A 57,671-nucleotide genomic window follows, 5' to 3' on the forward strand; every position below is an offset into this window, starting at 1 on the left:
TAGTTACAAACGATCATGTGGGGGAATGGTGATAACCGGATGAATAAGCGTGCAAAAGAGATTCAGAAGCGAATCGAAAAACGAAAGCGGCAGCGTTCGCTTCAGTATGACCGTTCTTATCAGCCGCTTGTAGATTTATCGGATGAGGAGCGATATGGGCAACCTGTCATTACATATGACCGCTATCCGACAGATGAGCCGCATCATCCGTTATTTAAAAAGGAAGTGTTTTTATTAAAAACATTTGTCGCTGCTTGTCTTGTGCTCATATCAGCGATTGCCTTTAAAAACCCTTCCGCAGCGTTTGAGCCTGTGCGCGCGGTCGTGAAGCAGACAATGGAGCATGAATTTCAATTCGCGGCGGTATCGAAGTGGTATGAGGAGAAATTTGGCGAGCCGTTTGCTTTATTTCCCGAGAAAAAGACAGAAACGGTGAAAAAAAGCGAGAAATCTTATGCGATTCCTGCTTCGGGGCGCGTTCTCGAAAATTTCGAAAAAAATGGACAAGGAATTATGGTTGAAACAAATGTCAACACTCCTGTAGAAGCAATGGATGACGGAATCGTAATATTTGCCGGCAATAAAGATAAAATTGGCAAAACGGTTATCGTCCAACATGCGGATGGAAGTGAATCTTGGTATGGGAATTTAGGGAGTATTACGGTCAAGCTATATGATTTCATTGAAGCAGGCAAAGAAGTCGGAACGGCGATGAAGGATGGGAATCAAGCAAAAGGGGTTTTTTATTTTGCGATTAAGCAAGGGGATCAATTTATTGACCCGATTCAGGTGGTTCCCTTTGAATAAGTATCTGGCTTTGCTTATGAAAATCCACATTCATCCGCTGCTGTGGCTGATGGGAGGAGTCGCCGTTATTACCGCACATTTTCAACAATTGCTTCTTTTATTTTGTATTGTATTGATTCATGAGCTTGGACACGCTGTCACGGCGCTTTTTTTTTCTTGGCGCATTAAACAAATTTTATTGCTCCCTTTCGGAGGCGTTGCTGAGGTTGAAGAGCACGGGAATCGGCCGTTTCGCGAGGAGCTGCTTGTAACATTGGCTGGTCCGGCGCAACATATCTGGCTGTTAGGGGCTGGCTTTGTGATATGGGAAGCAGGGATGATATCAGATGATACTTGGCAGCTATGGGCCCGCTACAATGTGACAATCTGTGCTGTTAATTTACTGCCTATCTGGCCGCTTGATGGCGGGAAGCTGCTGTTTCTCGCTTTAACCCGTTGCTTCCCCTTTGAAAAGGCACATAAGCAGATGGTGATTGGTTCATTGATCGCTCTTTTTTTATGGATCGCAGGCATTTTTTTCATTGCACCCTCCCAACTTGATCTATGGGTAATCGCGCTTTTTCTTTTCATTTCGCTTTGGAAGGAATGGAAGCAGCGGCGTTATGTGCTGATGCGTTTTTTATTGGAGCGCTATTATGGAAAAAAAGGCGATTATCAGAAGTGGCAGCCGATTAAAGTAGAGGAAACGGAGCCGGTGCAAAAAGTGCTGCAAAGATTTTACCGCTGTCAGAAGCATTCCATTATTGTGGTGAAAAATAAGAAAGAGCAAATCATTCTTGATGAAAGCGAAGTGCTGCACGCTTTTTTTGCCGAGCGGCAAACAAATGAAGCGATTGGCAACCTGCTCTATGTCTAAATGCGAAGACAGCCGCTTTTCTTTTGGATCCAAAAGAAAAGCGGCTGTTGCTGACGAATACCACTTATAGATGTCGCGAGACGCTGTACGGTTTTTGGACCGCTTTTATATATTGACATTCGTCATTTTCTTGTGGTACTATTCTCATGTTGTAGAAAATTTTGCGCGCATCAAAAGCGGCAAGATTTGGTGCAAAAGTCGTTTTGAAAGGCACCCATGCTACAACCGCTCAGCGCAGGTTGGAAGTGTTCGCATTGGCGAAACGCCTCGTGCTGGCGAGTCTGAGTCTATGTTAGGAGGTGCAACAATGTACGCAATTATTGAAACTGGCGGTAAACAAATTAAAGTTCAAGAAGGCCAAGAAATCTACATCGAAAAGCTTGATGTAGCGGAAGGCGAAACGGTTACTTTTGACAAAGTGTTGCTTGTAGGCGGTGAAACTGTAAAGGTTGGCAATCCTACAGTAGAAGGCGCAACGGTAACAGCTAAAGTTCAAAAGCATGGCCGCCAAAAGAAAATCATCGTGTTTAAGTACAAACCGAAAAAGAACTATCGTCGTAAACAAGGCCACCGTCAACCTTACACAAAAGTAGTGATCGAAAAAATTAACGCGTAAGGCGTCGACGATGATACACGTAGAAATTGAACGCACAGACGAAGGGAACATTAAGAGCTTTACGATGAGCGGCCACGCTCATTTCGCAAAGCGTGGACAAGATATCGTTTGTGCTGGGGCATCGGCGGTTTCCATCGGAGCGATCAACGCGATTGAAGCGTTGACGAAGATCAAGCCGCATATTACTCAAGGAGACAAAGGCGGATATCTTCGCTGCGAGCTTCCTGATATTGAGGATGTTCGCGTTGCTGCGAACGTACAGCTTCTCCTTGAAGCGATGCTCGTTTCATTACAAACGATTGAAAGAGATTACGGAAAGTATATCCGGGTTGTCGATAAACATAGGAGGTGAAACTCATGCTAAGACTTGACCTTCAATTTTTCGCATCGAAAAAAGGAGTAGGTTCAACGAAAAACGGTCGTGACTCCATCGCGAAGCGTCTTGGCGCGAAGCGTGCGGACGGCCAATTCGTAACAGGCGGTTCGATCCTTTACCGTCAACGCGGTACAAAAATTTATCCAGGCTTGAATGTTGGCCGCGGTGGCGACGATACACTTTATGCGAAAGTAGACGGCATCGTTCGTTTCGAGCGTTTGGGCCGTGATCGCAAAAAAGTGAGCGTATACCCAGTAACACAAGAAGCATAACAAACAAGGTTTGAAAACTCTAACCGCTTTTGGTTAGGGTTTTCTTTTTGCCCCGGTTTGAAACAGCCCGTCCAAAGCGATAAAGGTTATGCCAGGCGGGTTTATTGCCGTAAAAAAATCTCCTAGCCGATCGGCCTCTGCTTTTTATTTCGCCACTAGCTGTTTTATTTGCTATTTGGTATAATTTAACTAAAAATAAATGGGTAGGAGCGCCACCAATGAAGGAAAAATGGAGCATATTAGATGCGTTACGCCATTCCCGGCATGATTGGCTGAATAAAATCCAGTTGATTAAAGGGAATTTGGCATTGAATAAAATAGAGAGAGTCCATGAGATTATTGAAGAAATCGTTCGGGACATGCAGCATGAGACGAAACTCACAAATTTAGGGGCGAAGCAGTTTGCAGAACTATTAATGACTTATAATTGGGAAGCGAAGAAAATTTCCATATCGTATGAAGTGCTCGGGGACGGCTGTGATTTATCGGCACATGACAGCGAGCTTACCGAGTGGTGTCGAGCGTTTTTACAGGTGATGGAACAGCAAGCCGATATGAATCGTGAAAGCCATTTAGAGATTTCGATTGAAGCATTCGACGCGGAAGTGCGGTTGTTTTTTGACTACAGTGGCACAATAAGCGATGAGAACGCGTTTATGGAATGGCTCAACACTCATGAACGCGGAGCTTCCCTATGTTTAGAGCAATTTTCTATACATAAAGATGAAATGACCGTAGCGATTAAAATTGCACGTAAGCATCAAGGATAGATCGGAGGAAAGCAGCATGTTTGTCGATCAAGTAAAGATTTATGTGAAAGGCGGCGACGGAGGAAATGGAATGGTTGCATTTCGCCGCGAGAAATATGTACCAAAAGGCGGACCGGCCGGAGGAGACGGCGGCAAAGGCGGCGATGTTGTATTTGTGGTAGACGAAGGGCTCCGTACGCTTATGGATTTCCGTTATCAGCGCCATTTTAAAGCAGCCAAAGGCGAAAACGGGATGTCGAAGGGACAGCACGGAAAAAATGCGGAGGATTTAGTGGTCAAAGTGCCGCCGGGAACGGTTGTGATGGAGGCGGAAACGAAGCAAGTGCTTGCTGATTTAACAGAACACGGCCAACGTTTTGTCGTCGCGAAAGGCGGGCGCGGCGGGCGCGGGAATATGCGCTTTGCCACTCCTGCTAATCCGGCGCCAGAAATTGCCGAAAATGGCGAGCCGGGAGAAGAGCGCGATGTGATTCTTGAGCTGAAGCTGCTCGCTGATGTGGGACTCGTAGGATTTCCGAGCGTCGGAAAATCCACTCTGCTTTCAGTCGTCTCGGCTGCCAAACCGAAAATTGCCGATTATCATTTTACGACCCTCGTTCCGAATTTAGGGGTAGTTGAAACAGACGACGGCCGCAGTTTTGTGATGGCCGATCTACCGGGGCTGATTGAGGGGGCCCATCAAGGAGTCGGACTTGGCCACCAGTTTTTGCGCCATATTGAGCGAACCCGTGTTATTGTTCATGTCATTGATATGGCAGCGATAGAGGGCCGCAATCCGTATGAGGATTATGTTATTATTAATGAGGAGCTCAAGCAATATAATTTGCGGTTGACCGAACGGCCGCAAATCATTGTCGCCAATAAAATGGACATGCCGAATGCCGAAGAAAACTTGCAAGCTTTTAAAGAAAAGCTGCCAGAAGAGGTGCCGATTTTTCCAATTTCCGCGATTACACGGCAAGGATTGCGCGATTTATTATTTGCCATTGCCGACCTTTTAGAAACGACACCGGAATTTCCGCTTCATGAAACGGAAGAGCCAGCTGTCCAGCGCGTTGTTTATACATTGGAGAAGGAGGCGCCAGCATTTACGATTACGCGCGACAGTGATGGCACGTTTATCGTATCGGGAGAGAAAATCGAAAAGCTGTTTAAGATGACCGATTTTTCACGAGATGAATCTGTGCGTCGCTTTGCGCGGCAATTGCGTTCACTCGGAGTGGATGACGCTTTGCGCGAACGCGGGGCAAAAGATGGCGACATTGTGAAATTGCTCGATTACGAATTCGAATTTATCGATTAAAGAAGCGGAGGATGCAGTCCGTTGGATAAGTTAGATAAGAAATTTTATTTAGTGCGGGAAGATGTGCTGCCGGAAGCCATGCGAAAAGTATTGCAGGCAAAGGAGTTATTGGAACGGAAAAAAGTCGACTCGATAGCGGAAGCCGTCCAGCTGGTTGATGTGAGCCGCAGCGTATTTTACAAATACCGCGATGCGGTATTTCCATTTCAAGCTGTTGTGAAAGAAAGCATCGTTACATTGTTTTTCCATCTTGAAGATCGTTCGGGCACGCTATCCAAGCTGCTCAGTGTCGTTGCGGCGGCCGGCTGCAATGTGCTGACGATTCACCAGACGATTCCGCTGCAGGGCCGTGCCAACGTGACAATGTCAATTAGCACTAACGATATGAATGAGGACATCGAGAATTTATTGGCAAAATTGCGCCATCTCGAGTTTGTTGAAAAGGTGGAAATTGTCGGGTCAGGCGCTTATTAGAATCAGGGGAGAGGCGAATGATGAAAATTGGCTATTTAGGACCAAAAGCGACTTTTACGGATTTAGCGGTAACCACTCTATTTCCCGCTGCCGAAAAAATCGCATATGATACGATTCCGGAGTGCATTGATGCGGTCAGCAGCCAAGAAGTGGAGCTAGGAGTCGTTCCACTTGAAAATACGATCGAAGGCTCGGTCAATTTGACGGTGGATTATTTGATTCATGAACAGCCGCTGCCGATTGTCGGGGAAATTATCGCGCCGATTCAGCAGCATTTAATGGTGCATCCCTATCATGCACATATGTGGAGTGACGTACAAGAAATTTACTCACATTCTCACGCGATTGCACAATGCCATAAATTTTTGCATCAAAATTTTAAAAAAGCAAAATATGTGTATATGACGTCAACGAGCGCTGCCGCTCAATTCGTCAGCCAAAATCCGCATCTTCCAATCGCGGCGATTGCCAATCGCTTGGCCGCGGAAGAATATGGTTTAACCATCGTACGTGAAAATATTCACGACTACGATTATAATCATACAAGATTTATTGTCGTCCGTCGGCAGAATGAAGCGTTGCCACTGCAATCACCGCTGTATGCGGGCGATAAAACAACGCTGATGATCGCATTGCCGAAAGATCAAGCCGGCGCCCTGCACCAAGTGCTGTCCGCCTTTGCCTGGCGCCGTCTAAATTTAACGAAAATCGAATCGCGTCCAGCGAAAACGGGCTTAGGAAACTATTTTTTTATTATCGACATCGATCAAAAAATGGATGATATCCTCATCCCCGGAGCCATCGCTGAGCTTGAGGCGCTCGACTGCACGGTGCAAGTATTGGGAAGCTATCCCTACTATATCATTTAAGAATCCCCCCAGCTGCGTAAAATGCGGCTGGGGGTGTTTTATGTATTAGATGTTGCTTGACTATTAAGAGAATCTCTTATGAATATTTTCATCCTACATGGTGTTTAAAGGTAGAAAGAAGTATGTGACAGTAGATGTTTGTAAAATTACATTATTTGGATTATTCTAAATTTCTATATGGCGTTGCTATAATTTTATTGTCATCCGGATGATTAGAAAATGATGAAAGGAAGACAATAAGATGGCAAGGAAACGGGGATTTCGCTATAAGTGCTATATGGCTGTGATTCTTTCCTTTTGCTTAATTTTTAGTTCTATTGCTCCATCGTTTACTCAGGCTGCTCTTGGAAAGTCAGATCGAGTGATGACGAAAAAACAAAAGATTGAAGCTCAACTTGGTGATCTTCCTGACAAACGGCCAAAAACAAAATTGGAATTAGAAAGCAAGCGAACCAAGTACTCAACTCGATACTTGAATCCAGATGGAAGTTTTACAGAAGAGATATATCTACAACCTCAATTTTATCAAGATCCTCTTGATAAAAAATGGAAAAAAATTAATAACAATCTAAAAGCAAATAAAACAAACCAATTTGAAACTACAGCTAATGTCTTTAAAGCTGCATTTGCAGAATATTCTAATCAAGCTGAACTTGTTTCTATTGCAGAAAACGATAAAAAACTTTCACTTATTCCGATTAATGATAAAAATGTACAAGGAATTGTCAAAAATAATGAAATTACTTATAAGGGATTATTTGAACAAACAGATGTGCGATACCGTATTCAAGGAAATGCTGTCAAAGAAGATATTATTCTGAACAATAAGCCTTCCAATAATGCATTTACTTTTGAGATTAAATTAAAAGGATTGACTGCTGTTGCTAAAAAAGATGGCACCATCGTTTTTGAGGATGCAAAAGGGAACCCTCAATGGTATTTTGAAAAGCCATATATGTTTGATGCAAATAATAAGTATTCGGACCAAGTTGCTTTTCATTTGCGCCAGGAAAATGGTAGAACTTATGTAGATGTTATAGCGGATGAAAATTTTTTGCAGGATCCGGATACAACATACCCAGTAACGATTGATCCTACGATTAATGATTGGGATGTTTTACGTGATAATTTTATTGCAAGCAATTATCCTGACTCAATTTACTCGAGTAACACATACATGAATACAGGATACAGCAGTTATTTCGGCATGACTCGTGCTTTAGTGAGATTTTACCTTCCAAGTCTTCCAAGTGATAGCGTGATTTCCAATGCGACATTTAATGCATATCAAACAAATGCTGATGGTCAACAAGTGTCCATTGATTTATATCGGATCACAAGTAACTGGTCTTCTTCTGTTACTTGGAATAATCAACCTTCTGTTCGAAGTACAAAAGAATCAACAACAACAAACAATACAGCCAATGCGTACTGGAGTTGGGACATCACTCAGTTAGTTAAGGACTGGTACAATGGCATTCAGCCAAACTACGGATTGATGTTAAAACAACAAAACGAATCGTCTTCTCCCTATCGCGCATTCAATACGGTAAATAGCAGTGTTAATACTCCACGCATCACGATTAACTATTGGGTAGAGCCAATCGGCCAAGAATCTTTCTGGACGACCACTAAAGATGGGGTGAATCCAGCAAACGGAAACTTTGTTTTACAAACAACGGATCTTGCTATTTCTGGTCTGGGTGAAGATGTTGAAGTTACAAGAACATACAATAGTCGAAAGTCCGGAACAAATGGAATGTTTGGTTATGGTTGGATGTCTAATGTCGAAATGAACATTTGGGATGCAAGCAATGGCCCCATTACGTTTGTTGATGGAGATAATACTCGTCATATTTTTGGTGAAAAAGTGGGTGGGGGATACGAAGCTGCTGGTGGTGTCTATCTTGATCTAATCAAGAATGGAGACGGCACTTATACAGTAACAAAAACGGACGGTACAAAACTTTATTTCAATGCAAATGGAAAACTTTCTCGCATTGTTGATACAAACGGGAACACAACTACATTGAATTATAATGCAAACGGAAAATTAGCTTTAATTACAGATGCATCAGCAAGAACGACGACCATTTCCTATGGAACAAATGGATATGTATCAAGTATCACCGACCCGGCAAATAGAACCATCTCTTATGAGTATGATACTTTCGGTAACCTAACCAAAGTCAGGGATGCTCAAGGAAATGCGACCATTTTTACGTATGATTCAGATCATAATCTAACAAGTATTAAAAATGCTCGAAATATTATGACGACAATTGGCTATGATACATCGGACCGCGTAAAAAGTATTGAACGCCCTATTACGATTAACGGCACGCCTGCAACGAGTATTACCAATTATTCCTATGACAAAACCAATAGTGTTACGTCGGTTACAGATGGAGAAGGGAGACGGATAGATTATACGTACAACGCTAACGGCAATATTATTCAAATCACAGAAAATCCTTTAGATGCTCAAAACAAAGCTGTAACCACATTTGATTATGATAATAACAATAATTTAACCCGAGTGATAGAACCAAATGAAAATAAGGCAAACGGAACCGCAGCGTTCATTTATCAATATGACGAAAAAGGAAATATCGTTAGCGTTCAATTGCCGGAAAATCAGTCCGCACAATATACGTATGATTTACAAAACAATCTTATCAAAGAGCAGGATTTTAACAGCAACGTCAGCACCTTTGATTATGACCAAAATAATAATCAAACCGAAGCGATTGATCCTTATACGCAATCAGTTTCGCAACGATACGATAATTTGGGAAATTTGCAGTATTCGACGTATCCAATGTCATCAGCCGATAACTTGGTAAGTAACTCTAGCTTCGAATTGGATAATAATGCGGATAATTGGCCAGATAACTGGACAAAGGCGGTAGAATCAGGGAAAACCGCTACATTCAGTTGGACCGCAACAAGCAAATTTGGGAATAAAGGGATTAGTATTTCCAATTCAACTGGATGGGCAATTGTTAGTTCTGATAAGCAGCCGTATGATGGTGGAATTTATGTGGCAAGCGGTTATGTAAAAACATCGTCCATGTCTGCACAGGCCCTTATAAAAGTTGAATATTTTGATGCACAAGGAAACTGGTTAAATCAAAAAATTTCTTATGGGTTGGCAGGAACGAACGACTGGACCCGATTTCATGTTGTAGCGGATAATGCTCCATCGGGAACTCGGACGATTCGAGTATCTGTCGGTATAAACGCTGGTTCTGGAACTGCTTATTTCGATGGGATCCAACTAGAGAAAGGAACGGTTGTCAGCGCCTATAATCTTGTAGATAATTCAAGCTTTGAGCGAGATGTTAATAGTGATGGAATTCCTGACAGTTGGACAACAAGCGGCAACTTATCAGCAAATGATGGACTAGATACAACAGTTGCGAATATATATGTCGGAAGCAAGTCATTTAAAATCACGGGAGAGTCTGGGAAAAATAAATATATTAAACAACGAATCAATATTTCCGGCGACAGCAACACCAAACTTACGTTGTCTGGATGGTCCAAACAGGAAGGAGCCAATCCAAACGGCGGTTACTATAGCTTGCAAGTAGCGATCCACTATACGAATGGTACAACAGACTGGGACTACGCCAACGATTTCGATAAGATGAAGACCGATTGGCAGCATGTTGCCGCGGAAGTGAAGCCGAAACAGGCATTCGATTACATTGACGTGTATTATTACTATTATAATCAAACGGGCACAGCATGGTTTGATGCAATGCGTCTAGAAGTAGGAGCTTCTCTGACGTCGTACACGTATGATGCAAAGAAAAACTACGTCACCAAAGTCACCGATCCGGCAGGAAATACGGTTTCTTACACATACGATGCTATCGGAAACCAAACGAGCGTCACAGATGGAAAAGGAAAAACGACTTCTTACGAATATAACAACAATAACCAATTAACCAAAGTCACCGACCCAAACGGAAATGTGACTACCTATGGTTACGACGGTGTGGGAAATCGAACATCGGTCACTAATGCAAAGAATTATACAACCAACTATACGTATAATGAATGGAACCAAATCTCTAGTTTCAAGAACCCGTTAAATCAAACGACATCCTTTGCTTATGATAAAAACGGCAATCTTACAGGGGTTACGTATGCAACCGGGGATCGCGTATCCTATAGCTACAACGCGCTGAACCGACTCGTTGCCGTTGCTTACAACGGGACAACAAAATGGACGTTCAATTACGATGCCAATGGCAACGTGACGTCGGTGACGGATGCCAATGGAAATGCGACCACGTACACATACGATAAAAACAACCGTCTGACTCGCATCAGCAAAGGATCATCGAACGCCATTGCCTACGGTTATGACGATAATGGAAATGTTACATCGACATCCATTACGGCTGGTACAACGACTGATACGATCGGATACAGCTATAATCCATTGGACCAGTTAGTCGTCTTGTCAAGAAACAGCGCGAATTTAGCGAGATTTACGTACGATGAGCGCGGAAATATTTCGTCCATCATCCATGCCAATGGAACTTATACCGCTTATGAGTATAACGATGCCAATCAGCTAAAATCACTGAAAAACTTCGGTGCAAACGGAAATGTTTTAAACTACTTCCTCTACAATTACGATGCCAACGGCAATATTACGACTGTAGAAACAAAAGATGGCACGATTACGTATCAGTATGATGCATTGAATCAGCTGACAAAGGAAACACTAGCGGATGGAACAGCGATTACGTATGAATACGATGCGGTTGGCAACCGGACGAAGAAAATCGTCAACAATGGAACGACTACGACAACGACCACGTATACGTATGATGCTGCGGACCAATTAACAGCCGTTAACGGACAGGCATACACATATGACGTGAACGGGAATTTAACGAACAACGGCAACAAGACGTTTGTGTATGATAACGAAAACCGTCTCATTCAAGTAAAAAACGCATCCGGCGCTACGATCGCAACCTATACGTATGACCATCAAGGAAGACGCATCAGCAAAACAACATCAAGCGGTACGACTTACTATCACTACGATGGCGACTCGATTCGCTTGTTGTATGAAACAGATGCCAACAACAACATCGCAGCGGAATATACGTGGGACGCATTGGGCCGCCCGGTCACGATGACAAAAGGCGGAGTCACTTACTACTATCATGTAAACGGCCATGGAGATGTCGTCGCATTGACGGATGCAAGCGGAAATGTCGTCGCGCAATACCAATATGACGCATGGGGCAACATTCTGTCTAAAACCGGTGCGCTGGCAACAGCAAACCCATACCGTTATGCCGGTTATTATTACGATGAGGAAACCGGGTTATACTACCTAATGGCACGGTATTATGATGCGAATATGGGGCGGTTTATTACAAGAGATACGTTCCATGGGTTTGAAAATGAGCCGCAAAGTTTGAATCAGTATGCGTATACGAAAAATAATCCTATTAATTCTATTGATCCGAATGGTCACTACTCAAAACGACTTGATTTGGGATTTAATAGTTATATTAAGGCCAATATAGGTTGGCAAGAAATATCTGTAACAATTAATTTAACTCCTGGATTTTTAATAAGTACTGGTATAGGCTTTGGTGCAGGTTTAGCCGCCAGTTATGTGATAAAGCAAGTTTTAACTTGGTATTTATTCCCGGTTCTTTCTAATATCATATTAACTAAGGGGGCCGAAAAAGTTGTTAACTATTTAGCAAAAAAGCTTTCAAAATCTGCATTTAAAAAAATAACCAAAGGATATAACTGGACAAAAAAATCTATATTCTACACAAGTTTAGTAGTTCCAAATCTAATATTTAGATATTAGGTACTAAATTTGGTTAATATTGTAAATTATTAAGTTGTTTCGGAATAGAATGGTCGTTTTTTGCAATTTTAAACGGGTTTTTGCGAGTTAATGCAGCGAACATCTGGAGTATCGTGCAAAACTCCTTTCTTCAGTTTACAGAAAAAACGTTTAGTGGCTTGACATAGAGCCTCTACGGACAGTTTTCTAGGAGAAGGTACAAGGCACTAATCCCTGTTTTACTAGGCATTGAACCTAACATGCCCACTATTCCATGCAGAGCGGATATATCTAATTTTATTTTAAGGTTATACTCCAAATTAAAGTGATTGACTGACATACAAGGGAAGTAATCTTTAAATTTATATTGCCATGATTTTTGGACGGCCTGTTTTATGCACACTTATAATCTGTTTTTTTATGTTGAGTAAATAAAGAGCCGTTCGAGTATAATCAGTCCCTCATCCAGTACACGAACTTTTGTAAAACTATCTCCTAACCGAGGAAAAGAAGTAATTTGAATTAAGAAAATGGAGTGTTTAATTTTGGGAAACACACTGAGTTCACACAAATGGAAATTGATTTAATTAATAATTTAGTGTGCCATATTACGGTGATTATGGTTAAACTAAGAAATGGTTGAAATGTCCCTTGATTGAAACTTTTAGATTTCAATAAATTAGCCATAAGGATGGTGTGAAAAATGGAGTTCATCTTGATGTCAATCATTTTTATTTTAATAGGGTTGTCTGTAATGTGGCTATCTATTTTTGGATCTAATGTAAAAATTAAAGAGTCTTCCTCTGGAACACCAACAGATGTTTCTGACTTTTTCCTTATGATGATTTATAAACTTTTCCCTCCTATAATTAGAAGGATATTTTTATTTTTGTTAGGATTAGGTATTGTAATTGGATTCATATATTTACTGTTTTTAAAATCCTAGCTAATGGATACGGTTAGGAACATCTAGCAGATTCATCGCTCAACTGTAGAAATCGAACAATCGCCTAAAAGAACATATTGATATGCATATAAACTGAAGTTTTATTTCATACTCTGGTTTTTTGTATACATGTACGGCGAATTGGTTTATTGCAAACCAACTTTGGAAACAGTGATGAGGAGATTCTTTTATTGCAATTTATACAAGTAGGGATGGGGCTTGTCGCTCGTCAATATCATGTAGAATCCCCCAGCCGCAAAAAATGCGGCTGGGGGTGTTTTGTAAGGTGAGTATCTGTCACCTGGTTTATTGGATAGAGCAGATGTCAACAACAACATCGCAGCGGAATATACGTGGGACGCATTGGGCCGCCCGGTCACGATGACGAAAGGCGGAGTCACTTACTACTATCATGTAAACGGCCATGGAGATGTCGTCGCATTGACGGATGCAAGCGGAAATGTCGTCGCGCAATACGAGTATGACGCATGGGGCAACATTCTGTCTAAAACCGGTGCGCTGGCAACAGCGAACCCATACCGTTATGCCGGGTATTATTACGATGAGGAAACCGGGTTATACTACCTAATGGCGCGGTATTATGATGCGAATATGGGGCGGTTTATTACAAGAGATACGTTCCATGGGTTTGAAAATGAGCCGCAAAGCTTGAATCAGTATGCGTATACTCAGAATAATCCGGTGATGTATATTGACTCAAGTGGGCATTTAAGAATAATAGGAGTGAACTTGGCAGGCTCAATTTTTAATTTTGCTATCGGCGCAGCCGTTGGTGGTGGTACTGGTGCAATCCAAGCCTTTATTATTAAAAAAGGAAAAGAGGCAGCGAAAAGGCTGTTTTATAAAACCGTAGTGTCCCGTCTACAAGCTTGGGAAGCAAATAAATTAGCTTGGATTGTAGGCTTTGCAGTGGGGGTTGCACTTGATTATTTAGATATAGGTACAATGATTGCAAAGGAAATTGACAAGCGGGATAAACATCCTAAAAACGGGTGGATGGATATTTAATGAAAAATTGGATGAAATCTATTACTTTATTTATATGGGGGACTCTTTTTCTATATCTAGTCAATTTCTTTGGTATACCTAAAAACATTTACTATTTTCTAATAGGTGTTCCTTTTGCTACCGGGATTGGTTTACTCATTATATTTCTTTTTGAAAAAAGTGATAATACAAACAAAAAATAATTATATTATTCGTGGCGCTGCTTGACCGTTGGGACGGTGCCTGTCATTTGCCAGACTTGTCTGAAATGCGCTCATCCAAGAGGTAATGAGGAATTCGGAAAAAACGGGAGTGATCGTTGGCGTCGAATCGGTCGTCCATTATGGGTTGAATCTCATCTATTTCCTAAAGGAAATAAGAGTCCCGTTGGGGCAATCCGATGCGTGCAAAATGGTCCAAACAACTCGGACAATTTGACAGATGAAGAACGAGGCAAAAAAGCACTGGTGATCGCAAAACTGTTCAAAGACGGATGTTTAGCTATTCTCTCATTCTTCACCTAGAGTCCCCGGGAGAATTTCATCAGCCTCTGCTTAGTGAAGGAATGTCGGCACATGGATACCCAGAGACATGAGAGAACTCGTCCTCATCAGCCGCTCAGAGATCCAAAGTGAATTCTCCTTCCACTGGATTGGATATACAAAAATACTCAGTAAATGTGGAGTGCGTTTATGAACGGTTAGAGATTCTATATTACTTAACGCTTTTTTACAAAAAATATGGCAAGCAATATAGGAATGAGAGGATAAAACATCATAAACTTCCAAGCATTCTCTGCGCCCCTGAAATAATAAGCGACAGGCAAAAATAGTAAAGCACTAAATACAAAATGGATTCTCCTGTTTTTCATCAATCCCAACATAAGAAAGAAAACAGAAAACCCCATTAATAACCAAAATAATAACCCTATCCAAAAGAAATCCATTTTCTCCCTCCTTTTTTGAATTGTAACATAAATTTTGGGGAATGAGATCAGTGTTTATCACTTGTCGAATATGATGGAAAATCTCCCTAGCTGTGCAAAATGCGCCTAGAGGAGGAATCGGATGAGTACGTGGCTTGGTTTATGGGATGAAGCCGCTGTCCATAACAACATAAAAGAAGCAGCCACACAAGGATATTCTATAAATCAGTCAAGAAACTTTGAATGGTACGAGCCACAAAATAGATGTAGCATTCAACGATATTGAATAGGCGCTATACTATTGGATGGAAAACAAAATAATGGATAGGTTGATGTCTGATGAAAAAAATTAATCTTTCTTTTTATATGTTTATTTATTTGGAAAAGTATTTACAATTATTTAGATGGTCATTATTTAGAAACCTTACTTGGTATTAATCGACCTAGCCTTTTATATTATGTTGTTGTTTTTCCCGTAGGTTTGGGAAGCGAATTGCTGATCCTTTATTTTTTCATTAAACGTATGTTGGATCCTCGTGATAGAAAAAAATAATCGACTGCTTCACGAGTGTTACTGAGCCATGATTTTACTAAAAAGATGGAATGATTGAGCTAGACGCCGAGCGGCAAGCGAATGGCTTGCCGACTGCGGCAGAAAAGCGAGGAAATCAAGCCATGTCAATGGGTTTTTATTGGATCATCAACACACCTGATACTGCATATATTTTCACGAAACATTTTGGAGCCATGGGGAAAAATGACGACTCGTTATTCATACAAGGAACTATTGGTTTTATCATCTTTCTTGATTAGAAATGGCGCTTTTTTGTCAGAAGCAATTTTCGCACATAGCTTATACAAATAATACATTCCGCGCAGTTGTTCCGTAATTAAGTGATCCATATATAAAAGGGAGTCTTTTGCGATTTTTTCTGCTTGGGCAATATTGTTATTGTCAAATTCAGCGATCATTTCTTTGACTGTATCGAGCGAGTAAACAGCTGCGCGTAGTGTGCGAATAATTAATAATTTACGGATATCGGCACGGCTATATTTTCTGTATCCGTTCTCCTCGTCCCGCTTTGGGATGATCATTCCTTCCTTTTCCCAATGCCTTAATGTGGAGCTGGGCACCCCCACCACTTTAGCCACTTCCCCGATGGTAAACCAACCTTGTTTTTTCTTTGGTAAAAATTCATCGCTGTCACTCGTTTTTAATGCTTTCAAAACTTGTTCAGCCCGTTGTTTTTCATCGTATACATTCGCTTGGGCTTCGTTGATGAGCCATAGAGCTTCCGTAATTTTGTTTTCATGTAAAAGGGGCATGATTTTTCTGATCAGTTCCATGCCAAATCCCGGATACATTGCGCGAATGCATTCGAAATAGGCGGCATGTGTTTCAGTATAGATTCTATAACCGTTTGCTTTCCTCTCTGGGGGAGGGACAAGCCCCCACGATTCATAATGCCGAAGAGCGCTTGTACTTATATTTAATTTGCGGGCGATGTCAATGGGACGAATCATTTGGGTCTCTCCTTTATACATAGATAGAAAGTTTATAAAAAAACATTAAACCATGGGTGACGGCTTTTTATAAAATAAATCCCGTTATTTTCATGATCAATTTATCAAACTTTAGGACTTGCATCAATGTTATATAATGGGGGTGAATTGCCTAAATTAAGGGAGGTATTGATGTGCACGACCATATTATGATAAAGGGTGCGAGAGAAAATAATTTAAAAAACATTTCTGTAAACATCCCCAAAAACAAGCTGGTAGTTTTGACAGGGCCGTCGGGTTCAGGAAAGTCCTCACTGGCGATGGAAACACTGAATCAGGAATGCCAAAGACAATATATGGAATCTTTAGGCATGACCGTTGATTTTATTAAAAAACCGAAAGTGGACTTCATGATTGGATTATCACCGTCCATTAGTATCAGCCAACAAATAACGAATCGAAACCCTCGCTCAACAGTAGGGACAGTGACCGGTATGTACACTTATTTGCGGTTGATCTATGAAAAACTTGGAGAACGCAAGTGTCCCACCTGCGAAACGCCCATATTACCAATGGTAGAAAATGAAGCTAATGTGGGGGAAACATTACAATCCGTCTCTTGTCCTAATTGCTACAGACAGTTAGAAAAATTCACCATTTCCCATTTCTCTTTTAATACTCCTCAAGGTGCTTGTCCGACTTGTGATGGATTAGGGAAAGTAAATGACATTCAGGTCGATTTAGTGTTCGATGAAGAGGCCAGTTTAAAAGAACAGTGTGTGCGCATATGGAATAGCACTTACGGTGAATATCAGAAGCAAGTATTTAAAGCAGCTTGTGACTATTACGGAATTCCAATAGATGAAGATCGGCCGTTAAAGCATTTTAGCGATGAACAAAGGGCCCTATTGTTTTATGGTGTCGAAAGCAAGGAATTTACAACTTATTTTCCTGATAAAAAGCCTCCTAAGACGGTGGCGGCGGGAAAATTTGAGGGAGTGCTTACCGGGATGAGAAGGAGATACAACGAAAAAGGCGGCAACTCAGGGGAAGCCCACCTTTTTTATTCACGACAATGTCCCGATTGTGAGGGAAAACGGTTGAAAAAAGAGAGCAGAGAAGTGGTCGTAGCGGGTGTCCCAATTACGGATCTTACCAATATTTCGCTTGAGGAGCTGTTATCGTGGGCCCAATCATTACAGACAGCGTTATCTAGTGATAAACTGGAAATTGTTGAATCATTTCTGCAAAGTCTCATTGTCAAAATAGAGCGGGTGATCCATGTCGGCTTAGGGTACCTATCCCTTGACAGGCAAACCATCACTCTTTCCGGAGGGGAAGCGCAACGCTTAAGGCTGGCGACCATCATTGGCTCGGCACTGACCGGTGTACTTTACATTTTAGATGAACCGACTGCGGGACTTCACCCAAGAGATACAAAAGGTCTCGTTCAAGTGATGAAACAGCTGAGAGACTTTGGGAACACGCTTCTGGTCATTGAGCATGATGTGGATGTCATGAAGGAAGCGGATTACATTATTGATATGGGGCCGAGTGCTGGGCATCTTGGAGGAGCGGTAGTTGGAGAGGGAACTTTGCTTGAATTAATGGAGCAGGAATCATCGGTTACCGGCGCCTTTTTACGAAATCGATCAGAACGTAAATGTCAGCGAAGAAAAGGGACTGGCGAGTATTTGACCGTTTATCATGCGCACAAACATAATTTAAAAAATATTACCGTCTCTTTTCCATTAGGCTGCCTTGTTAGTGTGACCGGGGTTTCCGGGTCAGGCAAGTCGACGCTCGTTTTTGATGTTCTGGCGGAAGGGGAAAGCGGTGTTCATCAAGGGTGTGAAAAAATAATCGGTTTTGAAGCAATTGATAAAATGATTACCGTCGGCCAATCGCCGTTAAGCAGAATGAAACGTTCAAATATTGCCACATACACGGACGTATTTACACATATTCGCAACCTTTATGCGAATTTGCCGGAAGCCAAAAACAATCACCTAAGTGCAAAAGACTTCTCCTTTAATAGTCCAGGAGGCCGTTGTGAAAATTGCCAAGGAATGGGAATGGTTTCTTTAGTCATGCATTTTCTTCCGGAACAAGAAGTAGAGTGTCCAGTTTGTCGCGGGAAAAGATTTGAAGAAAAAGTGTTAAAAGCAAAGTATAAAGGATATTCGATTTCTGATATTCTCGACTTATCGATTGAAGAGAGCCTGCCAATATTCGAAGATCATCGAAAAATCTCATCGGTGATTCAATTATTATGTGAAATCGGTCTCGGTTATTTAAAATGGGGGCAATCGCTCACAACGTTGTCCGGGGGAGAAGGGCAGCGTTTGAAATTGGCAAAAGAATTAAAGAACCAAACTACTAATAGGACGCTTTTTTTATTGGATGAGCCGACCGTCGGGTTACATCCAGCCGATGTACACAAGCTGCTTGTTTTGCTCCATAAGCTCGTTGATGCGGGAAACACGGTCATCGTTGTGGAACACAATAGCGAAATCATTCGCTCCTCCGATTGGGTGATTGATCTAGGACCAGAAGGAGGGAATGATGGAGGAATGGTGATGGCTGAAGGGACACCTGAGGAAATTGCGAGTAATCCAAACTCTTATACAGGCAGATTTTTGATATAGCAGAGGTGCTTGTCACTTGTCGAAGAAATAAAGATCCTGTTCTGGTTGGTGTTAGGGAATGTTTCTCGCTCAGATAGGTGAGTGAGTTGGTAAGAAATGCGAACAGTGAGTGTTTTTTGACGGGAAATCAATCATAGCCAAAGTAAGCCAGTCATGTATATCGATGAAGAGGTTGGCTTTGCTCTCTTATTTTCAAATGCCTATCGCGAAGTCTTTCACCTCTTAACGGCATGGAGGTGGGAGGTTCATATCCCGGTATATGAAGGGGAAGAAGAGCACGAATCTTTGGATTAAGAAGGAAGAAAAACAGGCCTTTCCTTCGTTTATGGTAGGAAAAGGCCTGTTTTTTAAAACGTATATTAATAGAGCGCACGGAAAAATCCATCAAGGAAGTGCTTAGCAATGACCCATTTAGATAATTGCTTCATCGTTTCCTTTTTTGGTGTTTTCACTTCAAGCGGGACGATGATGTCCATTCCGTGCTTCATCTGTTTCGTTGGATGGGACACAATCGTTTCATTTGGGCGAAGACCGCGTTCAATTTCTTGTTTCTTTCCATGTGAAATTCCAAGTGTTACCTTTCGTTTTTCGAGTTTGCCGCGATGAATCACATAGACAAATGACTTCGTTTTTTCATGCCACACCGCTTCGGCAGGAACAGTCATCGCTCCGTTTTTTTCTTTTGTCACGATTGTGATGTTGACGTGATATCCGAAAGGAAGGGATTTGGGCTGTTCGTTCAACTGCACGGTAAACGGATATTCGCTTTTTTCTTGAAAACTTGTTTCGGTGACTGGAAATTTGCCGATATCCATAATCGTGCCGGTAAAGGCTGCTTTTTCGTTTGGAACATGGACCACTGCTTTTTGTCCAACGGCGATTTCTCCGAATCGTTTCTCTTTCACTTTTCCACGGATAACTGCGGAAGGGGAAGCAATGGTGATCAGCGGTTTGGAAGGATGATCGCTGATTTCTTCGACCCAACCGGCTGTTTCACTTTTGACAACGAGTTCCTCTTTTTTCTCTGTTAGTTGGCTCTGTTCTGCCTCGTATTCCTGTATTTTTGATTCGAGCAATGCTTTTTTCTGCTCTGCTTCCCGCGCTTTTTCCTCCCATTGTACTTTCTCCAGACGATCTTCCGTAACCGAAGAGGCCAGCGTTGTATAATAATCAACATCTTCCGAAAGCTGCTCCATTTGTGTGCGAAGTTGTTCTTGTTTGCTTGCGATGCGCTGCAGCTCCCGGTCAATTTCTTCGTTGGCATAACGGATAAGCGGTGTGCCTGCTTGTACTTCTTGTCCGGGTGTGACAAGGATTTCAGCAATGGTGCCGAACTGTGGATGATCGTAAATGAATTTTCGTTCCGCTGGCGCCGTCATGCCGGTCGTGTCAACCGTCTCTTTTATATTGGTTTTGGTTGGTTTGCTCCGTTCGTTCACATAGACTGATTTTGGAATTTTGCTATGCTGATGAAACAAAAGATAAAAGTTTGCCCCTATAATACATAATGCGAGGACGATCAATATATATGGTCTCCAACGTTTCATCCGTTTCCCCTGCCTTTCATTACAATTCACTAAATAGAAAGTTTGTATAAGCTACTAATCATTATGCCGAAAAAGAGATAAACGGCGATCACAATCATCGCAACGCGTTGGACCGGCTTTTCCGTCAAGGAGCGAAGAGCGATGATTTGTATCGATATGGCCCAGATCGAAAAGACGGAAACGGTTCGCAAAAGAGCCCATATAAAGGTGTGTTTCGTGATATAAGGTCCCCACACTCCAAGAGAAAAAGGAGAAAAGAGATTTTTTATCCCGAGAAATAGCTGAAATGGAAAGAGAATCATATCTTCAAGTAAGAAAATAGATAAAATTGCTAGTTGAATGGTGAATAGTTTTAGAAAATGAATATCAAAAAACAAATAAAAAATGATAGAAGAAATGAATAAAAAGAACAGCGGGACACATATCCCTCCTAAAACATGGCCCAATGCGAATAAAAGCTGAAGAAACGCAAATTGCTCACCTGTGTATTGGTCAAGATATTTAGTCAGTTCCTCTCCATCCATACCAAAATAACCACGAAGCAATGAAAGAATGACATGAAAAAATAAGAGAAGAAAGGCGACAATCGCCACATGTTTTAACCGTTCCGCTTCCCTAAGCTGGGCAAACGCAATTTTCGGCTGAAAAATTTCTTTAAGCGGATTGCTTTTATATACCATCAGTAAATCCCCCATATGTATCAAAGTAGACATAAGCCTATTGTAATATAAAGGTAAAGAATTTGTCATCTAAGGTATTATTTTCAATGGTTTCCTTATGAACATATTTAAAGTATAGATGGGAGAGGCTCGTGAAAAGCCTCCATTATCATTGTTCAATGAACGGGCTAGGATCATTGGAGGAAATTTTTTTATTTTTATCGCTTACTTTTGAAAAATTTAATAAACCCAAGTATAATACCAATAGCCAAAATGATAGTCCCGATTGTTAATGGAATCCATCTTAGCAGCAACGAAATGAAAGAATACGGCTCCTAAAAAATAAAGACTGGTGCTAGAAATAGCATGATATCAAGCGGGGCTTACCATTTTTGTGCCGTTTAAAGGCCGTAGCATTCAGTAACAACAGAATGAAACGGAATGACCAAAAAGAATAAGGCCCATCTTTGTCCATGAAAAAATGAAACATATATAAAAGTTTATTTGAGTATTATAGGTTGATATCGTTTAAAAGCTCTTGTGCAGCTGGAGTGAATCTTTCTTTTAGCGGTGCCATCCAATGAAGCGTGTCACCATTTTCTCGGCGTGACCGAGACAAGTCCGTGACTTGTCTCCGACCGTCGAAAACAGCAATTTCTGCTTGGGAATGGGGCATCTATGCCATCCTTTCGTAGGATAGAGATCTTTCGCAAACGGTGGATTCAGTGTCGAAATCATCATGGAACAAGCCATAGAAAAGATCTAAAAAATGGGTTCCTTAAAATATCATCAAGAATGTTGGACAGAGCAAAAGGAGCTCATTCTTTATTGCGCGCTTATCGACCCCTCTGCTTATGGCGATTTGGGGGCTATGCGTTTTTTGGCGATGAAGGGGGTGCTTTTGCTTTAAGCGTGCCTTGGTGGGCCTATGCGTCTTTAGCATACGGCCGTTTTTATGGGCATTTGTAAGGAAGCGTTCTATAAAAATGAATAAGCAAAATAAAAGGTAAGGAGACTAAATCTATGAGCTTATGGGAACTACTTGTCGGACTTATTTTAGGTGCTGTGGAAGGCCTAACAGAATTTGCCCCTGTTTCTTCAACTGGCCATATGATTATTGTGGATGATATGTGGCTTCGCTCTCAAGATTTTTTAAATGAAAGAGTAGCGAATACCTTTAAAGTTGTCATTCAGCTTGGTTCGATTCTGGCGGTGGTCGTTGTGTTCCGAAATCGATTTATTGAGCTATTAGGGTTGAAAAAAGGGACAAGCGACCGGCCGAACCGGCTTCGCTTAACCCATGTGATTGTTGGATTATTGCCTGCAGGAATTTTGGGTGTTTTATTTGAAGATTATATTGATGAACATTTATTTTCGACAAAGACGGTTTTGATTGGTCTGGTCATTGGGGCCCTATTAATGATTGCCGCGGATTTATTCGGTGGGCGCAAACAAACGGTTGAGACAGTGGATCAGATTACATATAAACAAGCCTTTTTCATTGGGCTAATTCAATGCTTATCGTTGTGGCCTGGATTTTCTCGTTCTGGCTCGACCATATCAGGCGGTGTGCTGCTTGGAATGAGCTACCGGGCGGCGGCCGATTTTACGTTTATTATGGCGGTTCCGATTATGGCAGGGGCGAGTTTTTTGTCCCTCGTAAGCAAATGGAAGTATTTCACCGTAGATGTGATACCATTTTTTATAGTAGGGTTTATTAGCGCTTTTATTTTCGCGTTAATTTCCATAAAGTTTTTCCTTCAATTAATTAATCGCATTCGGTTGATTCCTTTTGCCGTTTATCGAATCGCATTAGCGTGTTTGATCTATATTCTCTATTTTTAACAGATCGAATTGAGAAGCTTCCTACCTCTAAACAGAGTGTAGGGGGGGAGAGGTGCTTTTTGTTTTAACACCGTTCTAAACAAGAACGGTGTTTTATTATGGGTGAAAGCTAGCCTGTTGTGGAGATGTCACTATAAACGATAAAATGAAAAATGGTTGTAGACAAAATCAAAATAGACTTTGCCTACAACCTGATTTCGCATTACGATTCAATTAAAAAACCAGCTTTTTGCAGCGCTTGGCAAGCGGCGTCAAGCTTGGCCAGCGAATCGGCTTCGAGCGTATGAAGATGCGTGCCGTCTGTGAGCTGAAGCAAGTAGGAGGAGTTGGTTTGTTTAATTTTTTGAATGAACTGATCCACTTCTTGACGACTGCTGACCATGACAGAAGCCGTTAAATCGCCGTAGACGGGGTGTTCAATTTTTACATCCTTTATGGTCACTCCATGATCGACAATTAAGTATAGCTCTTCTTTTGTTTGTTCCGGTGTATGGTAGCAGGCTATGGTGCGCGTATAAAATTGGTTAGGAGCCGGCGTTTTTAAGTAGAGATAGCCTTGGCTTGTGGCGATAATCGGTTCGTTACGCGCTTTAAGCAGCGAAATGTCTTGGACGATGACTTGACGGCTGACGTTCGCTTTTGCCGCTAGCTCCGCTCCGGTAAGCGGCAGTCCGCTTTCTTTGAGCCATTTTAAAATCAGCTCTCGCCGCTTCTCCCCTAAAATTTTCTTCTCGATTTTCATAGGCTCTACTCCTTTCGTTGTTGACAAATGGTTTCCAACACGGTTAAAAGACGGTCTATTTCGTTTAGTGTCGTCCACTTGCCAAATGAAATGCGGACGAATTGCTTCGCTTCATCTTCTTCCTTTCCAATTGCGATCATCGTCCGTGAAGGAGCTTGCTTTCCGACCTGACAAGCACTCCCTGTCGAAATGGCGATGCCGTAGCGGTTGCACTCAAGCATTGCATATTGCCCCTCCATTCCTTGTACTGAAAGACCGAGGATGTTTGGCAAGTGGGCGTCGGGATGTCCTTCAATGGCAACAGGCAGCCGCTTCTCATGAATTCGTGAAATTGTATACTGACGAAGGTGTTCAAGCCGCGCATGTTCATCGGCTAAATGTTCGCAGGCCTGCTGCGCAGCGGTGACAAATGACGCAATGCCTGGCACATTCACAGTTCCAGGGCGAAACCCAAATTCGTGTGTTGCCTGGAGGAAGCAAGAGGTCCATTTGATGCGCGGATCAATATAGACAGCCCCGACCCCTTTAGGGCCATAAATTTTATGCGAGGAGATAGATAAGCTGTCTATCCCCATTTTTTGTACATCCACTTGTATTTTACCAAAGGTTTGTACACAGTCGCTATGAAAGATGACCCCGTGTTTTCGCAAGCGTTTGGCGATCTCTTGAATCGGCTGAATGGTGCCGATTTCGGAGTTTGCATGCTGAATCGAAGCCAAAATTGTTTGCGGAGTGATGGCATTTTCCAACTCAGCCAGATCAATTTGGCCGAAGCGATCTACAGATAAATACGTGACTTCATAGCCTTCCGTTTCAAGCTGTTGAAATAAATGATATAACGATGCGTGCTCGGTTGCTGTTGTAATTAAATGATTTCCTTTATGGCGATGGGCCTCAATCATCGAACGGACGGCAAGAAGATTGGATTCTGTACCGCCGCTTGTAAAATAAAGACCTCTTTCATCGCCGCCGATCAATTCGGCAAGCTGCTGGCGGCAAATGTGCAGAAGCTGGGCTGCGTGGCTGCCGATATCATGTAAGCTACTTGAATTGCCGAAATATGATGAAGCCGCCTTTGTATAAGCGGTTAATGCTTCTTCGCTCATGGGTGTTGTCGCTGCATAATCAAGATAAATCATATAATCATTCCCTCACATTTGGAAAAATAAAAGTCTTGTCATCAGTTTAATTATGTGTCAATATAGGTGTCAAGACAGTAAATAATAACAGGGGGCTTTTGTATGCCACAAGCGGATGTGATTATTGTAGGCGGAGGCCTAGCATCGCTCGTAACGGCTTATCATTTGTTTGAGCATAAAAATGTGATAATTTTCACAAAAGCGAAAAAAGAAGAGAGTAATTCTTGGTTAGCGCAAGGAGGTATCGCTGCTGCTTTGTCTGGCCAAGATCATTGGCATTTTCACTATCAAGACACGATCATCGCTGGAGCAGATCATAATGATGAACGTGCTGTAGAAATTCTCGTTCAGGAAGGCCCGAAACGGCTTTTAGAGCTGGTGGAAACCGGCTTGCAATTCGATACGGATCAAAACGGACATTTTCATTTTGGAAATGAAGGAGCCCATAGCCAGCGGAGAATTTTGCATGCAGGAGGCGATCAGACGGGAAAAGCGATGACCTCGTTTTTAATGGAAAAGCTATACGGCCATGTCACCATAGTGGAAGATGAGCGCGTCATTGATTTGCTTGTCGCTGACGGGCGCTGTATCGGTGTGCTCACGAAAACAGGTGCTTATTATGCGGATGCCGTTGTATTATCAACTGGCGGCTGTGGAAGGCTGTATTCTTTCTCCTCTAATGCTGAAACGGTGACTGGAGATGGTATTGCCTTAGCGTATCGGGCCGGTGCAGCTGTGACGGATATGGAATTTATTCAATTTCACCCCACGATGCTTTATGTGAATGGCAGGGCGGTCGGATTGATTTCTGAAGCTGTGCGGGGAGAAGGGGCGGTACTGGTCACAGAAGATGGGAAAAAATTGATGGAGTCCATCCATCCACAGCAAGATTTAGCGCCAAGAGACGTCGTAGCTCGGGCGATCCATGCCGAAACCGCCAAAGGCGGCCGTGTCTATCTCGACATTTCGATGATTAAAAATTTTGCGGAGCGATTTCCAACAATAGCGAAATTATGCGAGTCTCACGGTGTTGGTTTGCAGGATGGCCGGCTTCCTGTTGTACCAGGCGCTCATTTTTTAATGGGAGGAATCCAAGTTGATTTATCGGGACAAACATCGCTTGCGGGCTTGTATGCAGTCGGAGAAGTGGCTTGTACTGGAGTACATGGCGCTAACCGCTTGGCGAGCAATTCGCTGCTTGAGGGACTGGTGTTTGGCGCTCGTTTAGCTGAAGTGTTGAAGCAACGCGGGAGTGCAGAAAAGGGGCGCCGCTTTCCGTTTGTCAAGCCGAATTCGGTTAAAAGCTTTACAGGCTCGTTGCCGGACAAGGGACAAATTCAAGAGATCATGATGCGATATGTAGGGATTGTGAGAGATGAACGAAGCTTAGCGACCGCAAGAAAGTGGCTGGAGCAATTTTCTATTCCGGAGCTTGTCAAGACCGACGTCACTTCATGGACAGAAGAAGAAATCACCGTTGCTTACATGCTCATTACTGGATGGCTGATCACTACCTCAGCACTTAAGCGTACAGAAAGCCGCGGCGGCCATTACCGTTCGGATTACCCGACAGAGGCCATGCATTGGAAAAAGCGGCGGATTTTACGAACAAAAGAGGAATTTTTCGCGAGAATAGGAGGAACAGCATGAATATCATCAAGCTGCAACAAATGCTGCAACAGTTTTTTTTAGAAGATATTGGCGAACGTGATGTGACTAGCGAGACGATTTTTCCTCATCATCATTTAGCTTCTGGTTCATTTCTTGTTAAGGAAGCCGGTATTTTCTCTGGCGCTGACATTATGAAAACCGCGTACCACCTGCTGGACCCATCGATTAGCGTTACGCTATATAAGCGAGATGGCGAAAAAGTAGATAAAGGAGACGTCATTGCTTCGGTTTCCGGTCCCATTGCTCCGTTATTAACGGGCGAACGTGTCATTTTGAATTTGATTCAGAGAATGAGCGGCATCGCTACCATTACTCATCAGGCGGTGATGACGTTAAATAGCGAATATACGCGCATTTGCGATACGCGCAAAACAACTCCAGGACTTCGAATGCTGGAAAAATATGCGGTCACATGCGGCGGCGGATATAACCATCGCTTTGGTTTATACGATGCGGTGATGATAAAGGATAACCATATTGCCTTTTGCGGCTCTATTACAAAAGCGGTTCATACCGTGCGCCAGCAGCTTGGTCATATGGTTAAAATCGAAGTGGAGACGGAAACGAGGGAACAAGTAATAGAGGCCGTAAAGGCAGGAGCGGACGTCATTATGTTTGATAACCGGACACCAGAAGAAATTAGAGAGTTTGTTCAGCTTGTGCCTTCTGCTATTATTACAGAGGCTTCCGGCGGCATCACCCTTGAAAATCTTGCCGAGTATGGCGATACAGGCGTTGATTATATTTCGTTAGGCTTTTTAACTCATTCTGTGAAAGCGCTCGATATTAGTTTTAATATTGAAGGATAAAAGAGGAGGGAACGAAATATGAACGTATTGGAAATGATGCAAAAACAGGATCATATGCCAGAAGTGTATAAAACGCTTAACGCGGTTGAAATGGAGGAGCGTGTTCGGAAGATTAAGGAGAAAATGGGGGAGAAGCTATTTATCCCTGGACATCATTATCAAAAGGATGAAGTCATTCAGTTTGCGGATGCAACAGGGGATTCTTTACAGCTCGCACAGGTGGCCGCAAAAAATAAGCAAGCAGAATATATTGTTTTTTGCGGTGTTCATTTTATGGCGGAAACGGCGGATATCTTAACAGGAAACCACCAAAAAGTCATTTTGCCGGATATGCGCGCAGGCTGTTCGATGGCCGATATGGCGGATATGGCGCAAGTGGAACGAGCATGGCCGATTTTACAAGAACTGTTTGGCGATACGATTTTGCCGTTAACCTATGTGAACTCGACAGCAGCCATTAAAGCATTTGTAGGGCGAAACGGTGGAGCGACCGTGACTTCTTCGAATGCAGAAAAAATGGTCGCTTGGGCGCTTGGACAAAAAGAGCGGATCTTCTTTTTGCCGGATCAACATTTAGGCAGAAATACGGCATATAAACTTGGCATTGCGCTTAATGAAATGGCGGTTTGGAACCCGTTAACGGACTCGCTTGAGTACGAGGGAGAGATCAAGCGAATTAAAGTCATTCTTTGGAAAGGACATTGTTCCGTTCATGAAAATTTTCAAGTGAAGCATATCGACTACATTCGGAAAACAAAACCGGATATGAATATTATTGTCCATCCAGAGTGCAGCTGGGAAGTCGTACAAAAATCAGATTATGCCGGTTCTACTAAATATATTATTGAGATGATTGAAAAAGCTCCTTCTGGGAGCAAATGGGCGATTGGAACGGAAATGAATCTCGTCAACCGGTTAATTCAACAGCATCCTAATAAAGAAATTATTTCTTTGAACCCTTACATGTGTCCATGTTTAACGATGAATCGCATTGATTTGCCACATTTGCTATGGGCGTTGGAATCATTAGAGCAAGGAAATATCATCCATCCAATCACCGTGCCGGTCTCCATTGCCGAAGATGCCGTACAAGCATTAAAGAGAATGTTGGCGCTCGCTTAGACATAGCAAGGTCTATATGCAGACCTTGTTATTTTTTTATCATAAATTCATTTTTTGCTTCATAAGTTATGTTGAAGGATGATGATGACAACGTGCCAATGAAATAGAATGATTATTGTTTGAGTGTAGGAGGGGGAACGGAGTGAAAATCCATATTGTGCAAAAAGGAGATACGCTTTGGAAAATCGCGCAAAAATACGGAGTTGATTTTGAGCAGTTAAAGCACTTAAATGGCCAATTAAGCAATCCGGATTTAATTATGCCGGGAATGAAAATTAAAATTCCGACTGCAGGGGTTCCGGTAAAAAAAGAAGCACCAAACAAAGAGTATCCAAAGAAGGAATATCCAAAAAAAGAGTATCCGAACAAAGAACATCCAAAAAAGGAATATCCGAAAAAAGAAGAGCCGATTCAAGAGCATCCATTTTCCAACGCTAAACCGTTTGCTTCATTCAATTTTGAAGCTGAAATCGCTCCGAACGTGAACATTAATCCGCCTGCTCAAGAAATACCGATAAATGAAGTGCCAAAGCCCAAACCGACAGCACCAATTGAGAAAAAGCCTAAGGAAGCTCCGAAAGCGCCGACGGCCAATATTCCGAAAGAACTACCAAAGCAGCCGTCTTATGAGTCACCTAAATCTAATATTGGCATGAATCAAGCGGCAGAAAAGCATGATCACAAAACACCATTCCAAGCTAATCCATCGATTTCGCCGCAATCAAATGTGAATTATCCAAATCAAATACCGGGCCTGCCGCCGATTCCGCCAAAGCCGGACAACATTTTACCGAATATTATGAAGCCAGATACGGACATAGAGCCATCAGAGAATCAGGAGCATCCATCATACGATCAACATGATCAACCGCCGGAACTGCCGACTATTCCATATGTTCCGATTGCGCAGCCACAACAGCCGACCTACCAGATGCCAGCTTACTTGCCACCTCAAGAGCAAGGCTGCATTCCGGTTACTCCTGTCATGCCAGGTTATGGATTTTATTATCCGCAGGCTCCGGTAGCGCCGATGGCTGCATCGTTCTCGCAGCCTGTCGCACCATTCTACGGAGAGAGCGGCTCGCATCCGTTTCCTGGAGTACAGGAAAGCATCGAATCGCATGAGTGGGGACCGCCAGCACCGCCGGCTTCATCAGCGAATATACAGCCAAATGCTTCCCCGAACCTTCAGCCTAATGTATCACCTAATGTATCGCCTAATATGAATATGCCGCCTAATGTTCAACCACCTGAAGAACCAATGATGGTATCTCCGCAGCAGATGGCAGGAGGATGTTACCCGGTTCCGATAATGCCTTGCTATGGTTGGCCTGTACAAACCTATCAACCAATGTACGGATCAACGGCTCCTGGCTATTATTCGCCGTATCCGCAACAGCAGCCGTCAAGCTTTTCACCATATCCAGCCGCGGCACCAGCTTATCCGTATGCACAAGGGCCGGGACAGCCATCTTATTACCAGTCGCCACAACCTGCCGCTTTCCCGCAAAATCCACAACAATTTTTTATGATGCCAGAATATGGGGAAAGCAGCGATTACGAAGAATAGCCATATAGGAGACGGTGAGAGCCATCGTCTCTTTCTTTTGCTTCAAGCGGAATATGGGTTGTGCGTGGAGGAAGCGGCGGCTATTAAGCCACATGTACAAATAATTGATACAAATAAAGGAAAATGGATTGTGAAAAAATATCGCACCTTTTTTGAAGCGTCGCGGCAGCAGCTGTTTATTCATTTATTAAAACAGGCAGGCTTTCAAGCCGCTCCCTCTATTACTGGGGTGGTCGTTTCTGAAAATGCCTGTTGGACGCTGCAGGAGTATATTCCGCATTCCAATCCGTTTGTTTTTACAAGCGAGAAAGATCGAAACGAAGGCCTTTGCCTGCTTTATGAGTACCATATTTTTTCGCAGCGTTTGCTGCAGCAGCCGTTTTTTACCAACATGTTGCCTTATTATCAGCTGTGTGAAAGATGGAAGCAAAGATATTTATCTTTTCTTCATGATTTGCCGGTATGGCAGCAAATCATGAGGCATGAGGAGCTTACTTTTATTTTGCAATGTGCCCAATATAGCTTAGAAAAAATTCCTTTATTTATTCCTTCTTTATTAGCAGAACCGATGACCATTATTCATGGCGATGTCGCTTCACACAATTTTTTGCGGGCTGAAAACGGAAGTGCCTATTTAATTGATTATGACTTAATAGCGGTCGCTCCAAGCGGCATCGATTATTTGCAATATGCCAATCGCATATTGCCATATATGCAATGGTCTTTTGCTTTATTGAAAAAATGTCCTATATTGGAAGCTTTTTTAGAAAAGCCATGGTTTTTAATGGCCTTGATTTTTCCAAGCGATATATTTCGCGAATGCCGATCATTGATGAAGAAGCGAAAGCCTTTCGCGATTCCATACTTTGAACATCGCAAACAGTTTGTGCAAAAAATCGCCAATATGATAAGATAACGTATATCTTATTTTTCGTGAAAGGAAGTTGAATCATGGAGGAGAAAATTGAAAAGTTAGTGGCCTGGCTTCGCGAACAAGTAAGCAAAGCTGGATTGAACGGGGCGATTGTCGGGATTAGCGGCGGAATTGATTCGGCTGTGGTGGCGCATCTTATTAAACGGGCCTTTCCGGACAACTCTTTAGGATTAATTATGCCGTGCAAGAGCAATCCAAAGGATCAAGAGGATGCATTAAAGGTCGTTGAAAGCTCGGGTATTCGCCACTTTGTGATTGATTTAACAGAGACGCATCAAACCTTATTTGCAAAAATCGAAAAACAGCTTAAAGAAAAAGGAGAATGGAATGAGGAGGCGGCGCGTCTTGGCGATGCCAATACGCGAGCGCGTTTGCGGATGACAACGCTCTATGCGGTCGCCAACAATTATGGGTATATCGTAGTTGGAACTGACAACGCGGCTGAATGGCACACAGGTTATTTTACCAAATATGGAGATGGCGGTGTCGATCTTGTTCCGCTTGTTCATTTTACAAAAGGCGAGGTTCGCGAAATGGCCCGAATTCTTGGTGTGCCTGAGGAAATTATTACAAAAGCGCCGAGCGCGGGCCTTTGGGAAGGCCAAACAGATGAAAATGAAATGGGAACTACTTATGAAATGATTGATAAATATTTAAAAGGGGAAGAAATTCCGGAAAAAGATCGGTCCATCATTGAGAAGCTACATCATCGTTCACATCATAAACGCCAGTTGGCCGCTGCGCCGCCAAAATTTTAATGTGCATGGGCCAAAAAACTTCCCGGTTTCTCTAAAAAAACCTCTTTTTGCTTTCAATAGCATAAGCCATATTCAAATGAGATGAACCAAATATCATGCTTTCGCCTGTCTTTATGGATAGGTTGGTTGTTCAAAAGGAATTATACCGATATCAGAACTTGATTTTTACCGCTAACTAACAGCGATAAAATCCCCTCTTATTTGCCAAGCTAAAAATGGGTCAAGGTGCTTGACCCAAGGCAAATAAAGGGGGTTTTTCCGTTGAGAAAAACAATCGCGGCAATAGGCGTTTTTTGTTGTGTGAGCGGGCTTGCCGCATGCGCAAATTACGATGCGGAAGATCGGGCAACACGCTATCGAGATGAAACAAGACCGATCGGTTATTATTCAACGGATCGGACGAATACTCCATATACGTATGGCCGTTACGGAACAAATACTGAGAATGACGGAAATGCCTATATGATGGACAACCAAAATGGTCCAGTTGCGGATTTTTTCGGTACGGATGCGCTTCGTCGAGATCGTTACGATCGGTCGACTCCATCGCTGCCGCTAGAAGCGAATTTCGGCAAAGCAGACCAAAATTATCATGGTCACTTGCAAAATAATAAAACACATCCTTCTTATTACGACCATTATGACGGACGTTTTGCCGAGCAGGTAGCCAAAGAAGCGGCTAAAGTCAAAAATGTCAGCGATGCCCGGGCGCTTGTATATAAGGACCATGTATTAGTAGCCATTCAAACGGGAGGAAAAGATGCAAATCGTACGGAGCAAAATGTAGCGAAAGCGATCGCTCCATATACGAAAGGAAAGCATGTGCGCGTCGTTTCGAATCCAAGCATGTATCAGCGCGCTCGCGTCATTGACAATAACATACGTTACGGCCGCCCGTTTGAAGAAATTAACCGGGATTTAAAGACGATTTTTTATAAAGGGAACATAATGGAAACTCCAACCAATACACGATAAATGCTGCAGGGAGATGCCGGCAAATGGCATCTCCTTTTTCTTTTCAAACGGTCTAGACCTCCTCACGAAAAAACGGTATCGCCCTCCAATTATGAAGTTAGCTGGTACAGCCGGGCTTTCATTAAGCGAATGTGCGATGAGAGCAAAGTGTGACATTGAATCATTAGAAACATCTGTTATTTTGTTGATTTATACACTCTTCAAGCTGCATCTATATCGCTTGGCAACTGTTTCATGCTTCTGCTATTTTTGGTATAGTAATATCGAAAATTTGATATGATGAGAGGAGAAATGGAAAGTGGCTGGACATTCCAAATGGAAAAATATCCAACGTCGAAAAAATGCACAGGATGCCAAACGCGGCAAACTGTTTATGAAATTGGCGAAGGAAATTTACGTTGCAGCCAAAACAGGTGGTGGCGATCCAAATGTCAACGCCGCGCTGCGTCTCGTCATTGAAAAAGCAAAAGCGGCGAATATGCCGAGCGATAATATTGAAAGGGCCATCAACAAAGCGGCAGGCAATCAGGAGCATGCCAACTATGAAGAAATTCGTTATGAAGCGTATGGTCCAGGTGGCGTGGCAGTCATGGTCGTTTGTCTGACGGATAATAAAAATCGCACAGCGGCAAATGTTCGCGCAGCATTTTCGAAAAACGGCGGAAATCTTGGAGAAACAGGATGCGTGTCCTATTTATTTGCAAGAAAAGGATGGCTTGTCATCGCTCGCGAAGGGTTAGAGATCGACGAGGATGAGCTGCTTCTCCAAGCGATTGAAGCAGGAGCGGAAGAAATGGAAACAATGGACGACTCATTTGAAATTTATACAGCACCGGAGCATTTTGAAGAGGTGAAAAACAAGCTTCAGGCGAATGGATTAACGTTTGTAAACGCTGAAATCACGATGATCCCGCAAACCTACACAACGCTGGAAGGCGATGACCTAACGAAAATGCTCAAGCTGATTGATATGCTTGAAGATGATGACGATGTTCAAGAAGTGTACCATAATTTAGATGAAACGGCGATACCATAAAACGATCATATTTCCCGTTCTTTGCAAGAGAGAACGTGATTTCTCTGCAGAGAATGGGATTTTTTATGAGAGGATACAAAATGTTCATCAACATCATGACTCAGTGATAGAAAAAATAATGAAAACCCATGGTGTTAGGGGGAATTTATATGCAACGATCATCCATATCACTTTCTCCCGAAAGCTTTATCCCCATGTAAGTATGCAGATGACGCTCCACTTCTGACCGTGAGTTTTGGCGGACGATTGTATATAGTACGAGGAAGATAAATGAACCGATTTTATCTAGCACCACAGGTAAATCAAGAATGGTAAGGTGCTATTCCTTTTTTTGGGGTATTCAGATGGCCGATTTTTTACATACTTCATTTTGGGAAGGAACATAATATGTTCCATGGAGGGATCAGTATGAAGAAAAATGAAGTCCGCTTAACAAGCGCTGAAATTGCAAATATATGGAATACCTATATATATGATAGCATGATGGAAAGCGTTATCACGCATTTTAAGTTAACAACCGCCGATGAAGAAGTGGGCGTGCTTCTGGAAGAAGGATTGAAAGTTGTCCAAAATCATCTGCAAAGTCTAGAGGAGCTATTTAGCAAGGAAGGAATTGCTAAACCAGACGGGTTCCCGGTCGATAAGCATGTGAATCGTCAAGCGCCAAAGCTTTTTTCCGATACATTTTATTTAGAGTATCTTAACCAAATGAGCCAATTTAAAATCACTTCACATGCTACTTCCATTGTGATGGCTTCTCGGGATGATATCCATCAGCTATATAAACAATTTAGCGAAGATGCGACTCAATTAAATAAGCGTGTGCGTACCGTGATGAAAAATCAAGGGATATATATACGTCCTCCTTATATGTCTTATCCAAAACAAGTGGACTATGTTGAAAAGCAAAGCTTTCTTACTGGATGGCTTGGACGCAGACGACCGCTTTTGGCAGTTGAAGCAGCCTATTTAGTGATGAACTCCATTAACAATGAAATCGCGAAGGCTACGCTAATCGGATTTGCGCAAGTAGCGAGGGATCCTGAAATTCGCAGCTTCTTTTTAAGAGGACAAAAAGTATGCAGTGAGATCATGACCTCCATTTTTGAGGTGCTACAGGAAGACAATATTCCAGCTTCGATGACATGGGACACAGTCGTCAATGAATCAACAGTTGCGCCATACTCAGAGCGATTAATGCTGTTTTTAGTCAATTCCTTATCAGGGCTCGGGGTTGGTATGTATGGACAGGCCATGGCGCTCTCATTGAGAAGAGATGTAGCGGCTCTCTACGCTTCTTTTATCGCGAAAGCGGGAGCCTATGCGGAGGATGGAGTGAATTTAATGATTGAGCGCGGATGGCTTGAACAACCGCCTCACTTCCTTGATCGCGAACGGCTTGTAGTGGAGTCGAAATAAAAACACTGATTTCTTGAGTGAGTGTCAGACCGTTGTTAAATGCTTTCATCCTGCGTCACTGGCCGCATTCGTCTGCTCATGAATTTCTTTTGTTCGATTTTTGTCTTTGTTCGGCTGCGTTTCTTGTCTGCCGGGCGTTTTCCGCTTAGGCTGATGTGGAACACCATAAATAGAGGATGAGAATGGTTGTAGACAAATCTCATTTTTGACTTTGTCTACAACCGGACACTCACTTCTTGAGTGAGTGTTTTTTATGGATAAAATTTTCTTAAAAGGTGAAACTATAAATAGCTTTCATTATTTACCGAGAAAGAGGGGAAGACAATGAAGCTTTTGATGGCTTGCTTGGCTATCGCGATTTCATTTATAAGTTCCTCAGCTGCCTTCGCTAAAGCGCCGGCCACTCAAATGACGATTTTGTTAGAACGAATATACGTGGACGGAGAAGTGAGTGAAGAAATTAAACAAGAAACGATTACATCGATGAAGGATATATGGAAAAAGTATGAAGGCTGGCAGCTTGTCAATCTTGATGATGAACAAATTGTGTTCCAGAAAATGGTTCAAGATATTTCACCTTTGTCAAAAGCGAATGGATATTTTGGCTTAACAAAGGATGGAACTTTATCTATTTTTGAAGGCAAGCCAGGAAAATCATCACGCGTGATTCAATCGTTTTTCCAGCTCGATATAAAAAAGCTAGAAAGCCATCAACAAGAACGGCTGAAAAAAGGTATTCGCGTGATTTCGAAAGATCGTTATAAAGAGGTCATTGAAGCCTATCGGCCATTTGCCGTTACTCAGTAAAAGACTTATCCAGACGATAAGTCTTTTTGTTTTGCAAAAGAGGAATATACATTCGTTTTTTTATTATCATATGGTACAATGAGAAACAGTACGGATAAGGGAAGGGGAAAAACGTTGATTGAGTTTGTTCGCGGATACATTGAGTATGTTTGTCCAGAATATATTGTCATTGAAACGGCCGGAGTTGGCTATCAAATTTTCACGCCAAACCCATTTTCGTTTCGGCCCAGTCATGATACAATCGTGACGGTCTATACATATCAATATGTGCGCGAAGACCTCATGGCTCTTTATGGGTTTCGGACGCGCGAAGAACGAACGCTATTTGCGAAACTGCTTCAAGTTTCCGGCATTGGCCCGAAAGGAGGGCTTGCTATTTTAGCCTCAGGAGATGTACGTCAGCTCGTGCAGGCGATTGAAGAGGAAAACGAAGCCTTTTTGTGCAAATTTCCGACCATCGGCAAAAAAACAGCGCGACAAATGATTCTTGATTTAAAAGGGAAACTGCAGGGAGTCATTCTAGGAGCGACGAACGACTTATTTACAAGCTGGGAGGATGAAAAGCAGGAGAATGCCTTTGACGAGGCGCTTGAAGTGCTAAAGGCTCTCGGCTATGCAGATCGTGAAATTCAAAAGGTGGCGCCTGCTCTAAAAAAGGAACCGATGTCTACCGATCAATATGTGAAGCGAGCGCTGCAATTACTATTAAAATAGGAGGGAAGGACGATGGAAGAGCGTCTTGTTGCCAGCGATGCCTCCAGCGAGGATGTATCGCTTGAATACAGCCTCCGCCCGCAACGCTTGCAGGAATATATCGGACAAGAGAAAGTAAAAGAAAATTTACAAGTTTTTATTGAAGCGGCAAAGCTGCGTGGCGAAACGTTGGATCATGTGCTTTTATACGGACCGCCCGGACTTGGAAAAACAACGCTGGCCGCCATTATCGCAAACGAAATGGGGGGGAACTTGCGCACCACCACTGGACCGGCGGTCGAACGCCCCGGAGACCTGGCGGCGATCTTAACTTCTCTTCAACCTGGAGATGTATTATTTATCGATGAAATTCATCGCCTTCACCGCTCGATTGAAGAAGTGCTGTATCCAGCTATGGAGGATTACTGCCTAGATATCGTTATTGGCAAAGGACAAACGGCTCGTTCGGTGCGTATTGACTTGCCGCCATTCACGCTTGTGGGCGCAACGACACGAGCTGGTGCTCTTTCTGCACCGCTCCGGGATCGCTTTGGTGTGCTCAGTCGGCTGGAATATTATGAGCCGGAGCAGCTTGCGCAAATTATCAAACGAACAGCAGATATTCTGGAAGTTAGGATTGACGAGGCGGCTGCTGTTGAGATCGCGCGTTGTTCGCGCGGCACTCCGCGCATTGCCAATCGCTTGTTGCGCAGAGTCAGAGATTTTGCCCAAGTAAAAGGCAACGGAGTGATTACACATGCCTTATCAACAGAAGCGCTGGAGTTGCTGCAAGTTGACCGTTTAGGATTGGATCATATTGATCATAAATTATTAAGAGCGATGATGGAAAAATTTCGCGGAGGTCCTGTCGGTGTAGATACGCTTGCGGCCACCATTGGTGAAGAAGCGCAAACAATTGAAGATGTATATGAGCCGTATTTGCTGCAAATCGGCTTTTTGCAGCGGACTCCTCGCGGGCGCATCGTCACTCATCGCGCCTATGAGCATTTTGGAATGGAGGTGCCAAAATCATGAGCAGTCTTCCTAAAATGATCATGATGATCGGAGCCATTTTGATTGTTGTGGGGTTTCTGATGCAATTTATTAAGCTGGGCAGGCTTCCTGGCGATATTGTCATCCAAAAGGGGAATACAACATTTTACTTTCCAGTTGTGACTTCTATTATTTTAAGTGTAGTGCTTTCGCTTGTGTTTTATTTTATCGGTCGATTTCGTTAACAACAATAGAAATGGGTGAACGCGATGAAAATAGATTTATTTGATTTTCATTTACCGGAGGAATTAATTGCACAAACACCGCTTGCGAACCGAGAAGCATCGAGATTGCTTATGCTCAATAAAAATACAGGAGAAACGAAACATCATGAAACCTTTCGAGCGATTTTATCGTATTTGAATGAAGGGGATTGTCTCGTATTAAATGATACAAGAGTATTGCCGGCGCGCCTTTATGGAGAAAAATCAGATACGGGCGCAAAAATTGAAGTGCTTTTATTAAAGCAAGTGGAAGGAGACCGTTGGGAAACGCTCGTGAAGCCAGCGAAGCGCGTGAAAGAAGGAACAAGCATTTTATTTGGTGACGGCCGTTTAAAAGCAACGTGCAGACAGGAGTTGGAGCACGGAGGAAGAATACTGGAATTTGCTTATGACGGAGTATTTTATGAGGTGTTGGAATCCTTGGGGGAGATGCCGCTCCCTCCATATATTAAAGAACAGCTCGACGATCAGGAGCGGTATCAAACCGTGTATGCCCGTGAACGCGGTTCGGCAGCAGCGCCGACAGCAGGGCTTCATTTTACGGAGCAGCTGCTTGAGGATATTCGTCAAAAAGGAGTGCATCTAGCTTTTATTACCCTTCATGTCGGACTTGGTACCTTCCGTCCCGTCAATGTTGAGAATATCGAAGAACATGATATGCATGCAGAATTTTACCAGATGACAGAAGGGACAGCGCGATTGTTGAATGAGGTGAAAGAGAAGGGCGGGCGAATTATCGCAGTCGGAACCACATCCACACGTACGCTTGAAACGATCGCATCGCGCCATAATGGAACGTTTATTGCCGAGAGCGGATGGACGGATATCTTTATTTATCCAGGCTATCAGTTTCAAGCGATTGATGGAATGATTACGAATTTTCACTTGCCTAAATCAACATTAATCATGCTAGTTAGCGCCTTAGCAGGGCGTGAAAATGTTTTGCGTGCTTATAAAGAAGCGGTGGAGAAGCGTTATCGTTTCTTTAGCTTCGGTGATGCGATGCTGATTATTTAAGAAAGGAGCTATTGATTTGACCCCGATTCGTTATGAACTTATCAAAACATGCAAGCAAACAGGAGCACGTCTCGGAATCATTCATACGCCGCATGGCTCCTTTGAAACGCCGATGTTTATGCCAGTCGGCACATTAGCGACTGTCAAAACGTTATCGCCTGAGGAATTAAAAGAAATGGGTGCAGGCATTATTTTAAGCAACACCTATCATCTATGGCTTCGTCCAGGGCATGATATTGTGAAAGAAGCGGGCGGATTGCATTCGTTTATGAACTGGGATCGCGGCATTTTGACTGATTCTGGCGGCTTTCAAGTCTTCAGCCTGAGTGAATTTCGCAAAATTGAAGAGGGAGGCGTATATTTTCGCAATCATTTAAATGGAGACAAGCTGTTTCTTTCGCCGGAAAAAGCGATGGAAATCCAAAATGCGCTCGGCTCTGATATCATGATGGCGTTTGATGAATGCCCGCCGTATCCTGCGACATATGAATATATGAAAAAATCGGTTGAGCGGACAAGCCGCTGGGCGGAACGCTGTTTAAAAGCGCATGCCCGTCCAAATGAACAGGGGCTGTTTGGCATTGTTCAAGGCGGTGAATTTGAGGACTTACGCAGACAGAGCGCGCAGGATCTTGTGTCTCTCGATTTTCCGGGCTATGCGGTCGGCGGTTTGTCGGTAGGAGAACCGAAAGATGTCATGAATCGCGTGCTTGAGTTTACAACGCCGCTTTTACCAGCCAATAAACCTCGCTATTTAATGGGAGTTGGTTCGCCGGACTCGCTCATTGACGGCGCCATCCGCGGAATTGACATGTTTGATTGCGTCTTGCCGACTCGCATTGGACGAAATGGAACGGTGATGACAAGCGAAGGGCGCCTTGTCATCAAAAATGCGCAATACGCCCGTGATTTTACGCCGCTGGATCCGAACTGCGGCTGCTATACATGCCGCAACTATACGCGCGCCTATATTCGTCATCTTATCAAATGTGATGAAACGTTTGGTATTCGCTTGACTTCTTATCATAACGTTTACTTTTTGATAAAATTAATGGAGCAAGTGAGACAAGCGATACGTGAAGATCGGCTTGGCGATTTTCGCGAAGAATTTTTTGAACGCTACGGATTTAATAGACCGAATGCGAAAAACTTTTAGAAAGGGGTGAAATCTATGGCGACGCTTGTGAATCTTTTGCCGCTTCTGATCATGTTCGCGATTTTCTATTTCCTGCTGATTCGTCCGCAGCAAAAACGGCAGCGGGCTGTTCAGCAAATGCAAGCGAACTTGAAAAAAGGCGATAAAATTATTACGATCGGCGGTTTGCATGGCATCATCGATTCCATCGATGAGAATAAAGTCGTGATCCGCGCGGGAGACGGTTCTCGTCTTACATACGATCGCTCTGCTATTCGCGAGGTTGTGGCAGAGAACAACCAATAGAATAAAAAAGGCTGCTTGGCAAAAAGCAGCTTCAGGCTGTAGACAAAGTCCGTTTTGACTTTGTCTACAATCATTTTAACCGTTTCACATCAGACTCGCTTGAAATCGCTCTTCTCAAAATGAAATGGGTGGGGAAGGCTGTATATTAATCTGCGTGCCGATTGGATGACGACAAATTGACTCCCATGACTCCCCCAAGCATGGCCGCTAATAAAAAGCCGAGATGATAAATCCATTGCTTTGTTGAAAATGTTTGCTCAAGTCCTAAAAACTGAAAGAAAAAGACGAGGAGTGTAAACACTAAGCTGGTAGTTCCACCGATAAGCCATCCGCGTTCCTTGCCTTTGCCTCCTGCGACAAATCCACCGATAAATACGGATAGAACAGATGCAGCAAAAATAACCCATGTTAATGAGGATTCTTGGATATCGGTCCATTTCAAAAGAAGTGATAATAAAAAGCTAATGATCAACGCTAGTAAAAAAATGGTTAGAACTCCGTAGACAACACCTTTGCCAAACCTAGCCATCTCGTTCATTCCCTCCGTTTAAGCCATCTTTAGCAAGAGTATATTCAGGCCCGGACATGTTTAGAATCAAATGAAGTTAGTTTTTACGAAAAAAGCCGCGAACAAATGGGATGCGTACTAACTCTTCTCGTTTAACCAGCTTGAAAATGACTAAAAGAATGACGTATACCACTGTTGTAATGATAATGGCGGCGATGGTCCTCATACTTATTGGAAGTGAAGTCAGAGAATGATAAAAAGCAAGATGTCCAACAAAACCTGCTGCAAGCATGACGAAAAATGTGTGAATATATTCGAATATGTAAATGGAATAAGAAATGACCTTCATGATTGTTGCGAAATGGAGAAGCGTAACAAGCACCGTACCAATGGCGATGGACAGAGCTGCTCCCATAATCCCTAAATTTGGCTGAGTGGCTAGCGCAAAAATACAAGCCGTTTTTACAACAGAGCCGATTAAGCTATTCATCATAGCCGCTTTCGCTAAATCCAGCCCCTGTAAAACTGCCTGAAGAGGCCCTTGGCAGTAATAAAAAAGGAAAAATGGTGCCATTACTTTAATAAAAATGGCAGAATGGCTTGTGCCATACATCAGCTGCATAATGGGATCGGCAAATACATACAGGACCACAACGGCCAGGCCTCCTGTAATCATGGATAATCGCATGGCTTGCTGAACGCGCCGCTCAATGAGAAACATTTGCTGCTGTGCCGCCGCTTCGCTAATAGCTGGAACGAGAGAGGTTGATAGTGAGTAGGTAATAAACGATGGCAGCATGAGCAGAGGTAAAGCATATCCGGTTAATTCCCCATATTGCCTGGTCGCTAATGAAGCAGCAACTCCTGCAAGCGCTAAGCTGTGGGCTACCACAATCGGTTCAAAAAACCAGGCGATTGAGCCAATGAGACGGCTTCCTGTTGTTGGCAAAGCGATGCGCATTAAGCTCATAAAGGTTTCTTTTCCGGCTTTAGCATAATGGAAAAATTGCGGACGAATGTTGATTCTTTTTTTGCGTTTGAACATGTAAAACAAATAGATGAGCGACCCTAATTCGCCGATCACGGATGAAAGCATCGCTCCCGCCGCAGCATATTCGATTCCATATGGTAAGAAGATGCTCGTGCAAAAGGCAATTAAACTAATACGAATGATTTGTTCAAGCAGCTGTGAATAGGCATATGGCTTCATTTGCTGTTTTCCTTGAAAATAACCGCGCAAAACGGAAGAAACAGCAACAATGGGAACAACAGGTGAAATCGCTAACAGCGGATAATAGGTGCGAGCATCTGTAAATAAGGTTGTCGATAAAAGCGGCGCAAGCAATACCATTGCCGGAAAAAAGATGGCGCTTAGCACACCTGTAGTGGCTAAAGAAACGACGAGAATTTTTTTTACTCTTCGCTGATCTCCTACCGCTTCCGCCTCCGCTACTAGCTTAGAAATAGCGACAGGCAAGCCCATTTGCGTAAGCGTTATGGCTAAGGCAAGCGTAGGCACGGCCATCATATATAAACCGACCCCTTCTTCACCAATGGCTCGGGCGATAACAATGCGATTGATAAATCCGAGCACTCGTGTGATAAGACCGGCAACGATTAGAATAAGTGTGCCTTTCAAAAATTTAGACATCCTGTATTTCCCTCCCTTCTCAAATAAGACGATCTTTTATACAATTAACTATATGCAAGAGATGTGAACAAGCATGACAAGTATTGTGGGACAAAACGGGGAGCGATGGCCATGGCAAATGAAAAAGAAAAAATGGAAGAACTGCGTGAACAATTGATGCCGGCGGTGCAAAGCAAGTATGAAGAGTTTCGCTTGCTTGGCTACGATCACGTAACGATAGAACAAATTTGGGAGTGTTTAGTGAGAAAAAAGTGGAAAAAATATGATGACGAAAGAAGGCTATATGAGCGTGTAAATGATATTTTATCGCTTTCAATTGGAGAATATATGGCTTTCTTGACAGCTGAATCATATCGTGAGCAGCGGGCCACTAAAGGTGATGATCTAGAAGAGCTACTAAATGAATTATTATAGCTATGTAGAAAATTGACAGCATTTGCGAACTGATTCATAATTAGGAATGTTGAAGCATTTCGAGAGGCTATAGCGAGGTTTTCTGATGACATAAGGAGGATTTTTTATGGTAAAAAGAAGTCGCATTCTGGCGTTTTTCTTAGTGCTGATTATTTTAGCAGGCACGCTAGGAACAACGACGAAAGGGATTATACATAATATCAAGCTCGGGCTTGATTTGCAAGGCGGCTTTGAAGTTTTATATGAGGTAAAGCCGGCGAAAAAAGGGGATAAAATTGACAAAACGACACTGACAAGCACCGTCAGTGCACTGAACAAGCGAATTAATGTACTGGGAGTCAGTGAACCAAATATTCAAGTAGAAGGAAAAAACCGGATTCGCGTCCAGCTTGCCGGTGTGAAAGATCAAAATCAGGCGCGGCAAATTTTATCGACCCAAGCGAAGCTGACCTTTCGCGATGTGCATGACAACGTCTTAATGGATGGAAGCGACCTGGCTGAAGGAGGAGCCAAGCTTTCGTTCGATGAGCATGGCAAGCCGAGTGTCGCCATTAAACTCAAAGATGCCGACAAGTTTAAGCAGGTGACGGAAAAAGTCTATAAAATGGGCGCGCCAAACAATTTATTAGTTATTTGGCTTGATTTTAAGGATGGCGTTGATTCCTATGCGAAAGAGGCGGGAAAAGCAAAGCCAAAGTATATTTCAGCAGCGGCGGTAAACCAAGTATTCGATCAAACGGATGTATCGATTGTTGGAAATTTCACGGTGGATGAAGCAAGACAGCTGGCTGACTTATTAAATGCTGGCGCGTTGCCGGTTGAGCTGAAAGAAGTTTATTCCACATCGATCGGTGCACAATTTGGAGAAAACGCCCTTCAGAAAACTATTCTTGCCGGTATTATTGGCGTGGCGCTAATTTTCCTCTTTATGATCGCGTTTTATCGCTTGCCTGGTGTGATTGCGGTCATTACGTTATCCGCTTATATTTATTTAATTTTGCTGATTTTCGATTGGATGAATGGCGTTCTGACATTGCCGGGGATAGCGGCGCTTATTTTGGGTGTCGGGATGGCCGTCGATGCCAATATTATCACATATGAGCGGATTAAAGAGGAAATCAAACTTGGAAAATCGATTATGTCCGCGTTTCGCACAGGAAATAAAGGATCGTTTGCGACAATCTTAGATGCGAATATTACAACCATTATTGCCGGTGTTGTGCTGTTTGTGTATGGAACAAGCTCTGTCAAAGGGTTTGCGACCATGCTGATTATCAGTATTTTAGTCAGCTTTATCACGGCTGTTTACGGCACGCGTCTGCTCCTTGGTTTGCTTGTGAATAGTCGCGTTTTACAAAATAAGCCAGGATATTTTGGCGTGAAAAAATCGGAAATTCTCGATATTGCTCAAACGAACGAGCATACAGAGGTGCCGACAAAGTTTGATCGTTGGGATTTCGTCAAACATAGCAAAAAATTCTTTATCTTTTCCGGCGCGTTAACGGTTGTTGGGATTGTTGCGCTGTTGACGATGAAATTAAATCTTGGCATTGATTTTGCGAGCGGCACACGCGTGGAAATCATGAGCGATTCTAAATTAAACGTGCAGCAATTGGAGGATCAGTTCCAGAAATTAAACTTACAGCCAAAAGATATCGTTTTATCTGGAAAGAATGAAGAAGTTGGCGTTGCGCGCTTTATCGGCGTTTTAAACAAACATGAAATTTCTGAGCTCAAGCAGTATTTTAAGGAGCAATATGGATCGGAACCGAACGTCAGCACCGTATCGCCGACTGTAGGAAAAGAATTGGCGCGCAACGCGTTGATCGCTGTGCTGATTTCATCGCTTGGTATCATCATTTATGTGACGATCCGCTTTGAGATGTATATGGCGCTTGCGGCTATTGTCTCACTTTTACATGACGCTTTTATTATTGTGATGTTTTTCAGTTTCACGCAGCTAGAGGTCGATTTAACATTTATTGCCGCCGTTTTGACGATCATCGGCTACTCGATTAATGACACGATTGTGACATTTGACCGGATTCGCGACTTGATGAAAAAACGGAAAGTCAAAACGATTGAGGATTTGCAGCATGTAGTGAATCGAGCATTGCAACAGACGCTGACCCGTTCCATTAACACCGTTCTGACCGTGATTTTTACGGTTGTCGCATTATTGATGTTTGGAAGCGAGGCGATTCGCAACTTTAATCTAGCCTTGCTAGTTGGACTTGTTTCCGGCGTATACTCTTCTCTGTTTATTGCCGCACAGCTATGGGTGGTATGGAAAGGAAAGCAATTGAAAAAAGGAAAAACGAAAAAGCCGGATCATCAGGATGCAGAACCACAAGTATAACGGTCTAAGAATAGAGTGGCGACCAAAAGCGCCGCTCTATTTTTTTGAAGAAGCGAAAAAATGGATAAACTAAAACGGCGTGATGTCTTGATGAAAGGAAGAGAATCGTGGAGAAAGAAGAACGCTTCAAACAGGCCGAGTTTGCCGCGATTATTGGGATTTTAGGAAATATTGTATTAGCCGCAGTGAAAGGTGCTGCCGGCATCATGGGAAACAGCAAGGCATTGCTAGCAGATGCTGTTCATTCTGCTTCTGATGTTGCTGGATCGCTTGCCGTTTGGGTTGGATTGCGGGCAGCCAAGCGTCCGCCCGATGAAGATCACCCGTATGGTCATGGCAAGGCAGAATCCATCGCTGCTATTATTGTAGCGGTATTGTTATTTATTGTTGGCGCCGAAATGGGGCGTTCATCGCTACAAGCCTTTTTTCAGCCGCTGCATCCGCCGAAATGGTTGGCCATTTACGTAGTTGTCCTTTCCATTGTGGTGAAAGAAGCCATGTTTCGCTACAAATATCGCTTAGGAAAAAAATTAAACAGTCAGGCGATTATCGTCAATGCATATGAGCACCGTTCCGATGTTTTTTCTTCCATTGCTGCGCTCATTGGCATTGGAGCGGCGATGGCAGGCCACTCATTGGGGATAAACAAGCTCGTCTACGCAGATCCTATCGCTGGATTATTTGTTTCTTTTCTCGTGTTAAAAATGGCCTGGGAGCTTGGCAAACAGTCGATTCACACTACATTAGACCATGTGCTTCACGAAGAAGATACCGTTCATCTTCGCCAAGCGGTACTCCAGTTTCCTGAAGTCAAGCAAATTCATGAATTGCATGCGCGCGAGCATGGCCATTACGTCATTATTGACCTGAAAATTGCCGTTGATCCCTTGCTTACTGTAGAAGAGGGGCATCGGATCGGCAAAGCCGTGAAAGAAAGATTGCTTCGCATGCCAAATATAGAAAATGTCATGGTGCATATTAATCCTTACCATCCCGAAAAATAGACGGCCCAGACTGTGAATAAATGTTTTCATCGCGCGCTGTTTGCCTCGTTCATCCCCTTATAAAACGGCTTGGCTGTATTCCTTATCCGCCAAGTACGGTTTGGGGAAGAAAAAATCGAAAGGGATGGATGGCAAAGCTCAAATGGACTTTCGCTATAATCTGACTAATATCACATTGCCCCTATTCTTCTCCTTTTGTATAATAGGAGAAGTTGAGGTGGGAGACATGTTAACGGCAAAAACTCGATGGGATGTGAAGCGTCCCGATAAAAATAAAGTGGATCAGTTAATGAAGGAGCTGGATATTGCTCCACTTGTGGCTTCGCTGCTTGTGAACCGTGGAATTGATACTGCACGAGCGGCAGCCGCCTTTTTATATCCAGAAAAACAACCGTTTCACGATCCTTTTTTGCTAGATGATATGCATCGAGCTATAGAAAGGATTCAGCAGGCGGTGCGAAATGAGGAGCATATTCTTGTATTCGGAGATTATGATGCTGACGGTGTAAGCAGCACAACCGTCATGATGAGCGCATTGTCTCAAATAGGCGCGAAAGCGGATTTTTACATACCCAATCGCTTTACTGAAGGATATGGACCAAATAAAAATGCTTTTTGTCTTGCCAAAGAAAAAGGCGTGTCTTTAATCATCACAGTGGACAATGGAATTGCTGCAGTCGAAGAAGTGGCGCTGGCAAATGAGCTAGGCATGGACGTTATTATTACCGATCATCATGAGCCGGGACCTACACTTCCTGAAGCATTGGCGATTATTCACCCGAAAAAGCCGGGCAGCACATACCCGTTTCGTGATTTAGCTGGGGTAGGCGTGGCTTTTAAGCTGGCGCATGCATTGCTTGGAGAAGTGCCAGAACATTTGCTTGATATCGTGGCGATTGGAACCATTGCTGACCTCGTGCCGCTTACAGGTGAAAATCGTCTGCTTGCCGCAAAAGGAATCGAGCAATTGCGAGATACAAAGCGCATCGGGTTGCGTGCTCTATTGAAGCAATGCGGTACCAACTTGAGCCAAGTGAATGAGGAAACAGTCGGGTTTGCCATCGCTCCGCGAATTAATGCGGTCGGAAGACTTGGAGACGCCGCCCCTGCTGTTCGGCTGCTCATGACGGAGGATGAAGCAGAAGCGCACGAACTAGCGAAAAAAACGGAGATGCTGAATCGGGAGCGGCAAAAGCTAGTAAATGAAATGACGGAAGAAGCCGTTGCGATCATACAGGAGCAATTTCCTCCTGAGAAACAGCATGTGCTTGTTGTAGCAAAAGAAGGCTGGAATGTTGGAGTTATCGGGATCGTAGCCTCTCGGCTTGTCGAACAATTTTACCGGCCGACCATTGTTCTAAGTATCGATCCGGAAAAAGGGATTGCGAAAGGATCGGCGCGCAGCATTCAAGGATTTGATCTATTTGCCCATTTGTCAAAATGCCGCGATATTTTGCCCCATTTTGGCGGACATCCGATGGCGGCTGGAATGACCCTTTCACTTGAAGATGTCGATGAATTGCGGGAACGCCTTAATGCGTTTGCGAAGGAAGCATTGACCGAGGAAGATTTTATCCCGATCACTTCCATTGATGCCGCCTGCTCGATTGATGACATTACCTTAGGGGCATTAGAACAAATCGAAAAACTCTCCCCATTTGGGACAGAGAACCCGCGCCCTCTTATTTTAATTGAAGACGCATCCGTGCAAAGCATGCGGCGTATCGGCGCTGACCAATCACATATAAAAATCGTGTTTGAACAGGATGGGGCAACACTGGAATGTGTCGGATTTGGCTATGGATATTTGCATGATGAAATTGCTCCTAATGCAAAGGTTTCCATTGTTGGATCATTATCGGTAAATGAATGGAACCATCTTCGCAAACCGCAGCTGATGATTTGTGATGCCGCTGTGCGAGAATGGCAGCTGTTTGATATAAGAGGAATCCAGCATGTGCACTCTCTTTTTTCGCTGCTTCCCGCTGATCGGCGCCGGTTTATCGCATTTGGTCAAGAGACAATAGAAGCGCTTCGTCTGCAGTCTTATCGTGAAGAAATAGATGTCATTGAAGCGATAGAGGAAGCGAAGCGTCTTTCTTTGGATGGGAGCTATGTCGTTTTGCTTGACCTGCCGCCAACTTTAGAAATGATAAAAGTTTTATTAAGTTATAGTTTACCTGCGCGCATTTATGCGTTATTCTATCAAAGGGAGACTCATTTTTTCAGCACGTTGCCGACGCGCGACCATTTTAAGTGGTTTTATGCGTTTTTGATGAAGCGAGGTACATTCCATCTCGAAAAATACGGCGATGAGCTGGCGCGCTCGCGCGGTTGGACGAAGGAAACGATTCGTTTTATGGTGCAAGTATTTTTAGAATTGCAGTTTGTAACGGTGGACAATGGGATCGTTTCGCTTGTTCCAAATCCCAAAAAGCGCGATTTAGCCGAATCTCCTACGTATCGTTTAAAACAGGCTCAGCTTGAGCTGGAAAATATGCTTTTATATTCATCGTATGAACAACTTAAGCGCACCTTTTCCGAAATAAAAGCGTTGCGGACATATGAGGAGGCAAAAATGTAATGGACTTAAAACAATATGTAACGATTGTACCGGATTTCCCGAAGCCAGGGATTATGTTTAAAGACATTACAACCATCATGGATAAAGGCGAAGTGTATAAATATGCGACAGATCAAATTGTGCAATATGCGCGGGAAAAAGAAATCGATCTTGTCGTTGGTCCAGAAGCGCGCGGCTTTATTATCGGCTGCCCTGTCGCTTATGCGCTCGGGGTTGGGTTTGCGCCTGTAAGGAAGGAAGGAAAGCTGCCGCGCGAGGTCGTTCGTGTCGAATACGGTTTAGAGTATGGAAAAGATGTATTGACCATGCATAAAGATGCCATTAAACCGGGACAGCGCGTGCTGATTACAGACGATCTATTAGCCACTGGCGGAACGATTGAAGCAACGATCAAACTGGTAGAGCAGCTTGGCGGTGTGGTCGCCGGCATTGCATTCTTAATTGAGCTTACGTATTTAGAAGGGCGCAACAAATTAGATGGTTATGATATTTTAACATTAATGCAATTCTAACCATCGACATTTTTCTTTTATTTCGCTAAAATGGTAAGAAGAGATGTTTGCAAGGGGGCACTCTAACGGGTGCTCTTTCTTATTAGTTTCTTTACATTTAAAAAAATTTTCATGATAATGGTATTAAATTATACACATAAGGTGATCTCATGGCCAATGAACAGGTGTTGACAGCGGAACAAGTCATCGAGCAGGCAAGCCGATATTTGTCGGAAATGGATGTTGAATTGATCAGAAAGGCATATGAATTTGCCAGAGAGTCCCATCGCGAGCAATATCGAAAATCAGGGGAGCCCTATATTATCCATCCTATTCAAGTAGCGGGAATTTTAGTAGATTTAAAAATGGACGCGATTACGATTGCTGCCGGCTTCTTGCACGATGTTGTCGAGGATACAGCTGCCACGAAAGAAGATTTAGAGCGGGAGTTTGGCGGCGAAGTAGCTATGCTTGTGGATGGTGTGACAAAGCTCGGCAAGATTAAATACAAATCCCAAGAAGAGCAGCAGGCTGAAAATCATCGAAAAATGTTTTTAGCAATGGCACAAGATATTCGTGTGATTTTGATTAAATTGGCAGATCGGCTCCATAACATGCGGACGTTGAAGCATTTGCCAATTGAAAAACAGCGAAGAATCGCCAACGAGACACTGGAAATTTTTGCGCCGCTTGCCCATCGCCTCGGAATTTCGAAAATCAAATGGGAGCTTGAGGATACGTCGCTTCGTTATTTAAATCCGCAGCAATATTACCGCATTGTGAATTTAATGAAGAAAAAACGAGCCGAGCGCGAGCAATATTTGGAAGAGGTTATTCAAGAAGTGCGCGATCGGTTAAGCGAATTTTCGATCAAAGGTGAAATTTCCGGAAGGCCGAAGCATATTTACAGCATTTATCGAAAAATGGCGCTGCAAAATAAGCAATTTAATGAAATTTATGATTTACTAGCAGTTCGCATCATTGTGAACAGCATAAAAGACTGCTATGCGGTGTTGGGCATTATTCATACATGCTGGAAGCCAATGCCAGGCCGTTTTAAAGATTATATTGCGATGCCAAAGACCAATATGTATCAATCTTTGCATACGACTGTCATTGGCCCAAAAGGGGAGCCTTTGGAAGTGCAAATTCGCACATTTGAAATGCATCAAATTGCCGAATTCGGAATTGCGGCACATTGGGCGTACAAAGAAGGAAAGATGGTCAAACCGAATTCTTTTGAAGAAAAGCTTTCCTGGTTTCGGGAAATTTTAGAATGGCAAAACGATGCAAGCAATGCCGAAGAATTTATGGAAACGCTAAAGATGGATTTATTTTCGGATACGGTGTTCGTCTTTACTCCGAAAGGCGACGTTATTGAGCTTCCAGCAGGTTCGGTGCCGATTGACTTCGCTTATCGGATTCATTCTGAAATCGGAAATAAAACGATCGGAGCGAAAGTGAATGGGAAAATGGTACCGTTGGATTATAAGCTTAAGACAGGCGATATTGTCGAAATATTAACATCCAAGCATTCATACGGTCCGAGCCAAGATTGGCTAAAGCTTGCGCAAACTTCCCATGCCAAAAATAAAATTCGCCAATTCTTTAAAAAACAGCGACGCGAAGAGAATATTGAAAAAGGAAAAGAGCTTGTGGAAAAGGAAATTCGCGTTCTTGGCTTCGATGTGAAAGATATATTGACGGTCGAAAATGTCAAGAGAGTGGCGGAAAAGTTCAACTTCTCTAATGAAGAAGATATGTATGCGGCTGTTGGTTATCATGGGATTACTGCTGCGCAAATTGCTCATCGCTTAACAGATAAATGGCGGAAGCAGCGCGATTTGGAGGAGCAGCAAAAAAGATTGGCGGAGTCGGCGCAGGAGATGAAGACGCCGATTGGGAAAAAACGCGATTATGGCATTCAAGTGCAGGGAATCGATAATTTATTGATTCGTCTCTCACGTTGCTGTAATCCAGTTCCAGGCGACGAAATTATCGGATTTATTACAAGAGGACGCGGAGTCTCTGTTCACCGAACAGATTGTCCTAACGTAAAATCAAGCGAAGTAGAAGATCGGCTGATTTCGGTAGAATGGGAAAGCGATACGAAAACCAACCGCGAATATAACGTGGAAATTGAAATTTCCGGATTTGATCGACGCGGACTGCTCAATGAAGTATTGCAGGCCGTTAATGAAACGAAAACGGATATTTCCGCTGTTTCAGGAAGATCCGATCACCGCAATAAGATTGCTACCATTCATATGACGATTGCGATTCAAAACGTGAGCCATCTGCAAAAAATCGTAGAACGAATCAAGCAAATTCCAGATATTTATTCTGTGCAGCGAATTATGAACAATTAGAAAGGAACGCGGTCATGAGAGTAGTAGTACAAAGAGCCAAACATGCAAGTGTAACCGTCAATGGTGAAATAGTGGGCAGTATTGAATTTGGGCTTGTGCTCCTTGTCGGTGTGACCCATCAGGATACGGAGGAAGACGCGGCGTTTGTCGCTGATAAAATTGCCCATTTGCGCATCTTTGAGGATGAATCCGGCAAAATGAATCGGTCATTACTGGATGTCGGGGGCGCTATTTTATCCGTTTCCCAGTTTACATTGTATGGCGACTGTCGAAAAGGAAGACGCCCCAATTTTATGGAAGCGGCCAAACCAGATCATGCGCTGCGAATTTATGAAGCATTCAACGAAGAATTAAGAAAAAAAGGGATTTTAGTGGAAACCGGACAATTTGGCGCTATGATGGATGTGGCATTGACAAATGATGGCCCGGTGACGCTTATTGTAGAAAGCAAAGAAAAAAGCGAGTAACTATATGGTTGCTCGCTTTTCTTTTATTGTTCAACGGCACAAGTGTTGATGATCCATTATTTTACGTAAAAAATACAAAATCATTTGGTCAAATGCAAGCTTTCTGTCTTTTCCCCTGAACAACGAACGATTTGCCGGGAAATGAATGGGCTCGCTGGCGTTCTTGTTCGAGAAGGGCATGCTATAAGCCTGTCCAGCGGGCAAGCAAATCGCTTTACCATTATGGGAAAAAGCGGGAAATCCAATATCGATATGCCGGATTCAACATTTTGTTTTTCCGCATAGCTTGCGATAAGAAAAGTTTTTAGGTTAAGGAGTTTAGGAAAATACGTTCCCCTTCCCCCTTTATGACATTGCCCTTATTAATTGCTGAAATAGCGTTGAAGCCCGGCAACAATTGCTTTGGTGACTTGCTTTTGGTATGAATCAGAGGCAATGATGCTTAATTCCTGCGCATTGTTCAAATATCCCAGCTCAAACAGAACAGATGGCATGCTTGTTTCTCGAAGGACGTGAAAGTCGCCAAATCGAACACCGCGATACGGGATTGGCAGGGATTGAGACAGAAAAGGATCAAACGATAAAGCGAGAGGATAGTCATTTAATGAATGGTAATAATAAATGGTCATTCCTCTTGCTGTTCCGTCTGGCGAGCTATCGTAATGAATGCTGACAAACGCATCGGCTTTATGCTGTTCAGCCATGCTTACGCGCTCGGCTAAGGACAAATAGGTGTCGTCCTTTCTAGTGAGAATAACGGTGGCTCCAGCCGCCTGCAATTGATTTTTTAGCATCTGTGCGGTTTTTAATGTCATCGTTTTTTCCATCATTCCACCGCTGCCAATCGTTCCGCTGTCTTTTCCGCCGTGACCGGGATCAATGACAATCGTTTTGTTTTTGATTGTTCCTGTGTTTCCAGCATTGCGGACAACCGCTACCACCCAATCCGCAATATATCCGCTCTTTTGATGAGACAGTTCAATTTTGTACCAGCTACCTTCTTTAGCGATCACGCGGTATTGCTGTCCACGTTTGGCTGTCGCTTGAATTTGCGATTGAAGCGAAGGTTTTGAACGAATATTCGTACCATCTTCTAACACTGTAATGTAGAGCGTTGCCGTCATTATGTATGTGCGATAGACCCAGCCAGTCATAGAGCCAGGTGATTCGATTTGATACCAATCCGCAGTCTCGCCAATGATTCGCACCTGTTGGCCAAATGTGATTTTGCCAAGAATGGTGGCCTGTTGAGAAGGCTTTGTCCGCACGTTTAGCACATCCACGGCAACCGTTCCGGATTTCGATTGGATGGAAGTGGTCCCGGAGCCTGTAGCTGATGCGAGGTAGTCTGATGAGACCCACCCCGTAAGCGTTCCGTTTTTGATTTTTGTCCAATGACTGTTGGTGTCGAGCACTTCCACCGTTTGGCCTAGCTTTAAATAACCAATTATGCTTGCTTGGCTGCTAGGAGCAGAACGAACACGGAGACGGTCAACGGTCGCTTGCATGTTTTCATTCATATCTGCAACATATTGCCGTGAAACCCATCCGGTTTCCGTAGTGCTTAGTTTAAGCTGTACCCAATCATTTTTTTCTTGGGCCACTGTGTAAATTTCTCCTTTATTCAGTTTCTTTTTTATTGGATAAGAAGTGCCTGGTCCTTCCCGAACATTGAGGTGCTCTGTTTTGGTGATCACCATTTTGGCTTCGGCGCCGTCAGAGGAAGGGAAGGACAAAAGAAACAGAGCGACCAGCAGAAAATAAGCCGCTTTTTTCACATGGCAGCCTCCTTTCAAAAGTGTGAGATGATAACAGTTCTACAAAAAGTAAAAAAACCCTTTTATTTTTTTTAAAAACGGGAAAGATAAGTAGTGCTATATTTGGCGAATCATCGGTCAGATTACGGTTGGCATTTGTTGGAACAGAATGGGCGCGGCCTCGCCTTCTGACCATGAGTTTTGACCGCTATCGTCCGTTCATCATATTGATACGGCACAAGAACTGTAAGTGAATCGATCGGATCTTCGCGCCGCGAGCAACTTACGAATGGGGCCTGTGCAAACCCGGGGTTGTTTTCGTTAAACATTTGCGTGACATATCGATGCAAATCGTAACATGTCAAGTTACTGTCTTGAAAAGAGAAAGGATGAAGCAAGTGAGAAACAGCGCTAAAGGAGAATTTGCGCACCGCAAAGCAAGCGAGCTATTTCATGTAGACTTTCATGAATTTATGCGAAAGGAAGCCGATTATACCAATTATGAGTTAGCTTCAGAATTCGGTCTAACGTTGCGGGATGTGCGAAAATTGAAAAAACAGCTCTTTCGCTCATAAATCTTTTTCGTCTTCTTGACAAAATAATGATTCATTCGTAACATAAAAGATAAAAATTGCTGCAAAAAAGCCGATGATGGAGAAGAGTAGTTAAGAGTACACATGGCCAGAGAGGAAATGCCATAGGCTGAAAGCATTTCTCCGTGATGACTTAACGAAGGAACACTCCGTAGGTTTCTCTTTGAACGCGCATGCTAGTAGAAGGGAACGCGTACCGGGCGTTATCGGGATAAAGCGGAAGCGTTTGAGCTTCAATTAGGGTGGCACCACGGGAAAACGACTCTCGTCCCTATTATTTTAATAGGGAAGGGAGTTTTTTATTTTTACATAGAAAAAGTAGGAGGATGGAGCATGTCGTTTCAAATTCCGAGAGGAACGCAAGATATTTTGCCGGGCGAAGCTGAAAAGTGGCAATATATTGAGCAAATGGCACGGGATATTTGCCGACGTTACAACTATCAGGAAATTCGCACGCCGATCTTTGAACACACAGAATTGTTTTTAAGAAGTGTGGGAGACACAACAGATATCGTTCAAAAAGAAATGTATACATTTGAAGATCGAGGAGGGCGCAGCATTACGCTTCGGCCTGAAGGAACTGCGGCCGTTGTTCGTTCTTTTGTGGAAAACAAAATGTACGGGAACCCCAACCAACCTGTTAAATTGTATTATATGGGGCCTATGTTTCGTTATGAGCGGCCACAGGCGGGCAGATTTCGTCAGTTTGTGCAATTTGGCGTTGAAGCACTTGGAAGCAGCGATCCCGCTATTGACGCAGAAGTGATCGCGCTTGCGATGGAGCTATATCATTCATTAGGTTTGAAAAAGCTAAAGCTTGTGATGAATAGCTTAGGAGATGCTCCAAGCAGAAAAGCGCACCGTCAAGCGCTTATTGACCATTTTAAAGGACGGATCAGCGAGTTTTGTGAGGATTGTCAATCAAGACTTGAAAAAAATCCGATGCGCATTTTAGATTGCAAAAAAGACCGCGACCATGAATTAATGGAAACGGCACCGTCGATTCTTGATTATCTGAATGATGAATCGCGCCTTTATTTTGAAAAAGTGCAACTGTATTTAACGAAATTAGGGATTGCATTCGAAGTCGATCCACGGCTTGTTCGAGGGCTTGATTATTATAACCATACTGCCTTTGAAATCATGAGCGAAGCGGAGGGCTTCGGCGCGATTACGACATTATGTGGCGGCGGCCGTTACAATGGATTAGTGCAGGAAATAGGCGGACCAGAAACGCCAGGAATCGGTTTTGCTTTAAGTATTGAACGTCTGCTCGCTGCCTTGGCTGCCGAGGGGATCACGTTGCCTGTAGCTCAAGGAATCGATTGCTTTATCGTAGCGTTAGGGGAAAAAGCGAAGGATGAATCAGTGATCCTTGTGAACAAGCTTCGTCAGTCGGGAATGAAGGCGGAAAGAGATTATCAAGATCGAAAAGTAAAAGCGCAGCTGAAGGCGGCGGATCGCCTTGAGTCCGCTTATGTTGCCATTCTTGGCGATGACGAGCTTGAAAAGCAGGTGATTGCCATTAAAAATATGGCGACAGGCGAGCAAACAGAGGTATCGCTTCATTCGTTTGTGCAATATATGAAAACAGCAGTTGAATCAAAGTAGGAGGGGACCATGATGTTTGGCAGGACGTATTACTGCGGAGAAATGACAGAACAAGCGGTGGGAGAAAAGGTCGTATTGAAAGGATGGGTGCAAAAGCGCCGCGATCTTGGCGGACTCATTTTTATTGATTTGCGTGATCGCACCGGTATTGTACAAATTGTTTTCAGCCCTGAAGTATCTGAGGAAGCGCTGCGTGTAGCTGAAGGGATTCGCAATGAATACGTATTGGACGTTGAAGGAACGGTTGTTCGTCGCGAAGAAAGCCAAGTCAATCCGAATTTGCAAACGGGGAAAATCGAAATTCATGTCCATCGTGTGACCGTTTTAAGCGAAGCGAAAACGCCACCGTTTATCATTTCTGACGAAACGGAAGTTGCCGAAGACGTACGGCTGAAATATCGCTATTTGGATTTGCGCCGTCCGGTTATGTTTCAAACGTTTAAAATGCGTCATCAAGTGGCAAAAGCGATTCGCGATTTTCTTGATGAAGAAGGATTTCTTGAGGTGGAGACCCCGATTTTAACCAAAAGCACTCCGGAGGGGGCCCGCGACTATTTAGTTCCAAGCCGTGTCCATCCAGGAGAATTTTACGCGCTGCCGCAATCGCCGCAAATTTTTAAGCAATTGCTAATGGTTGGCGGATTTGAGCGCTACTATCAGATTGCACGCTGCTTCCGTGATGAAGATTTGCGGGCGGATCGTCAACCGGAGTTTACCCAAGTGGATATTGAAACCTCGTTTATGAGCCAAGAGGAGATTATGTCCATGATTGAGCGCATGATGGCGCGAGTCATGAAAACGGCAAAAGGAATCGAGCTATCGCTCCCATTTCCGCGCATGTCGTATAACGAAGCGATGAGCCGATATGGTTCTGACAAGCCGGATACGCGCTTTGGCATGGAGCTTGTCGATTTGTCGGAGCAAGTGCGAGACTGTGGCTTTAAGGTGTTTTCAAGTGCAGTTGCGAACGGAGGACAAGTAAAAGCGATAAATGTGAAGGGAGCGGCTCAGCAATATTCACGCAAAGATATGGATGCATTGACCGAATTTGTCGCTCGTTATGGAGCGAAAGGGCTGGCATGGCTTAAAGTGGAAGAAGGCGGATTAAAAGGTCCGATTGCGAAGTTTTTCATAGAGGAAGAGCAAAAAGGAATCATTCAAGCATTAGAAGCGGAGACGGAAGATTTATT

The 57,671-nt window shown here is 43.3% G+C and carries 49 protein-coding genes and 2 other annotated features (1 of these 51 only partly in view); of the genes, 40 read left to right on the forward strand and 9 right to left on the reverse strand.

Features of this window, described 5'->3' with window-relative positions:
• Window positions 1–39 precede the first annotated feature (39 nt).
• The 11 genes from GFC28_RS17185 (at window position 40) to GFC28_RS17240 (ending at window position 14,157) form a co-directional block, all read left to right on the forward strand.
• On the forward strand, window positions 40–807 hold the full coding sequence (locus tag GFC28_RS17185; protein WP_044742906.1) for a M23 family metallopeptidase: 768 nt from the start codon (window positions 40–42) through the stop codon (window positions 805–807).
• Complete coding sequence (locus tag GFC28_RS17190; RefSeq protein ID WP_044742905.1) at window positions 800–1,663, forward strand: M50 family metallopeptidase; 864 nt, start codon at window positions 800–802, stop codon at window positions 1,661–1,663. Before GFC28_RS17185 ends, GFC28_RS17190 begins: the two co-directional genes overlap by 8 nt.
• A gap of 213 nt (window positions 1,664–1,876) precedes the next feature.
• Window positions 1,877–1,956 (forward strand) — a sequence feature (ribosomal protein L21 leader region).
• A gap of 14 nt (window positions 1,957–1,970) precedes the next feature.
• On the forward strand, window positions 1,971–2,279 hold the full coding sequence (gene rplU / locus GFC28_RS17195) for a 50S ribosomal protein L21 (RefSeq protein ID WP_027409453.1): 309 nt from the start codon (window positions 1,971–1,973) through the stop codon (window positions 2,277–2,279).
• A 10-nt stretch (window positions 2,280–2,289) separates the two neighbouring features.
• The gene (locus tag GFC28_RS17200; RefSeq protein ID WP_044742904.1) at window positions 2,290–2,631 is read left to right on the forward strand and encodes a ribosomal-processing cysteine protease Prp; all 342 of its coding nucleotides are present in this window, start codon (window positions 2,290–2,292) and stop codon (window positions 2,629–2,631) included.
• Window positions 2,632–2,636: 5 nt separating this feature from the next.
• On the forward strand, window positions 2,637–2,927 hold the full coding sequence (rpmA, locus tag GFC28_RS17205) for a 50S ribosomal protein L27 (protein WP_044742903.1): 291 nt from the start codon (window positions 2,637–2,639) through the stop codon (window positions 2,925–2,927).
• Window positions 2,928–3,145: 218 nt separating this feature from the next.
• Window positions 3,146–3,697, forward strand: coding sequence for a sporulation initiation phosphotransferase B (locus GFC28_RS17210; protein ID WP_044742902.1), 552 nt, complete (start codon window positions 3,146–3,148; stop codon window positions 3,695–3,697).
• Between the two features lie 16 nt (window positions 3,698–3,713).
• Window positions 3,714–5,000 (forward strand): GTPase ObgE, encoded by a 1,287-nt coding sequence (obgE, locus tag GFC28_RS17215; RefSeq protein ID WP_044742901.1) that lies wholly within the window; start codon window positions 3,714–3,716, stop codon window positions 4,998–5,000.
• A gap of 78 nt (window positions 5,001–5,078) precedes the next feature.
• Complete coding sequence (locus GFC28_RS17220) at window positions 5,079–5,474, forward strand: ACT domain-containing protein (RefSeq protein WP_044742997.1); 396 nt, start codon at window positions 5,079–5,081, stop codon at window positions 5,472–5,474.
• A gap of 20 nt (window positions 5,475–5,494) precedes the next feature.
• Complete coding sequence (gene pheA / locus GFC28_RS17225; protein WP_044742996.1) at window positions 5,495–6,343, forward strand: prephenate dehydratase; 849 nt, start codon at window positions 5,495–5,497, stop codon at window positions 6,341–6,343.
• A 241-nt stretch (window positions 6,344–6,584) separates the two neighbouring features.
• A complete protein-coding gene (locus GFC28_RS17230) occupies window positions 6,585–12,203 on the forward strand; it encodes a DNRLRE domain-containing protein (protein ID WP_231883460.1) in 5,619 nt (1,872 codons plus the stop codon).
• A gap of 1,234 nt (window positions 12,204–13,437) precedes the next feature.
• Window positions 13,438–14,157 carry an RHS repeat domain-containing protein gene (locus GFC28_RS17240; protein WP_066329547.1) on the forward strand — a complete coding sequence of 240 codons (720 nt, stop codon included), beginning with the start codon at window positions 13,438–13,440 and terminating at the stop codon, window positions 14,155–14,157.
• Between the two features lie 697 nt (window positions 14,158–14,854).
• On the opposite strand, the gene GFC28_RS17250 is transcribed toward GFC28_RS17240, so the two are convergent.
• Window positions 14,855–15,082: a hypothetical protein gene (locus GFC28_RS17250; protein ID WP_044744678.1), complete on the reverse strand. Its 228-nt coding sequence runs from the start codon at window positions 15,080–15,082 to the stop codon at window positions 14,855–14,857.
• 121 nt (window positions 15,083–15,203) lie between these two features.
• On the opposite strand from GFC28_RS17250, the gene GFC28_RS19415 reads away from it, so the two are divergent.
• On the forward strand, window positions 15,204–15,347 hold the full coding sequence (locus tag GFC28_RS19415; protein ID WP_156450480.1) for a hypothetical protein: 144 nt from the start codon (window positions 15,204–15,206) through the stop codon (window positions 15,345–15,347).
• A 482-nt stretch (window positions 15,348–15,829) separates the two neighbouring features.
• Here the strand turns inward: GFC28_RS19415 and GFC28_RS17260 are convergent, their stop codons facing one another.
• The gene (locus tag GFC28_RS17260) at window positions 15,830–16,585 is read right to left on the reverse strand and encodes a MerR family transcriptional regulator (RefSeq protein ID WP_044744677.1); all 756 of its coding nucleotides are present in this window, start codon (window positions 16,583–16,585) and stop codon (window positions 15,830–15,832) included.
• A 173-nt stretch (window positions 16,586–16,758) separates the two neighbouring features.
• Between GFC28_RS17260 and uvrA the strand changes: the two genes are divergently transcribed.
• Complete coding sequence (gene uvrA / locus GFC28_RS17265; protein ID WP_044744676.1) at window positions 16,759–19,212, forward strand: excinuclease ABC subunit UvrA; 2,454 nt, start codon at window positions 16,759–16,761, stop codon at window positions 19,210–19,212.
• Between the two features lie 359 nt (window positions 19,213–19,571).
• Here the strand turns inward: uvrA and GFC28_RS17270 are convergent, their stop codons facing one another.
• Window positions 19,572–20,759, reverse strand: coding sequence for an efflux RND transporter periplasmic adaptor subunit (locus tag GFC28_RS17270; RefSeq protein ID WP_044744675.1), 1,188 nt, complete (start codon window positions 20,757–20,759; stop codon window positions 19,572–19,574).
• 29 nt (window positions 20,760–20,788) lie between these two features.
• Window positions 20,789–21,439, reverse strand: a complete 651-nt coding sequence (locus tag GFC28_RS17275) for a hypothetical protein (protein ID WP_044744674.1) — start codon at window positions 21,437–21,439, stop codon at window positions 20,789–20,791.
• 1,002 nt (window positions 21,440–22,441) lie between these two features.
• Between GFC28_RS17275 and GFC28_RS17280 the strand changes: the two genes are divergently transcribed.
• A complete protein-coding gene (locus GFC28_RS17280) occupies window positions 22,442–23,263 on the forward strand; it encodes an undecaprenyl-diphosphate phosphatase (RefSeq protein ID WP_044744673.1) in 822 nt (273 codons plus the stop codon).
• Between the two features lie 202 nt (window positions 23,264–23,465).
• Here GFC28_RS17280 and GFC28_RS17285 read toward each other — a convergent pair whose 3' ends face one another.
• The gene (locus GFC28_RS17285; protein WP_044744672.1) at window positions 23,466–24,005 is read right to left on the reverse strand and encodes a transcription repressor NadR; all 540 of its coding nucleotides are present in this window, start codon (window positions 24,003–24,005) and stop codon (window positions 23,466–23,468) included.
• A gap of 5 nt (window positions 24,006–24,010) precedes the next feature.
• Window positions 24,011–25,144: an IscS subfamily cysteine desulfurase gene (locus GFC28_RS17290; RefSeq protein WP_044744671.1), complete on the reverse strand. Its 1,134-nt coding sequence runs from the start codon at window positions 25,142–25,144 to the stop codon at window positions 24,011–24,013.
• 102 nt (window positions 25,145–25,246) lie between these two features.
• Here GFC28_RS17290 and nadB point away from each other — a divergent pair, with 102 nt between their 5' ends.
• The 16 genes from nadB to yajC all read left to right on the forward strand — a co-directional run bounded on the left by nadB (window position 25,247) and on the right by yajC (window position 40,673).
• On the forward strand, window positions 25,247–26,794 hold the full coding sequence (nadB, locus tag GFC28_RS17295) for an L-aspartate oxidase (protein WP_044744670.1): 1,548 nt from the start codon (window positions 25,247–25,249) through the stop codon (window positions 26,792–26,794).
• Entirely contained in the window at window positions 26,791–27,624 is an 834-nt protein-coding gene (gene nadC / locus GFC28_RS17300) for a carboxylating nicotinate-nucleotide diphosphorylase (protein ID WP_044744669.1), read from the forward strand. The genes nadB and nadC overlap by 4 nt, the downstream gene beginning before the upstream one ends.
• A gap of 18 nt (window positions 27,625–27,642) precedes the next feature.
• A complete protein-coding gene (gene nadA / locus GFC28_RS17305; RefSeq protein ID WP_044744668.1) occupies window positions 27,643–28,746 on the forward strand; it encodes a quinolinate synthase NadA in 1,104 nt (367 codons plus the stop codon).
• A 142-nt stretch (window positions 28,747–28,888) separates the two neighbouring features.
• Window positions 28,889–30,316, forward strand: coding sequence for a SafA/ExsA family spore coat assembly protein (safA, locus tag GFC28_RS17310; RefSeq protein WP_044744667.1), 1,428 nt, complete (start codon window positions 28,889–28,891; stop codon window positions 30,314–30,316).
• Entirely contained in the window at window positions 30,288–31,232 is a 945-nt protein-coding gene (locus GFC28_RS17315) for a phosphotransferase (protein WP_044744666.1), read from the forward strand. The genes safA and GFC28_RS17315 overlap by 29 nt, the downstream gene beginning before the upstream one ends.
• 35 nt (window positions 31,233–31,267) lie before the next feature.
• Window positions 31,268–32,008, forward strand: a complete 741-nt coding sequence (gene nadE, locus GFC28_RS17320; protein ID WP_044744665.1) for an NAD(+) synthase — start codon at window positions 31,268–31,270, stop codon at window positions 32,006–32,008.
• Between the two features lie 261 nt (window positions 32,009–32,269).
• Window positions 32,270–32,983 (forward strand): YhcN/YlaJ family sporulation lipoprotein, encoded by a 714-nt coding sequence (locus GFC28_RS17325; RefSeq protein WP_044744664.1) that lies wholly within the window; start codon window positions 32,270–32,272, stop codon window positions 32,981–32,983.
• A 298-nt stretch (window positions 32,984–33,281) separates the two neighbouring features.
• A complete protein-coding gene (locus GFC28_RS17330; protein ID WP_044744663.1) occupies window positions 33,282–34,019 on the forward strand; it encodes a YebC/PmpR family DNA-binding transcriptional regulator in 738 nt (245 codons plus the stop codon).
• 408 nt (window positions 34,020–34,427) lie between these two features.
• On the forward strand, window positions 34,428–35,438 hold the full coding sequence (locus GFC28_RS17335; protein WP_052660997.1) for a DUF3231 family protein: 1,011 nt from the start codon (window positions 34,428–34,430) through the stop codon (window positions 35,436–35,438).
• Between the two features lie 324 nt (window positions 35,439–35,762).
• Entirely contained in the window at window positions 35,763–36,245 is a 483-nt protein-coding gene (locus GFC28_RS17340) for an intercompartmental signaling factor BofC (RefSeq protein ID WP_044744661.1), read from the forward strand.
• Window positions 36,246–36,359: 114 nt separating this feature from the next.
• On the forward strand, window positions 36,360–36,959 hold the full coding sequence (gene ruvA / locus GFC28_RS17345) for a Holliday junction branch migration protein RuvA (protein ID WP_044744660.1): 600 nt from the start codon (window positions 36,360–36,362) through the stop codon (window positions 36,957–36,959).
• 12 nt (window positions 36,960–36,971) lie between these two features.
• Window positions 36,972–37,973 carry a Holliday junction branch migration DNA helicase RuvB gene (ruvB, locus tag GFC28_RS17350; protein ID WP_044744659.1) on the forward strand — a complete coding sequence of 334 codons (1,002 nt, stop codon included), beginning with the start codon at window positions 36,972–36,974 and terminating at the stop codon, window positions 37,971–37,973.
• Complete coding sequence (locus tag GFC28_RS17355; RefSeq protein ID WP_044744658.1) at window positions 37,970–38,176, forward strand: DUF2905 domain-containing protein; 207 nt, start codon at window positions 37,970–37,972, stop codon at window positions 38,174–38,176. The genes ruvB and GFC28_RS17355 overlap by 4 nt, the downstream gene beginning before the upstream one ends.
• Before the next feature lie 24 nt (window positions 38,177–38,200).
• Window positions 38,201–39,232, forward strand: a complete 1,032-nt coding sequence (queA, locus tag GFC28_RS17360; protein ID WP_044744657.1) for a tRNA preQ1(34) S-adenosylmethionine ribosyltransferase-isomerase QueA — start codon at window positions 38,201–38,203, stop codon at window positions 39,230–39,232.
• A gap of 16 nt (window positions 39,233–39,248) precedes the next feature.
• On the forward strand, window positions 39,249–40,388 hold the full coding sequence (tgt, locus tag GFC28_RS17365) for a tRNA guanosine(34) transglycosylase Tgt (RefSeq protein ID WP_044744656.1): 1,140 nt from the start codon (window positions 39,249–39,251) through the stop codon (window positions 40,386–40,388).
• 15 nt (window positions 40,389–40,403) lie between these two features.
• The gene (gene yajC / locus GFC28_RS17370; RefSeq protein WP_044744655.1) at window positions 40,404–40,673 is read left to right on the forward strand and encodes a preprotein translocase subunit YajC; all 270 of its coding nucleotides are present in this window, start codon (window positions 40,404–40,406) and stop codon (window positions 40,671–40,673) included.
• A gap of 145 nt (window positions 40,674–40,818) precedes the next feature.
• Here yajC and GFC28_RS17375 read toward each other — a convergent pair whose 3' ends face one another.
• Together GFC28_RS17375 and spoVB are read right to left on the reverse strand one after the other, a co-directional pair.
• Window positions 40,819–41,202 (reverse strand): TIGR04086 family membrane protein, encoded by a 384-nt coding sequence (locus tag GFC28_RS17375; protein ID WP_044744654.1) that lies wholly within the window; start codon window positions 41,200–41,202, stop codon window positions 40,819–40,821.
• A 76-nt stretch (window positions 41,203–41,278) separates the two neighbouring features.
• On the reverse strand, window positions 41,279–42,832 hold the full coding sequence (spoVB, locus tag GFC28_RS17380; protein WP_044744653.1) for a stage V sporulation protein B: 1,554 nt from the start codon (window positions 42,830–42,832) through the stop codon (window positions 41,279–41,281).
• A 111-nt stretch (window positions 42,833–42,943) separates the two neighbouring features.
• On the opposite strand from spoVB, the gene GFC28_RS17385 reads away from it, so the two are divergent.
• The 7 genes from GFC28_RS17385 (at window position 42,944) to dtd (ending at window position 52,520) form a co-directional block, all read left to right on the forward strand.
• Window positions 42,944–43,246 carry a post-transcriptional regulator gene (locus tag GFC28_RS17385; protein WP_052660996.1) on the forward strand — a complete coding sequence of 101 codons (303 nt, stop codon included), beginning with the start codon at window positions 42,944–42,946 and terminating at the stop codon, window positions 43,244–43,246.
• A gap of 106 nt (window positions 43,247–43,352) precedes the next feature.
• On the forward strand, window positions 43,353–45,605 hold the full coding sequence (secDF, locus tag GFC28_RS17390) for a protein translocase subunit SecDF (protein ID WP_044744652.1): 2,253 nt from the start codon (window positions 43,353–43,355) through the stop codon (window positions 45,603–45,605).
• Between the two features lie 107 nt (window positions 45,606–45,712).
• Window positions 45,713–46,609: a cation diffusion facilitator family transporter gene (locus tag GFC28_RS17395; RefSeq protein WP_044744651.1), complete on the forward strand. Its 897-nt coding sequence runs from the start codon at window positions 45,713–45,715 to the stop codon at window positions 46,607–46,609.
• Window positions 46,610–46,835: 226 nt separating this feature from the next.
• Window positions 46,836–49,193 carry a single-stranded-DNA-specific exonuclease RecJ gene (recJ, locus tag GFC28_RS17400; protein ID WP_044744706.1) on the forward strand — a complete coding sequence of 786 codons (2,358 nt, stop codon included), beginning with the start codon at window positions 46,836–46,838 and terminating at the stop codon, window positions 49,191–49,193.
• Window positions 49,193–49,705: an adenine phosphoribosyltransferase gene (locus GFC28_RS17405; protein ID WP_044744650.1), complete on the forward strand. Its 513-nt coding sequence runs from the start codon at window positions 49,193–49,195 to the stop codon at window positions 49,703–49,705. The genes recJ and GFC28_RS17405 overlap by 1 nt, the downstream gene beginning before the upstream one ends.
• Before the next feature lie 149 nt (window positions 49,706–49,854).
• A complete protein-coding gene (locus GFC28_RS17410) occupies window positions 49,855–52,053 on the forward strand; it encodes a RelA/SpoT family protein (protein WP_044744649.1) in 2,199 nt (732 codons plus the stop codon).
• A 14-nt stretch (window positions 52,054–52,067) separates the two neighbouring features.
• On the forward strand, window positions 52,068–52,520 hold the full coding sequence (gene dtd, locus GFC28_RS17415; RefSeq protein ID WP_044744648.1) for a D-aminoacyl-tRNA deacylase: 453 nt from the start codon (window positions 52,068–52,070) through the stop codon (window positions 52,518–52,520).
• A 362-nt stretch (window positions 52,521–52,882) separates the two neighbouring features.
• On the opposite strand, the gene GFC28_RS17420 is transcribed toward dtd, so the two are convergent.
• A complete protein-coding gene (locus GFC28_RS17420; RefSeq protein ID WP_063504927.1) occupies window positions 52,883–54,298 on the reverse strand; it encodes an N-acetylmuramoyl-L-alanine amidase family protein in 1,416 nt (471 codons plus the stop codon).
• A 368-nt stretch (window positions 54,299–54,666) separates the two neighbouring features.
• On the opposite strand from GFC28_RS17420, the gene GFC28_RS17425 reads away from it, so the two are divergent.
• The 3 genes from GFC28_RS17425 to aspS form a co-directional block, all read left to right on the forward strand.
• Window positions 54,667–54,852: a hypothetical protein gene (locus GFC28_RS17425; protein WP_063504926.1), complete on the forward strand. Its 186-nt coding sequence runs from the start codon at window positions 54,667–54,669 to the stop codon at window positions 54,850–54,852.
• 64 nt (window positions 54,853–54,916) lie between these two features.
• Window positions 54,917–55,146 (forward strand) — a binding site (T-box leader).
• A 57-nt stretch (window positions 55,147–55,203) separates the two neighbouring features.
• A complete protein-coding gene (gene hisS, locus GFC28_RS17430) occupies window positions 55,204–56,481 on the forward strand; it encodes a histidine--tRNA ligase (protein ID WP_044744647.1) in 1,278 nt (425 codons plus the stop codon).
• Between the two features lie 12 nt (window positions 56,482–56,493).
• Window positions 56,494–57,671: the 5' portion of an aspartate--tRNA ligase gene (gene aspS / locus GFC28_RS17435; RefSeq protein ID WP_044744646.1), read on the forward strand. 607 nt of this gene lie beyond the right edge of the window; the window shows 1,178 of its 1,785 coding nt (coding positions 1–1,178); its start codon is at window positions 56,494–56,496; its stop codon lies off the right edge, out of view.

This window comes from Anoxybacillus sp. B2M1 (genome assembly GCF_001634265.1).
GTDB classification, from domain to species: Bacteria; Bacillota; Bacilli; order Bacillales; family Anoxybacillaceae; genus Anoxybacteroides; species Anoxybacteroides rupiense.

Excerpts from the sequence above, each read along its gene's own strand:
- GFC28_RS17185 (WP_044742906.1), top strand. The coding sequence starts at position 40 with ATGAATAAGCGTGCAAAAGAGATTCAGAAGCGAATCGAAAAACGAAAG.
- rplU (WP_027409453.1), top strand. The coding sequence starts at position 1,971 with ATGTACGCAATTATTGAAACTGGCGGTAAACAAATTAAAGTTCAAGAA.
- GFC28_RS17200 (WP_044742904.1), top strand. The coding sequence starts at position 2,290 with ATGATACACGTAGAAATTGAACGCACAGACGAAGGGAACATTAAGAGC.
- rpmA (WP_044742903.1), top strand. The coding sequence starts at position 2,637 with ATGCTAAGACTTGACCTTCAATTTTTCGCATCGAAAAAAGGAGTAGGT.
- GFC28_RS17210 (WP_044742902.1), top strand. The coding sequence starts at position 3,146 with ATGAAGGAAAAATGGAGCATATTAGATGCGTTACGCCATTCCCGGCAT.
- obgE (WP_044742901.1), top strand. The coding sequence starts at position 3,714 with ATGTTTGTCGATCAAGTAAAGATTTATGTGAAAGGCGGCGACGGAGGA.
- GFC28_RS17220 (WP_044742997.1), top strand. The coding sequence starts at position 5,079 with ATGCGAAAAGTATTGCAGGCAAAGGAGTTATTGGAACGGAAAAAAGTC.
- pheA (WP_044742996.1), top strand. The coding sequence starts at position 5,495 with ATGAAAATTGGCTATTTAGGACCAAAAGCGACTTTTACGGATTTAGCG.
- GFC28_RS17230 (WP_231883460.1), top strand. The coding sequence starts at position 6,585 with ATGGCAAGGAAACGGGGATTTCGCTATAAGTGCTATATGGCTGTGATT.
- GFC28_RS17250 (WP_044744678.1), bottom strand. The coding sequence starts at position 15,082 with ATGGATTTCTTTTGGATAGGGTTATTATTTTGGTTATTAATGGGGTTT.
- GFC28_RS19415 (WP_156450480.1), top strand. The coding sequence starts at position 15,204 with ATGAGTACGTGGCTTGGTTTATGGGATGAAGCCGCTGTCCATAACAAC.
- GFC28_RS17260 (WP_044744677.1), bottom strand. The coding sequence starts at position 16,585 with ATGATTCGTCCCATTGACATCGCCCGCAAATTAAATATAAGTACAAGC.
- GFC28_RS17270 (WP_044744675.1), bottom strand. The coding sequence starts at position 20,759 with ATGAAACGTTGGAGACCATATATATTGATCGTCCTCGCATTATGTATT.
- GFC28_RS17275 (WP_044744674.1), bottom strand. The coding sequence starts at position 21,439 with ATGGTATATAAAAGCAATCCGCTTAAAGAAATTTTTCAGCCGAAAATT.
- GFC28_RS17280 (WP_044744673.1), top strand. The coding sequence starts at position 22,442 with ATGAGCTTATGGGAACTACTTGTCGGACTTATTTTAGGTGCTGTGGAA.
- GFC28_RS17285 (WP_044744672.1), bottom strand. The coding sequence starts at position 24,005 with ATGAAAATCGAGAAGAAAATTTTAGGGGAGAAGCGGCGAGAGCTGATT.
- GFC28_RS17290 (WP_044744671.1), bottom strand. The coding sequence starts at position 25,144 with ATGATTTATCTTGATTATGCAGCGACAACACCCATGAGCGAAGAAGCA.
- nadB (WP_044744670.1), top strand. The coding sequence starts at position 25,247 with ATGCCACAAGCGGATGTGATTATTGTAGGCGGAGGCCTAGCATCGCTC.
- nadC (WP_044744669.1), top strand. The coding sequence starts at position 26,791 with ATGAATATCATCAAGCTGCAACAAATGCTGCAACAGTTTTTTTTAGAA.
- nadA (WP_044744668.1), top strand. The coding sequence starts at position 27,643 with ATGAACGTATTGGAAATGATGCAAAAACAGGATCATATGCCAGAAGTG.
- GFC28_RS17315 (WP_044744666.1), top strand. The coding sequence starts at position 30,288 with ATGGGGAAAGCAGCGATTACGAAGAATAGCCATATAGGAGACGGTGAG.
- nadE (WP_044744665.1), top strand. The coding sequence starts at position 31,268 with ATGGAGGAGAAAATTGAAAAGTTAGTGGCCTGGCTTCGCGAACAAGTA.
- GFC28_RS17335 (WP_052660997.1), top strand. The coding sequence starts at position 34,428 with ATGAAGAAAAATGAAGTCCGCTTAACAAGCGCTGAAATTGCAAATATA.
- GFC28_RS17340 (WP_044744661.1), top strand. The coding sequence starts at position 35,763 with ATGAAGCTTTTGATGGCTTGCTTGGCTATCGCGATTTCATTTATAAGT.
- ruvB (WP_044744659.1), top strand. The coding sequence starts at position 36,972 with ATGGAAGAGCGTCTTGTTGCCAGCGATGCCTCCAGCGAGGATGTATCG.
- GFC28_RS17355 (WP_044744658.1), top strand. The coding sequence starts at position 37,970 with ATGAGCAGTCTTCCTAAAATGATCATGATGATCGGAGCCATTTTGATT.
- queA (WP_044744657.1), top strand. The coding sequence starts at position 38,201 with ATGAAAATAGATTTATTTGATTTTCATTTACCGGAGGAATTAATTGCA.
- yajC (WP_044744655.1), top strand. The coding sequence starts at position 40,404 with ATGGCGACGCTTGTGAATCTTTTGCCGCTTCTGATCATGTTCGCGATT.
- GFC28_RS17375 (WP_044744654.1), bottom strand. The coding sequence starts at position 41,202 with ATGGCTAGGTTTGGCAAAGGTGTTGTCTACGGAGTTCTAACCATTTTT.
- spoVB (WP_044744653.1), bottom strand. The coding sequence starts at position 42,832 with ATGTCTAAATTTTTGAAAGGCACACTTATTCTAATCGTTGCCGGTCTT.
- GFC28_RS17385 (WP_052660996.1), top strand. The coding sequence starts at position 42,944 with ATGGCAAATGAAAAAGAAAAAATGGAAGAACTGCGTGAACAATTGATG.
- secDF (WP_044744652.1), top strand. The coding sequence starts at position 43,353 with ATGGTAAAAAGAAGTCGCATTCTGGCGTTTTTCTTAGTGCTGATTATT.
- recJ (WP_044744706.1), top strand. The coding sequence starts at position 46,836 with ATGTTAACGGCAAAAACTCGATGGGATGTGAAGCGTCCCGATAAAAAT.
- GFC28_RS17405 (WP_044744650.1), top strand. The coding sequence starts at position 49,193 with ATGGACTTAAAACAATATGTAACGATTGTACCGGATTTCCCGAAGCCA.
- GFC28_RS17410 (WP_044744649.1), top strand. The coding sequence starts at position 49,855 with ATGGCCAATGAACAGGTGTTGACAGCGGAACAAGTCATCGAGCAGGCA.
- dtd (WP_044744648.1), top strand. The coding sequence starts at position 52,068 with ATGAGAGTAGTAGTACAAAGAGCCAAACATGCAAGTGTAACCGTCAAT.
- GFC28_RS17425 (WP_063504926.1), top strand. The coding sequence starts at position 54,667 with ATGAAGCAAGTGAGAAACAGCGCTAAAGGAGAATTTGCGCACCGCAAA.
- hisS (WP_044744647.1), top strand. The coding sequence starts at position 55,204 with ATGTCGTTTCAAATTCCGAGAGGAACGCAAGATATTTTGCCGGGCGAA.